At 37.9% G+C, this 49,776-nt stretch carries 43 protein-coding genes (1 of these 43 cut by a window edge); 26 read left to right on the forward strand and 17 right to left on the reverse strand.

Annotation, left to right across the window (positions count from 1 at the left end; genetic code table 11):
* A protein-coding gene (locus HHL23_RS07990; RefSeq protein WP_169234279.1) for a TrmH family RNA methyltransferase crosses the window boundary here: on the forward strand, positions 1-701 show its 3' portion. Its footprint begins 37 nt before the window's first position; the window shows 701 of its 738 coding nt (coding positions 38-738); its start codon lies off the left edge, out of view; it ends in the stop codon at positions 699-701.
* 140 nt (positions 702-841) lie between these two features.
* Here HHL23_RS07990 and HHL23_RS07995 read toward each other — a convergent pair whose 3' ends face one another.
* The 5 genes from HHL23_RS07995 to porQ all read right to left on the reverse strand — a co-directional run bounded on the left by HHL23_RS07995 (position 842) and on the right by porQ (position 3,928).
* Positions 842-1,339: a phosphoribosyl-ATP pyrophosphatase gene (locus tag HHL23_RS07995; RefSeq protein WP_169234280.1), complete on the reverse strand. Its 498-nt coding sequence runs from the start codon at positions 1,337-1,339 to the stop codon at positions 842-844.
* A 3-nt stretch (positions 1,340-1,342) separates the two neighbouring features.
* On the reverse strand, positions 1,343-1,651 hold the full coding sequence (locus HHL23_RS08000; protein ID WP_169234281.1) for a phage holin family protein: 309 nt from the start codon (positions 1,649-1,651) through the stop codon (positions 1,343-1,345).
* Between the two features lie 79 nt (positions 1,652-1,730).
* Positions 1,731-2,081: a YtxH domain-containing protein gene (locus tag HHL23_RS08005; protein ID WP_169234282.1), complete on the reverse strand. Its 351-nt coding sequence runs from the start codon at positions 2,079-2,081 to the stop codon at positions 1,731-1,733.
* Between the two features lie 96 nt (positions 2,082-2,177).
* Entirely contained in the window at positions 2,178-2,852 is a 675-nt protein-coding gene (cmk, locus tag HHL23_RS08010; protein ID WP_169234283.1) for a (d)CMP kinase, read from the reverse strand.
* A gap of 83 nt (positions 2,853-2,935) precedes the next feature.
* The gene (gene porQ / locus HHL23_RS08015; RefSeq protein ID WP_169234284.1) at positions 2,936-3,928 is read right to left on the reverse strand and encodes a type IX secretion system protein PorQ; all 993 of its coding nucleotides are present in this window, start codon (positions 3,926-3,928) and stop codon (positions 2,936-2,938) included.
* Between the two features lie 166 nt (positions 3,929-4,094).
* Between porQ and pyrH the strand changes: the two genes are divergently transcribed.
* The gene (gene pyrH, locus HHL23_RS08020; RefSeq protein ID WP_169234285.1) at positions 4,095-4,802 is read left to right on the forward strand and encodes a UMP kinase; all 708 of its coding nucleotides are present in this window, start codon (positions 4,095-4,097) and stop codon (positions 4,800-4,802) included.
* Positions 4,803-4,941: 139 nt separating this feature from the next.
* Complete coding sequence (gene frr, locus HHL23_RS08025) at positions 4,942-5,496, forward strand: ribosome recycling factor (protein WP_169234286.1); 555 nt, start codon at positions 4,942-4,944, stop codon at positions 5,494-5,496.
* 54 nt (positions 5,497-5,550) lie between these two features.
* Here frr and HHL23_RS08030 read toward each other — a convergent pair whose 3' ends face one another.
* The gene (locus tag HHL23_RS08030) at positions 5,551-6,450 is read right to left on the reverse strand and encodes a PhzF family isomerase (protein WP_169234287.1); all 900 of its coding nucleotides are present in this window, start codon (positions 6,448-6,450) and stop codon (positions 5,551-5,553) included.
* Between the two features lie 264 nt (positions 6,451-6,714).
* On the opposite strand from HHL23_RS08030, the gene tnpA (HHL23_RS08035) reads away from it, so the two are divergent.
* Positions 6,715-7,149: an IS200/IS605 family transposase gene (gene tnpA, locus HHL23_RS08035; protein ID WP_169233276.1), complete on the forward strand. Its 435-nt coding sequence runs from the start codon at positions 6,715-6,717 to the stop codon at positions 7,147-7,149.
* A gap of 109 nt (positions 7,150-7,258) precedes the next feature.
* Here tnpA (HHL23_RS08035) and HHL23_RS08040 read toward each other — a convergent pair whose 3' ends face one another.
* The 6 genes from HHL23_RS08040 to HHL23_RS08065 form a co-directional block, all read right to left on the reverse strand.
* Complete coding sequence (locus tag HHL23_RS08040) at positions 7,259-7,999, reverse strand: protein phosphatase 2C domain-containing protein (RefSeq protein ID WP_169234288.1); 741 nt, start codon at positions 7,997-7,999, stop codon at positions 7,259-7,261.
* A gap of 66 nt (positions 8,000-8,065) precedes the next feature.
* Entirely contained in the window at positions 8,066-8,377 is a 312-nt protein-coding gene (locus HHL23_RS08045) for a hypothetical protein (RefSeq protein ID WP_169234289.1), read from the reverse strand.
* Between the two features lie 8 nt (positions 8,378-8,385).
* On the reverse strand, positions 8,386-9,012 hold the full coding sequence (locus HHL23_RS08050; protein ID WP_169234290.1) for an FEKKY domain-containing protein: 627 nt from the start codon (positions 9,010-9,012) through the stop codon (positions 8,386-8,388).
* Positions 9,013-9,134: 122 nt separating this feature from the next.
* On the reverse strand, positions 9,135-9,611 hold the full coding sequence (locus HHL23_RS08055) for a hypothetical protein (RefSeq protein ID WP_169234291.1): 477 nt from the start codon (positions 9,609-9,611) through the stop codon (positions 9,135-9,137).
* A 126-nt stretch (positions 9,612-9,737) separates the two neighbouring features.
* Positions 9,738-10,136 carry an immunity 22 family protein gene (locus HHL23_RS08060; RefSeq protein WP_169234292.1) on the reverse strand — a complete coding sequence of 133 codons (399 nt, stop codon included), beginning with the start codon at positions 10,134-10,136 and terminating at the stop codon, positions 9,738-9,740.
* A 27-nt stretch (positions 10,137-10,163) separates the two neighbouring features.
* Positions 10,164-10,718 carry a YdeI/OmpD-associated family protein gene (locus tag HHL23_RS08065; RefSeq protein WP_169234293.1) on the reverse strand — a complete coding sequence of 185 codons (555 nt, stop codon included), beginning with the start codon at positions 10,716-10,718 and terminating at the stop codon, positions 10,164-10,166.
* Positions 10,719-10,862: 144 nt separating this feature from the next.
* Between HHL23_RS08065 and HHL23_RS08070 the strand changes: the two genes are divergently transcribed.
* The gene (locus HHL23_RS08070; RefSeq protein ID WP_169234294.1) at positions 10,863-11,510 is read left to right on the forward strand and encodes an MgtC/SapB family protein; all 648 of its coding nucleotides are present in this window, start codon (positions 10,863-10,865) and stop codon (positions 11,508-11,510) included.
* A gap of 30 nt (positions 11,511-11,540) precedes the next feature.
* On the opposite strand, the gene HHL23_RS08075 is transcribed toward HHL23_RS08070, so the two are convergent.
* The gene (locus HHL23_RS08075) at positions 11,541-12,029 is read right to left on the reverse strand and encodes a copper resistance protein NlpE (protein WP_228464672.1); all 489 of its coding nucleotides are present in this window, start codon (positions 12,027-12,029) and stop codon (positions 11,541-11,543) included.
* A 379-nt stretch (positions 12,030-12,408) separates the two neighbouring features.
* On the opposite strand from HHL23_RS08075, the gene HHL23_RS08080 reads away from it, so the two are divergent.
* The 3 genes from HHL23_RS08080 (at position 12,409) to HHL23_RS08090 (ending at position 16,696) form a co-directional block, all read left to right on the forward strand.
* The gene (locus HHL23_RS08080; protein ID WP_169234295.1) at positions 12,409-14,547 is read left to right on the forward strand and encodes a S46 family peptidase; all 2,139 of its coding nucleotides are present in this window, start codon (positions 12,409-12,411) and stop codon (positions 14,545-14,547) included.
* Positions 14,548-14,618: 71 nt separating this feature from the next.
* Complete coding sequence (locus HHL23_RS08085) at positions 14,619-15,617, forward strand: polysaccharide deacetylase family protein (protein WP_169234296.1); 999 nt, start codon at positions 14,619-14,621, stop codon at positions 15,615-15,617.
* Positions 15,614-16,696, forward strand: a complete 1,083-nt coding sequence (locus HHL23_RS08090; RefSeq protein ID WP_169234297.1) for a GNAT family N-acetyltransferase — start codon at positions 15,614-15,616, stop codon at positions 16,694-16,696. Before HHL23_RS08085 ends, HHL23_RS08090 begins: the two co-directional genes overlap by 4 nt.
* Before the next feature lie 249 nt (positions 16,697-16,945).
* Here the strand turns inward: HHL23_RS08090 and HHL23_RS08095 are convergent, their stop codons facing one another.
* Complete coding sequence (locus HHL23_RS08095) at positions 16,946-19,810, reverse strand: M16 family metallopeptidase (RefSeq protein ID WP_169234298.1); 2,865 nt, start codon at positions 19,808-19,810, stop codon at positions 16,946-16,948.
* A 212-nt stretch (positions 19,811-20,022) separates the two neighbouring features.
* On the opposite strand from HHL23_RS08095, the gene HHL23_RS08100 reads away from it, so the two are divergent.
* From HHL23_RS08100 to HHL23_RS08160, 12 genes are all read left to right on the forward strand, one after another.
* Positions 20,023-21,348, forward strand: coding sequence for a sigma-54-dependent transcriptional regulator (locus HHL23_RS08100; RefSeq protein ID WP_169234299.1), 1,326 nt, complete (start codon positions 20,023-20,025; stop codon positions 21,346-21,348).
* Between the two features lie 731 nt (positions 21,349-22,079).
* Entirely contained in the window at positions 22,080-23,774 is a 1,695-nt protein-coding gene (gene kdpA, locus HHL23_RS08110) for a potassium-transporting ATPase subunit KdpA (protein ID WP_169234300.1), read from the forward strand.
* Between the two features lie 323 nt (positions 23,775-24,097).
* Positions 24,098-26,137: a potassium-transporting ATPase subunit KdpB gene (gene kdpB, locus HHL23_RS08115; protein ID WP_169234301.1), complete on the forward strand. Its 2,040-nt coding sequence runs from the start codon at positions 24,098-24,100 to the stop codon at positions 26,135-26,137.
* 10 nt (positions 26,138-26,147) lie between these two features.
* Positions 26,148-26,705, forward strand: a complete 558-nt coding sequence (gene kdpC, locus HHL23_RS08120; protein WP_169234302.1) for a K(+)-transporting ATPase subunit C — start codon at positions 26,148-26,150, stop codon at positions 26,703-26,705.
* Between the two features lie 13 nt (positions 26,706-26,718).
* Positions 26,719-27,807 (forward strand): porin, encoded by a 1,089-nt coding sequence (locus HHL23_RS08125; RefSeq protein ID WP_185194864.1) that lies wholly within the window; start codon positions 26,719-26,721, stop codon positions 27,805-27,807.
* A 449-nt stretch (positions 27,808-28,256) separates the two neighbouring features.
* The gene (locus HHL23_RS08130) at positions 28,257-29,366 is read left to right on the forward strand and encodes a sensor protein KdpD (RefSeq protein WP_169234303.1); all 1,110 of its coding nucleotides are present in this window, start codon (positions 28,257-28,259) and stop codon (positions 29,364-29,366) included.
* Positions 29,367-29,371: 5 nt separating this feature from the next.
* Positions 29,372-31,087 (forward strand): ATP-binding protein, encoded by a 1,716-nt coding sequence (locus tag HHL23_RS08135; RefSeq protein WP_169234304.1) that lies wholly within the window; start codon positions 29,372-29,374, stop codon positions 31,085-31,087.
* A gap of 71 nt (positions 31,088-31,158) precedes the next feature.
* Positions 31,159-31,671 carry a hypothetical protein gene (locus HHL23_RS08140; protein WP_169234305.1) on the forward strand — a complete coding sequence of 171 codons (513 nt, stop codon included), beginning with the start codon at positions 31,159-31,161 and terminating at the stop codon, positions 31,669-31,671.
* A gap of 22 nt (positions 31,672-31,693) precedes the next feature.
* On the forward strand, positions 31,694-32,338 hold the full coding sequence (locus HHL23_RS08145; protein ID WP_169234306.1) for a leucine-rich repeat domain-containing protein: 645 nt from the start codon (positions 31,694-31,696) through the stop codon (positions 32,336-32,338).
* Positions 32,339-32,416: 78 nt separating this feature from the next.
* Positions 32,417-32,635 (forward strand): hypothetical protein, encoded by a 219-nt coding sequence (locus tag HHL23_RS08150; RefSeq protein ID WP_169234307.1) that lies wholly within the window; start codon positions 32,417-32,419, stop codon positions 32,633-32,635.
* Positions 32,636-32,734: 99 nt separating this feature from the next.
* Positions 32,735-33,820: a hypothetical protein gene (locus HHL23_RS08155; RefSeq protein WP_169234308.1), complete on the forward strand. Its 1,086-nt coding sequence runs from the start codon at positions 32,735-32,737 to the stop codon at positions 33,818-33,820.
* Positions 33,821-33,859: 39 nt separating this feature from the next.
* Positions 33,860-34,321, forward strand: a complete 462-nt coding sequence (locus HHL23_RS08160) for a hypothetical protein (RefSeq protein WP_169234309.1) — start codon at positions 33,860-33,862, stop codon at positions 34,319-34,321.
* A gap of 110 nt (positions 34,322-34,431) precedes the next feature.
* Here HHL23_RS08160 and ligA read toward each other — a convergent pair whose 3' ends face one another.
* Entirely contained in the window at positions 34,432-36,438 is a 2,007-nt protein-coding gene (gene ligA, locus HHL23_RS08165; protein WP_169234310.1) for an NAD-dependent DNA ligase LigA, read from the reverse strand.
* A 238-nt stretch (positions 36,439-36,676) separates the two neighbouring features.
* Here ligA and HHL23_RS08170 point away from each other — a divergent pair, with 238 nt between their 5' ends.
* The 4 genes from HHL23_RS08170 to HHL23_RS08185 all read left to right on the forward strand — a co-directional run bounded on the left by HHL23_RS08170 (position 36,677) and on the right by HHL23_RS08185 (position 45,349).
* Entirely contained in the window at positions 36,677-39,775 is a 3,099-nt protein-coding gene (locus HHL23_RS08170) for a TonB-dependent receptor (protein WP_169234311.1), read from the forward strand.
* 62 nt (positions 39,776-39,837) lie between these two features.
* Positions 39,838-40,584 (forward strand): glycerophosphodiester phosphodiesterase family protein, encoded by a 747-nt coding sequence (locus HHL23_RS08175; protein ID WP_169234312.1) that lies wholly within the window; start codon positions 39,838-39,840, stop codon positions 40,582-40,584.
* A 344-nt stretch (positions 40,585-40,928) separates the two neighbouring features.
* A complete protein-coding gene (locus HHL23_RS08180; RefSeq protein WP_169234313.1) occupies positions 40,929-43,889 on the forward strand; it encodes a SusC/RagA family TonB-linked outer membrane protein in 2,961 nt (986 codons plus the stop codon).
* 11 nt (positions 43,890-43,900) lie between these two features.
* Positions 43,901-45,349, forward strand: coding sequence for a SusD/RagB family nutrient-binding outer membrane lipoprotein (locus tag HHL23_RS08185; RefSeq protein WP_169234314.1), 1,449 nt, complete (start codon positions 43,901-43,903; stop codon positions 45,347-45,349).
* A gap of 106 nt (positions 45,350-45,455) precedes the next feature.
* Here HHL23_RS08185 and tnpA (HHL23_RS08190) read toward each other — a convergent pair whose 3' ends face one another.
* Complete coding sequence (gene tnpA / locus HHL23_RS08190; protein WP_169233276.1) at positions 45,456-45,890, reverse strand: IS200/IS605 family transposase; 435 nt, start codon at positions 45,888-45,890, stop codon at positions 45,456-45,458.
* A gap of 104 nt (positions 45,891-45,994) precedes the next feature.
* Here tnpA (HHL23_RS08190) and HHL23_RS08195 point away from each other — a divergent pair, with 104 nt between their 5' ends.
* Positions 45,995-47,584, forward strand: coding sequence for a calcineurin-like phosphoesterase C-terminal domain-containing protein (locus HHL23_RS08195; protein WP_169234315.1), 1,590 nt, complete (start codon positions 45,995-45,997; stop codon positions 47,582-47,584).
* A 224-nt stretch (positions 47,585-47,808) separates the two neighbouring features.
* Here HHL23_RS08195 and HHL23_RS08200 read toward each other — a convergent pair whose 3' ends face one another.
* The gene (locus HHL23_RS08200; protein WP_169234316.1) at positions 47,809-48,567 is read right to left on the reverse strand and encodes an IS5 family transposase; all 759 of its coding nucleotides are present in this window, start codon (positions 48,565-48,567) and stop codon (positions 47,809-47,811) included.
* Positions 48,568-48,846: 279 nt separating this feature from the next.
* Here HHL23_RS08200 and HHL23_RS08205 point away from each other — a divergent pair, with 279 nt between their 5' ends.
* Positions 48,847-49,560, forward strand: a complete 714-nt coding sequence (locus HHL23_RS08205) for a 3-ketoacyl-ACP reductase (protein ID WP_169234317.1) — start codon at positions 48,847-48,849, stop codon at positions 49,558-49,560.
* Positions 49,561-49,776: the final 216 nt, after the last annotated feature.

Here is a 49,776-nt window from a genome sequence, read left to right on the forward strand (position 1 = left end):
TAGATAAAAAGAAGTTCAGACAAAAATACAATTTGTTTTTGGTTGAAGGTAATAAAATCATTAATGAACTTCCTGAATCTAATTTTAAAGTTAAAGAAATATTTTCTACCGATCCGCAAAAACTGGACCGGAAAGATATTCCCGTTATCCAGATCACTGAAAACGAGCTGAAAAAAATCAGCTTCCTTAAAACGCCTAAAGATTCCGTAGCCGTGTGTTATCTGCCGGAAGAAGAAAAGAAGGAGGATCAGAATGTTCAGTTAGTTTTGGATGGAATCCAGGATCCGGGGAATTTGGGAACCATGATCCGTTTGGCAGATTGGTTCGGAATAGAGCAGATTATCTGCAGCGAGGATACGGTTGATTTTTACAATCCAAAAGTGATCCAGGCTACTATGGGCTCTTTTACCAGAGTTAATATAGTATATACAGATCTTGTTGAATATCTTTCGAAAACGGAGAATATGAATATAGGAACGGATATGGAAGGAGAAAATATTTATACTTTTGAAAGACCTGAAAAAATAAACCTGATCCTTGGTAATGAAGGAAACGGGATGCGACCGGAAACGGAGAAACTTCTGCAGAAATGCATCACCATTCCAAGGTTTGGAAAATCCCAGTCTACAGAAAGCTTGAATGTTTCTATGGCTGCGGGAATTATTTTGGGACAATTGTTTTCGGAGTCTAAATTTCAATAGAAATTAGAGGTTAGAAGCTAGATATTAGAGGTTAAAAATAAAATATTCTCATTGTTGAACTTTAGATTATTCTAAAAAACCAATAATGGTATTTGGACTTTTATCAACTCATTTCTAATATCTAGCTTCTAATTTCTATATTATATTAACTGTTCTAAACTGGAAACGCTTTTATTTTTCTGATACACCTCTAATTTCTTTCTGACATATTTCAATGCAATAGGAGCGAGGTAGATCATCGCAGCACCCAGAAGTTTTTTCTTCCAGTTCGGGCTTTTCATGTTCTTTTTGGCGTAATTGCCCACTACTGCAGTGATGCCTAATTTGATCAGGCTATCCGTGACATTACCACCCAATGCGGTGCTTGCAATACCTACAGCAGTTTCTTTATTGATGAACATATCCTTTACTTCGGAGGTCAGGTGTCTGGCAATAACATCTTTACGAAGAACTACTTTTTCATCGCCGTCTTCATCTACTTTTTCCTGCAGATACTGGTCTGTAAGGCCATTGGTGAATGCACTCAAACTCTCTTTTGTATTTTTAAAGGTAAGTAGGTTTTCAAGGTCATTAACCTCAGCCTGGAGCAGCTTTTTCTTTCTTCTCAGTTCTTCAATGCTTTCGTATTTTCTGCTCATAGCTTAATGATTTAAAAATTTAATAACCTGATCTGCGACCATATTAACAAGCTTATTTTTAAAAGCAATAATAAACGCCATTACTATAACATAAAATCCAGCGACAATCAAGAATCCGTAAGACGTATTATCAAGTGCCTTACCGATAAGAAATGCCATTCCAAAATTAAAAAGGATAATAAAAAAAGTAAAAGCAACTAGCAGCACTACAAAGTAGGTAATGAGCCCTGCAGAAAGAGAGGATTTTTCGGTAGCTTCAATTTTCAGAAGATCTATTCTCTTTGATGCATATTCTTTAATAGTCTCTATCATTGTTTTTTTTTAAAGTTACAAAAAAAGGAACTTTCGTGCCAAAAGTTCCTTCCCATAATTTACTCAAAAAATAAACTATTTATTTTTTAAGATCATTCAGTTCCGCTTCTACATCCTTTACTACGTCTGCAGTTTTGGAAACAATCTGATCTTTGTACTTGTCATATCCATCTTTGACCGTGTGGGCTACACTACTTGCTGTTTCTTTGAAAGTAGAAGAGATGTTACCATACTGATCTTTTACTTTTTCAGAAACTTCACCGTACTTGTTTTTAGCCTGATCTTTTAGGTCTTCTGCTTTATCTTTGATTTTTTTTCTGGTTTCTTTACCTTCTTCTGGTGCATAAAGCATTCCTAAGATTACACCCGCTGCAGCACCTGCAAGAAGTCCTGCTAATATACCTGCTGTATTTTTTCCGTTTTTAGACATTTTAAGCTTTTTTAATAGTTAATAAATATTAGTTTTTTACTGCCATGAAATGTACAATTTGTATACCAAAGGAGGGCTTGTGCCTATTAAAAATTGTTAAATCTTTTTGATGTGAGATAAAATCAGATCTATCGTTTCCTCTTTTGTAAGCTCTGTATTGTCAATAACAATAGCATCTTCAGCCTGCTTTAAAGGGGCGATTTCCCTTTCACTGTCGATCTTATCACGATCTATAAGGTTTTGCTTTACCTGATCTCTGTCTGCCTGAATTCCTAAGCTTGCCAGTTCAAAATATCTTCTGTTGGTTCTTTCGTCTATACTGGCAGTAAGAAAAAATTTATAGTCCGCATTTGGCAGAACTACTGTCCCTATGTCACGTCCGTCCATAATAATGCCACCTTTTTCTGCCAGCGAACGTTGTGAATGAAGCAGGAAATCGCGCACTTCTTTCTGTTTGGCAACAACACTTACATTGTCTGAAACTTCATGGGTACGAATTTGTTTGGAAATATCAATATGATTGAGATAAAGAACCAGCTCGCCGTCATTATTTCTGAATTCAAGTTCTATCTGGTCTAATGAAGAAAACAGTTCCTGAAGATTGATGGAGCCATTCTCATCCATAGAGTTCTGTAAGGCAAACCATGTAACTCCCCTGTAAAGCGCACCGGTATCCAGATGTATAAGACCCAGTTTATCGGCAATGACTTTAGAAATTGAACTTTTTCCGGTAGACGAGTACCCATCGATAGCTATTACAGGTTTTTTCATACCGCAAATTTCAAGAATTTTTTTAAAAAATCAAGACAACGCAGAAAAAAATATTTATTATTCTAAAGATTTTTTATTGAAAGCTATTCTCCTGCGTGACTGCTAAGGTCCATAGAGATGCCTATCTGGTTCACATTGGAAGAGTTATGGTAGCGAACATGAGCGTAGTCTATTCGGAATCTTCTCAGCTTAATTCCAAATCCACCTGAAAGTCCTGAGAAGTTTCTCTGATCTGCTACGGCAAGTTCATTTCCTCTTTTTGCATTATAACCTAGTCTGATATTAAATGCTTTTTCCGGAAAAAGTTCTGCTCCGATAGAAAAGTGATCTGCCACTTTTCTTCCGAAACCGACTTCCTGTCCGTTTACATTAAATTCCGAAGAAATATCAAACTGCTGAAGATCGTGGGCGGTAATGGTAACAGCCAAAGGAATGGCTTTAAGGATTCTTGTATATCCCATATCTACCCTGAACGGAAGATTTTCTCTTGTTCCGTTAAAAGATTTCAGTTGAAAACCGAAATTTCTCATAACAAGGGAAAGGACTTCTTTATTCTTTTTATTATGGTAGGTAACTCCTGCTGTCCCTGAAACTGCAGAAGAAGTATAGTTGTCGATTTTGGAAGTGATGAAATTGATGCCTCCACCAATGGTCCAGTCTTCTTCGAACTGATAGGCATAACCAGCGCCAATGGCCACGTCTGAAGCTTTGAATTCTCCATTTTCGTAACCGCTTTCATCGGTTCTGGGAATACTTCCGTAAGTCATGTATCTGGCATTGATGGTAGCCATATGCCCGTTATCGAAATCTCTGGCATAGGAGACTGTACCGTATTTAGAGTCAGCAAGGTAAGCTGCGGCGTTCACTGAAAGCTGTTTGTCTGAATCTTTATTTAATAGAGCCGGGTTTGCAATAGCAAAGGAAACATCATGGTCTCTGATAGAAATTGCATCACCACCCAGGGCAGCCTGTCGGGCAGATACAGGGATGTTTAAGAAAGGATAAACATTTGTTCCTGTTTGTGCATAAGAAACAATTCCTGACAGAAATAATGAAAAAATGACAATTTTCTTCAATTCAATTTATAATTAATGCAAAAATAATCCTTTTTCGTACTTATCAAAATATTTCTGACATTATTTCTACGTAAATATTTTTCTTTTTTCAATATTTTTAATGATTATATTTGCAAAATCAAATTTCGGAGAAAATTACTCCGGTAAAGTTTATTAAAAATTAAAGATGAAATATAAAAGAATCCTTCTAAAACTGAGTGGCGAGGCCTTAATGGGGAACAGACAATATGGTATAGACAATGAAAGACTGCAGGAATACGCTGCTGAAATCAAAACCGTAGTAGACAAAGGCTGCGAAGTTGCGATCGTCATTGGAGGAGGAAATATTTTCCGTGGAGTAGCAGGAGCTGCAAAAGGAATGGACAGAGTGCAGGGTGATTATATGGGAATGCTGGCAACAGTAATCAACGGAATGGCGCTTCAGGGAGCTCTTGAAGATGCAGGAATCAAAACAAGACTTCAGTCTGCCATCGAAATGGATAAAGTAGCTGAGCCTTTCATCAAAAGAAAAGCAGTAAGACACCTTGAGAAAGGGAGAGTAGTGATCTTTGGTGCCGGAACAGGAAATCCTTATTTTACAACGGATACAGCTGCAACATTAAGAGCTATCGAAATCGGGGCTGATGTGATCTTAAAAGGGACAAGAGTAGACGGGATTTATGACATGGATCCTGAAAAGAACGCAGATGCTGTAAAATATAACTCCTTGTCATTCGACGAAGTATATGCTAAAAACCTTAAAGTAATGGATATGACTGCCTTCACTTTAAGCCACGAAAATAAATTGCCGATTATTGTATTCGATATGAATAAAGACGGGAATTTAGAGAAGATTGTTGATGGTGAAAATGTAGGAACTTTAGTTGATTTATAGGTAGCCAGGTGGCAGATAGTAGGTTGCAGGTAATTTGAAGATTTAGAAATTACGGATTGCTTATTATTCATTACTGATCATTTATATTTATCAATCATCATTTATAAAAATGTGTAATTTATCAAATTTTAACTATATAATGGAAGAATTAGATCTTATATTAGAATCTGTAAAGCACGACATGGATGGGGCTGTAAAGCACCTGGATCATGCATTTCAAAGAATTAGAGCAGGACGTGCTTCTACGTCTATGGTTCAGGATGTCATGGTAGAATATTACGGAGCTCCGACTCCTATTAACCAGGTTGCTAACGTTTCTGTGCCTGATGCGATGACGATCTCTATCCAGCCTTGGGACAGAACGGCTATCGGTGCTATTGAAAAAGCGATTATCAATTCAAATTTAGGTTTTGCACCTTCTAATAACGGGGAAAATATTATCCTTAACGTTCCGCCTTTAACAGAAGAAAGAAGAAGGGAACTGGCAAAACAGGCTAAAGTAGAAGCAGAAAATACAAAAATAACGGTAAGAAATGCAAGACAGGATGGTTTGAAAGAACTTAAAAAACTGGAAGGTGTTTCTGAAGATATTCTAAAAGGTGTTGAAGACGAAATCCAGGGTTTTACTGACAAGTATGTGAAGCTTTGCGATGAGCATCTTAAGACCAAGGAAGCTGAAATTATGAAAGTATAATTTTCAAGCTTACAAATATATAAAGCACCTTTTTACAGGTGCTTTTGTTTTATGTTACAACAGGGTGGTTTTGAAAATAGCAACGGCATTTCCTTTGATTTTTACCAGTTCCGGCTTTCCATTGTTTACCGTTACTTTTACATTCACCATTCCCAGGCGATTAATCTGCTCACCTTGTCTGCCATTAAACTCGAAATAATCTTTCTGATAGTTTACCAGTTGATTCTGTACCAGATATCCTCCTAACGGGCCATTTGCATTTCCGGTTACGGGATCTTCTGTAATTCCTATGGCGGGGGCAAACATTCTTCCGTAGGTCAGGATATCCTCATGATCGGAATCAAATGTAAATACAAAATAGCCATTACATCCTATTTCCTTACTTAATGCAGTCAGAGCGGTCATATCAGGCTGAAGCCTGTTCAGCTTTTCTCTGCTTTTTATGCCAACCATCACTTTAGAGTGTCCGGTAGAATCGATCTGTATGGGACAGTTTTCTTCAAGGTCAGAAGAATCCAGGTGTAGTGCGGAAAGCAGTTTTTGAGTGGTTTTATCATCGAATTCCGGACTTAATGTAAAAGATCCCTGTGTCATGGTGATTTGATAATCATCATCTGTTTTTTCGACTTCAACAGGAAGGATTCCAATTTTAGTACGAATCCGCAAAGTACAGGAGCTAAGATTATCCTCCAGTGCTTTGGCATAAAGTGCTGCAATCGTAGCATGTCCACATGACGGAACTTCTATAGATGGAGTGAAATACCGGATCATATAATCACTTTCGTCGTCTGCAGGCGAAAAAATAAAAGCTGTTTCTGAGTTATTAAGCTCCTTTGCTATTGCCTGCATATTTTCATCACTCAGTCCATCTGCATTAAGGACAACACCAGCTGGGTTTCCTTTAAACTTTTCCGTAGTAAAAGAGTCTATCTGATAAATTAGGGTGTTCTTCATATCTAAGAGTACTATTGAACTGTAAATATACTGAGTGTTTTTATTGAATAAGTTGTCAATTGATAATTATATTTTAAAAAAAAGTTTTTGACATCCGGATTCCTGGCAATGGACATGATGAAGAAATTCCGAAAGACTTGCAGGTAAAAAAAAAGACTTTCAATAGAAAGTCTCTCGATATATTTTTATTGGTCTCAGAAATAGTTAAAACTATGCACTTTAGTGCATTTTACTTTCAGTTTCTAAAAATGTTATCTTTGTTTTGTGGATTATCAACGTAGCAATGGTCATAGTGTAAGTAGGTTAACAGCACATATTGTATGGGTTACTAAATATCGTTTTCCAGTATTGGAGGGTGATATTAAATTACGCTGTCGTAGTATTTTGCTTCAAATTTGCCAGGCAGAAGATATTAGAATTTTGAAAGGAGTTGTCTCTAAAGATCATGTTCATATGCATATAGAATATCGCCCTAATCAAGATATAAGTAGTCTTGTTAAACTATTCAAAGGTCGAAGCTCTAGGAAACTTCAAATTGAATTTCCTGAATTGAAACAACGTTATTGGGGACGTCATTTTTGGGCAATAGGATTTGGTTGTTGGAGCACTGGCAATATTACGGATGAAATGCTTAACGAGTATTTGGAACATCATCGAAACCCAACTGATCAAGACCAAAGTAATTTTATCATTGAGTAGTAATACTCGAATCGTGGACTTTAAGTCCACAAACCAAACCTATGGACTTTAAGTCCATAGTGGTTTAGTTTGTGTGTTTTGTAAATCTATTTTTTGTCAAGGGATGTGGTTAATGTTCCCGTATAATTCTGATCATAGCAAGGTCATCCGTTGGTTTTAATCCATAATGATGTTCCAGTTTTTTGAGTTTTCTGTTGAGCATTTCTTCGGTGTCATGATAAGATTGATCGGTCATCAGATATTCAACAATATTTATTTGTTCCTCGTTATCCGTTTTTTTGATTTTGGTAAAGGTCAGAATACCGTCTGTCGCAATAGAAATGTCACTCAGATGGTCAAAAAATATTTTTTGATGTTGATGAGCATACCATTCTTCAAAATCTTCATGAAGATGATATGCTAAGTAATCTGGCTTATTATCTCTGTCAAATTCCGTTATTTTGCCATTAATACTGATCACTCCGTCTCCGATTGATAAAACAACACCCTTATTTTCCTTGCTGTTATAGAGAAGAATGACGAGCGTGGACAACAGTTCTTTTTCATCCAACATGAGGCGGTTTTTAACAAAGACCAACTCTTTGAATAGATTCCGTACAATTTCTTTTAATTCTTCATCCAGGCTTTTTGTACCGCTGTTTTCGTAAAGATCTTTATAGCCTTTTTCGATTGCCGTTTTTCGCAGAAGCTTTCCAATAAGGGTTGATGCAAAGTGGCTGTCCATTGCTGTTGAGCAGCCGTCCATTATGGCACATATCAATTGATCGGAACCAATTTTCTTTATTAACAAATCGTCTTCACAGTGATGGGTATGATAATCTCCCATCTGAAGGGCAGAGTAAATATTCATTGACTGTAAAAATACTTTTAATTTTGGAAGTTGAAAATGGTTAATGAATTTGAAATGAATATTTCATCAGCTGATCAATTCTCCGTTTACGAGCTTTATTGTTTTCCCGGGTTGTTCAAATTTCCATCCCAGATCAATAGCTTCCATTATTTTGGATTTGATGAGTTTTGGAGTAATAGTCATCGACTCCCGACCGTAGTCAATGGATCTGCAGAAACCTGTATATATGAGCAGAAGTTGCCCTTCACTTCCATGCTGTACAGGAATTCCATAGTCTTCATTATGCTTTTCGTTATGGGAAACAATCTTTCTTATTTTCCAGTAAAAAACCTGATCATCGATGACAATTTTCCGCAGTCCTTTTTTTGCTAAAGCCATACTATCTCTTATTTTTTAGATATTTTCTTCAGATCATGAATTGCTTTTTCCATTCTTCCCTCCCAACCTTTTCCATTCCTTTTGTCAAGATACGGATGGGTCAATTCACTATATTTTTCCTGAGCTTTTTGATCAATTCGATCAATGCTACATCCTGTGTTTTTATAAACAATACCATATCTTTTACAGATACTGTCTACCTTTTTATTTGTTTTTTCATCATGAACAGAAAGAGACAAGCCACCTGCATATCTAATCACAATCTGACCTTTTCTAATATCTTTTTCAGCTTCCTTGGTATAAGAATCCTCTTGATTTCTGAGCTCTGTTTTGTTCTTTATAAATCCATCGGCAGCTATGTAAACAAAAAATGCCAGAGCCAGAGCATTTAGAAGCAGAAACACACTTAAAAATTTACTTTTAAAGTTTAATTTTTTAAAATCCAAACTACTCACCAGATAAGAAGCCAATGCAGTCACAGCAAAAATGGCTGGCAGGTACTGGAGCTGACACTCTTTAATCATGTACCACAAATCAAACTGCATAGGATAATTCATAAAATAATAGCTTGCAATATACATGGCAGTCACCAGCAATAGGACAGTTAAATTGATGATAATAAGTTTTTTGTACATATCAGAGAACTTTACTCATTTAAAAATAAGGTTTTCTACCGATACTAACAGATAAACGGTTTTATAATTTCAATACTTTGAGCTAAAAAAACAAAAGAAAGAGGATAAGAAATAGTAAAATTCTATTCATGATTTACTTTCCTATAGATAACCTCCTGATCTTTTAATCCATAGGTAGCACAATCTTCTGAAGTAAGATCTATAAGATCAAAAAACAGGTGAAAACTGTAGGTGTGTTCATTGGTTAGCTTAGTATACTGGATGGTTTCTTTGACAGGGATGGTATAGGTGAAAGCCTGCCCGGGTTTCAGTTTTACTGTACTTTTGATACAGTCCTTGAAACAATCTACGTCAGCAGTATAGTTGATTTTGTTTCCAGCGTTGGGACTATTTTCTGTAATTTTTATAAGTTGCATTCTGTAGGCTGAGAAATCTTTGTTGATCTTGACTTTCTTGTTACCTGTATTGGTGACGGAAAGCTTTACAATTCCCTTCTCCTGTAAGCTGGAGGTATTAGGCTCAAGTCGTAATGTGCATTCATCCTGAGCGAATAAACATGAAGTGTAGAATACCAGTGCAATAAATAGAACCTGTTTCATCAATAAATTATTAATCCTAAGATACTTAAAAAAATAAATAGTTGAAGTACTTAAAAACAGAAAAAGGACCACGAAAACCCTCAGCAGATTTTCGTAGTCCTTTATTGAAGCATTTTTCATTGAAGACTAGATGTTATATGCAATCTCACCGATGTAGTATAAAGCATACTCTTCCTCATTCACAGAAACAGGATTGGGGATGGCATGTTTATTGGCAAAAATAATAGCATTTACCGGAGTTTCCAGGCCAAGTTCGTTGATCTTTTGTTCAACAATGGGAAGCCATTGATCGGCATAAGAATAATCTGTAAACTTTTCATAAATACCTAAACTTTCATCTTCAAAACCATACTCCAAAAAATCATAGTCAAACCATTGTATTTTCTGCGATTTAGCAAATTTTGAGACGTAAAGGTCTTCATTTTCTTCTTCTGTATAATAACTTTCATCTTCTTCAGCAAAATCATTAAAGTCATCTTCATTTTTAAAATATCCCAACCAAAAGTGTGAAATCTCTTTCTCCATAAATTATTTTTTAAGTATACCGTATGTTTATTGTAATCTTCTCGAATGTTCGCTTTCATTAATGACCTTTTCCAGTCTTGAAAGCCTTGTTTTTTCCTGTTTGGCACTCATCAGCCAATGAATAATGGTCTTTTTATAAGACGGCGCCTGCTTTTCAAAAAATTCCCAGGCATTATGATGGGTTTTAAACTCTTTTTCATACGCAGAATCAAGAATAAGCTCTTTTTCATGCGAATAAATTCCTGTTTTTTCTTCTTTTCTTGCTTCAAATGCTTTCTGTCCTTCAGGAGTCATAAGTCCTGCTTTTGTCAGCTCTTCAACTTTTTTAATATTGATAATGCTCCAGTTGCTGTTCGGTTTTCTTGGAGTAAACCGGTTATAATAACTTTCTGCATCTATGGATCTTCTGACCCCATCTATCCATCCGAAACATAAAGCCTGATCTACAGACTCAGACCAGTTCATAGAAGCTTTTCCAGTGCCTTTTTTATAAAAACCTACCAGAACTTCCTTTTCTTTCATATGATGCTCTCCCAGCCATTTTCTGAAATCTTCGGGGGTTGCAAAAAATATAGGAGTCATGGGGAATGTTTTTATGGGTATTAAAATGTAATATTACAAAACTTTTCTTTTAAATGAGAATTTGAACAGGATAAAGTCAGGACCTCAAAAAATAGGGAGATCAACTTTTTTATCGTAATTTTATTCAGGTAAAATTGGTATACAATGGAATTTCTTCAGGATCATTATACAGTCCAAAACGAACTGTTGCTGATATTGATCTCCGTTCTTTTAGGACTGTTGATTGGTGCAGAACGAGAATACCGGAATAAATCTGCGGGTCTTCGGACCTTTATTCTGGTGTGTTTCGGATCTTGCCTGTTCACCATCCTTTCCATTAAAATAGGCGTACAAAATCCCGACCGTCTTGCGGCCAATATCATTACCGGGATAGGTTTTCTGGGAGCAGGTGTAATTTTTAAAGGGGACAATAAAATCGATGGAATCACAACGGCAACGACCATTTGGGCCACTGCTTCAATAGGAATGGCTGTAGGTTCAGGATATGTCTATCTTTCTCTTCTGGGAACAGTGCTGGTCATTTTGATCCTTAGTGCGCTGATTTATCTGCAGAATTTTATAGACAGCAGCCATAAAATCAGGGAATATAGAATAACGGTCATAGGGTCAGAAGATATTAAACACTGCGAACAGATATTTGAAGAGCATCATCTGAAATATTTTATGCTGAAAATGCAGTATACACAAGGGAATCTTTCCATAACCTGGAGACTTACGGGGAAGCATACAAAACACGATGAGGTGGTAAGAAGTCTCATCAATGACCCCAAAATTACAGCCTATCAGTTTTAGAATAAAGCAAAAAAATAAAGGCCTGAGCCTTTATTTTTTCTTGAAAACATACAAATCCTTGTTGGGTCCAGTAATTTCCTGGCCATCCATATCAAGTTGTATAAGAATGTTTTCGCCCACTTTATATTTGTAACTGGCAGTTTTTCCTTTCAGTGTAATTGAGCTTCCCGAAGCGTCCCATTCAAAAGTTCCTTTATCCTGATTTTTTGAATTTCTGTCAATATACTCTTCCGTAATGCTGAAGGTTTTGTCATTATTTAAAGTAAGAGAAGTCTTAATTCCCGGGCAGTCTGCACATGGAACCACAGCTTCATAAGTGCCTGGCCAATCCAGTGCATTTTCTGAAGTATCACCTGCAGCCGTAGGAGTGGCTTTTGTAATGCTGTCTGATGGTGTGGTTGCTACAGCGGCAGAATCTGTGGTGGCGTCAGTCGTTTCAGTTGTTTTTTCTTTTGGATTACAAGATGCTAAAAAGACAGCTGATGCAATTCCGAGAATGAACATTTTGTTATTCATCATAATGAAATAATTTAGATATATTAATACTTAAGTGCTGTATTTGAAACAAAAACTGAGCCAGTGAAGGGGTTTCGGGATATGGAATACGAGTTTTGAGTTTAAAGATGCGAGATCGTAGAGTTTGAGAGTACTAGGGTTTTAGAGTGAATGAATTCGGTGTTAATTATTGACGTTTTCTATTCTAAATAGTTGGAGAATTATTGAATCAATAACTTAAAGTCTCAAATCTCATATCTGAAATCTCATGTCTAATATCTGGCATCTAAAAATCTTGGCTCTTGTTTCTTGAATCTGAAATCTTGAATTTCAGCCCCATATTTCACTGTCCACGTAAGGCATATGTATAATATTCTTTGTAAATTGGGGCAAAATTTTGATTATGACAAAAAAGATACTTTTATCCGTATTTATTTTGCCGGCTGCTATGGCGTTCGCACAACAATATGGAGGAATGTGGATTCCGACAGAGTTGAATGAGAAGGAAATGAAGGATTTGGGAATGAAGATCTCTGCCAAAGACATTTTCAATACTCAGAAGCCGAGCATAAAGGATGCTGTTGTACAGTTTAACGGTGGATGTACTGCCGAGATCATCTCGCCTAAAGGCTTGCTACTGACCAACCACCACTGTGGATACGGGCAGATTCAGGCACATTCTACGGTTCAGAATGATCTTCTTTCCAATGGATTCTGGGCTAAGAATCCAGACGGTGAACTTCCGAATCCGGGGGTAAAAGTAGATTTCATTGTAGACATCAAAGAAGTAACGGATCATATTTTAGAAGGAACAGACAACCTGGTTGAGCCTGAACTGACTAAAAAGATCAGTAAAAATATCGAGGTTTATAAAAACTCTCAGAAAATAGAATCTTACCAGTCGATCATTGTAAAATCAATGTATTATGGTAACAAATTTTACGCGTTTACTACCGAAACCTACAAGGATATCCGTTTGGTTGGGGCACCGCCTCAAAGCATAGGGAAATTCGGTAGCGATACAGATAACTGGGTTTGGCCAAGACATACCGGAGATTTCTCTATGTTCAGAATTTATGCGGGTAAAGACAACAAGCCTGCGGAATATTCAAAAGACAATATCCCTTACGTTCCAAAACATTACCTGCCGGTTTCTATTAAAGATAAAGCTGAAAACGATTTCACATTCGTATTCGGATTCCCGGGGAAAACTACGGAATATCTTCCTGCAGTAGCGGTAGAGAAAATCATGACAGATATTGATCCTGCAAGAATTGCTGTACGTGATGTAGCTCTTAAAACATTGGACGAGAAAATGCGTGTAGACAGTGAAACACGTATCAAATATGCCTCAAAATATGCTTCAGTAGCTAATTACTGGAAAAAATGGATCGGTGAAGTAGAAGGGTTAAAAAAATCCAATGCAGTTGAGAAAAAAGTAATGTATGAAGGTTCTCTTGTCGCTAAAAACCCTGAGATCAAAACGACTTTGGACCAGCTGAATAAACTGTACAATGATCAGGCTCCATACGCACTAAACAATGCCTACTATACAGAGGTTGTAAGAAATGCAGAAACCCTGAAACTGGCTGGCGATTACTACGATTATATAGCTTCTGTGGAATCCGGGAAAATGGAAGAAAAAGAGCTTACCAAATTAAAATCAAAAGTAACCTCATTCTACAAAGACTACAGTGCTGAGCTTGATGCTAAAGTAACAGCCAAATTACTGGCCTTATACGCTAATAAAACGGCACCACAATTCTTACCTGCAGGATTCAATAAGTATAAAGACGAAAATCAGAATATCCCGATGATCGAGGAGATGTCTAAAAATTCAATCGTCACAGGAAGAGCACAGGTAAACGGAGCTGCTCTTACAGGAGATATCGAAAAAGCATTTTCTAACCAGGACAAGCTGATCAAGACTTTGAAAAAAGATCCTATTTATCAGCTGTATGCTTCAATGAAGGAAACCTATATGAAAACGACAGACCCTCAATTTACTTCTCTTCAGGGGAAAATTGATGACCTTCAGAAGAAATTTATGGCGCAGCAAATGGCAACGGATAAAGACAGGAAATTCTTCCCCGATGCAAACTCTACGCTTCGCGTTACTTACGGAAAAGTAAAGGGTTCTACACCTAGAGACGCTGTTTCTTACGGTTATCAAACGCATCTTGCGGGAGTGATGGAAAAATATGTTCCCGGAGATTATGAATTTGATGTTCCTAAAAAACTGATCGATCTTTACAACAAAAAAGATTACGGAAATTACAAAGACAAAACGGGAGATGTTCCGGTAGGATTTACAGCTACCAATCACACCACAGGAGGGAACTCAGGGAGCCCGGCTCTTGACGCCAACGGAAACCTTGTAGGCCTGAACTTCGACAGACAGTGGGAAGGAACAATGAGTGATATCAATTACGACCCGCGTTTCAGCCGAAACATTATGGTAGATACCAAATACATACTCTTCATTATCGAAAAATTTGCCGATTCAAAATGGCTTATCGACGAAATGAAGGTGGTGAAATAATACATAAAAGTAATATCTTTAAGAATCTATTTGAATACCATTTAAATAGATTCTTTTTTTATTTAACAGAGATGAAAGATAAGATCATCAGTTTACTGGCTGCTTTCGAAACGGAAAATCTGGGGAAGTCTTTCCCGATGGATTACTGTCTGCCTGTTTATCATTGTGTTTCTGATGAAAATTTACCACACATCAGACACATCATTCAATATAAGAATACAAAGCAGTTTGAAGCAGATCTCGATTGCCTTTCAAAACATTTCCAGTGGGTCAGCTGGTCAGAGTTCAAAGACTTTATCAGTGGCAATTTTAAGCCTAAAAAAAAGATGGCTCTGCTGACTTTTGATGACGGTTTCAGAGAGTTTTACGATACCGTAATTCCTATTCTGGAACGGAAAGGAATCTATGCCTGCAATTTTATAAATCCGGCTTTTATTGATAATCAGGAACTGATGTTCAGATGTAAGACCAGTTTAATCATCGACGAAGTAGAAAGAGGACAAAAGATAGATCCAGAAATTTTCAGTGTGCTTTCACTGGAGAATCCAACAAGAGAGCAGCTTAAACAGCAGATATTAAAGATTAATTATCATAAAAGAGACCTGCTGGATAAGCTCACCGAAAAATTTGAAATTGACTGTAAAGCCTACTTAAAAAAACATAGTCCTTATCTGACAACTGATCAATTAAAAATACTGACTCAGAAAGGATACGGCATTTCTTCTCACAGCTGGGATCATCCCAAATACAACGAATTATCCTTGCAGGAACAGATGGAAAGTACTGAACTTACCTTTAGTTATTTAAAAGAAAATAATTTGATGTACGACAGTTTTGCGTTTCCGTTCACAGACTTTGGCGTGAAGAAAGATTTTTTTGATGAGCTGTTTAAAAATCAGGAGATATTCTGCTGTTTTGGAAGTGCAGGAGTAAAATCTGACAGTATAGAACGGCTTTTCCACAGAATTCCAATGGAAATGGGCGAAAGCGGAGAAAAAACTTTAAAAAAAGAAACTGCCTATTTCAGACTGAAAAAGATCATAAACAAAAATAAAATAGTGAGAAGATGATGGAGTTGAAGACCTTGAATAAAAAAGAACTTGACGATTTTGTTTCATCAGGAGATTTCAGCAATTTTGACTTTCTTCCCATTTCAGAACACCGGGCAAAATCCCATATCAGAAACCTAAAAGCTCTGGATAATCAGACCCTTTTAGTTCTGGCATTTTATGACGGAAAGTTAGCCGGATATGTAGGATGTTTTCCCGATAATTATCTGATAGACGGGAAAATATTCCACTATGCGTGGTTGAGTACGCTGTATGTGAGTGAAGAATTCCGTGGAAAAAGAATTGCAAAAACATTGTTGAACAAAATGTTTGAAGAATATGACGGCAATATCATCGCAACCGAATTCACCAAAGAAGCAGAAACCCTGTACAATATGCTGGGCGTTTTTCAATATGCTTTTCCAAAATCAGGAAAAAGATATTATTTCCGTTCAGATGCAGCTCATATTATTCCTGCGAAAAAACCCGGACTGAAGCCTGCAAAACCTCTTTTTCAATTGACAGATGCCGCGGCCAATTCTTTAATTGCTGTGAAAAATTCATCCATAAAAAAGCCTGGTTTCAGATTCGAAATCCTTGATCATATCGATACCGAAAGTTCAGAATGGATGTCAAAATTCCGGAGCAGACGAAATGCCGATGAGATCAATGTGTTTATAAAAAATCCCTGGGTTATCCAAAGTAAAAAGAAAGAAGAAAAATATCTTTTTTCAAGTTATGCTGAGGTTTTCAAGTATGTTTGGGTTAAGTTATATGATGCCCATAATGCATTGACAGCCTGTTCACTGCTCCAGCTCAGGGACGGGAACCTTAAGATCCCTTATCTGTTTTCAGAAGTTCCTGGTTTAAACCATTTCATTGATTTTCTAAGCTATTTTATCGTCAAAAATAAAGTGAAAACCCTAACGAGTTATCAGCAAGAACTCAATAAAAAATTGGAAGAATCTAAAACTTTCCCTAAGATCTACAACCGTGATTTTGAAAGAAGATACCTCTTCCACAAACAGCTTATCGAACATCTTCCGAAAGGCTTTGATCCGGAATATCAGGATGGAGATGGTGACTGTATGATGACGTAGAGTTGCGGGTTTAATGTTTCAGGATGCAAGACCGTAAAGTTTGAGAGTACTAGGGTTTTAGAGTGAATGAGCTCAGCATTAATTATGGACGTTTTCTACTCCAAATAGTTTGGGAATCATTGAATCAATGCCCTAAAAGTCTCAAATCTCATGTCTGAAATCTGATGTCTAATATCTGGAATCTAAAATCTGATGTCTTCAATGAATTCAAAAAAACCGCCCCATATGACTGAGGCGGTTTGAATCTTTTTAATGTCCGAAAATATCTTTCAGGCTTAATTCTTTGAATTGGCCCATCTCGTTGACGGCCTCCATATCTAGGTTTTCTTTCTTGCCGATAATAGCGGTGTTAAAATGTAACGGCTTGATCTCTGTCTGATAGAATTTCTTCACATCTTCAAATGTTAGATTTTCGATCTGTCCGTAGATGTCTTTTCTGAAATCATGGTAGATGTTCAGTTTTTTCAATCGTAATGTATTGAAAAATATATTGTTTCGGGTAATTCTGGTGGAAGCAATCTGTTTCAATGCTGCATTTCTGGCATTTTCAAACTGGATTGGAACTTCAGGAAGTTCGTCCATCAGCTCGCTCATCGTGCTTACCGCAGTCCGAAGCTTATCTGGCTGGGTTCCAATGTATGTTGTGATATAATCCGGATGTCCCAGTTCAGAATTGGCGGCATAAGAAACGTAAGCTGAATAGGCTAAGCTTTTGCTTTCACGGATCTCCTGAAAAACAATAGAAGAAAGTCCTCTTCCGAAATATTCATTAAACACATTGATCTTTCCGAAATTTGAAGTGTTTACCTCATGTCCTCTTCCTATTTTGCTCATTTCCATCTGTACCATATCGTAATCTGTGAAATAGACATTTCCGTTGGTTTCAGGTTCGGGATATTGCTTTGGTTCAGGAATCTGGAAACTTGCATCTTCTACATATTTTCCAATATACTGTTTGAAGTTTTCAAGATTTTTCCCATAGAAAAATACCTGATATGGATATTTGAAAAGCTTTTTCATTCGGTCTGTGAAAACTTCTGCATGGCTGCTTTCAAGTTCCTCTTGTGAAATAATATCTGTATAACGTGAGAAGCTGCCCAGTTTTGTGTAATTGGTCAGGGCAGTCATGATCCGGTTTTTATCTTTTTTTGAAGCCTGACGGTTTTCCAAAACGGTTTCTATAAACTGTTTGTAGATTTCCTGATCCGGTTTTACTTCATACATCCAGTGTTGAAGAAGGGCAATCCCTTTTTCGATATTTTCTTCCAGCCCGCTCAGTGAGATCAGAAGCTGATCATTGGTGGTTTTAAAATCATTGCTGACCCCAATCTTAAAGAACTCCTGTTTTAAATCCTCAGGCGAAAGATCTTCAGTTCCAAGATACTGAAGGAGCTGCGTGGAAATTCCAAGATCCCTGTCATGATCACCTCCAAAAGGAAAAATAAAGTGAACCTGTGCAATATCATTGTATTTATTATGAACGAAGCTCAGCTTTTTATCCTTGATGGTATCCGTAAGGATTTCCTTTTCATAATCAATGAATTCTGGCTGTATGTCTTCCGTTTTTTCTGCAATTTCCTTTAAAAAGGCAGACTGTGCTTCACGGTTGATCTTAATCGGAGTAATTCCTGGATTTTCAACTCTTACCAATTGGTCATTAACGCCCTTCTCCTTATAGACTTCAACATAATTATTCTTAAAGAATGTATTAGCAAAATCTATAACCTCTTCTTTGGTGAAGCTTTCATACTCATCCATTTCATTTAGTTCTTGCTCCCAGGATCTTCCTTTGATGTACGTATCATACAGATTCGTAGCCAGTCCATCTGCTGTTTCAAGGCCCTTCAAACGCTGCAGTTTAAAATCATTGATGATTGCAGGAAGAATCCAGTCTGGAAAGTCTCCCTTTTTGATCAGCTCTATCTGTTCCAGAACCATTTCTTTCGCTTCGTCCATCGTCTGTGTTTCTTTTGGAACAGCTACAATAGAAAAATATCCGTACTGCTTTAAGCCTACAGAAAAAGCCTGTGCCCAAAGCATCCTTTGGGTCTGATTGATATTAAGGTCAAGCAATCCCGCTTCCCCTCTGTTGCTGAGAATATTAGCCGTAATGTCTGCTAACATCGCTTCTCTGGTTCCATAGCTGTCTGTTCTCCATGCCAGCTGAACTCTTGGCGTCGTTGGACTTTTTACGGTTCTTTTTATAATTTCCGTTAATGGCTGTTCAATGACAGGCGTCTTTTTCGGAAGTTCCCGGTAAGGAATCGTTCCAAAATATTGATTAACAAGCTGAATCGTTTCCTCGAAATCCAGATCACCCACCAAAACCATCGCATAATTATTTGGAACGTAATATTCATCAAAATACTTATGAATAGCTTTCATGGAAGGGTTTTTCAGATGTTCCGGCTTTCCGATAGTCGTTTGCTGACCATTCGGGTGCATAGGAAACAGAGCATCCATCAATTCATAATTAACCAGTCTTGAATCATTATCCTGAGCTCTGTTAAATTCCTCGTATACCGATTCCAGCTCCGTATGGAAAAGTCTCAGCACAACCTCTGAAAATCTTTCCTTTTCTATTTTAAGCCATTTTTCAAGCTCATTGTTCGGAACATTATTTTTATAAACCGTCTCATCAAACCAGGTATGGGCATTTGTTCCGCTGGCGCCCAGTGAAGAAATTACTTTGTCATATTCATTGGCGATGGCATACTGGCTTGCCTCCTGGGATACTTCATCTATTTTTTTATAGATCTCCTTCTTCTTTTCAGGATCCTGTTCCGCTTTGTGATCTTCATACAATGCTGAAATCTGGTCAAGCAGTTCCTTTTCCTTTTCCCAGTTCTGCGTTCCGATCTTCGAAGTTCCTTTAAACATCATGTGTTCAAGATAATGTGCCAAACCCGTATTGTCAGAAGGATCATTATTGCTCCCCGTTCTCACAGGAATATACGTCTGTATCCTGGGTGCATCAAAATTTTGGGCAAGAAAAACCTTTAAGCCATTCTTCAGCGTATAAATTCTTACCTTATTTTCATCATGGGTTACTGTAGTATATTCGTAGTTGTTTTTATCTGTATGAACCGTTTCTCTGTATCTCTTGTCAATCATAAGCTAACTCATTTCATTCTTTTAGATCCGAATGAACTACAAATGTAAGCAATCAAAGAAAGTTTCGGTGTGTTTTTGTTACTATTACATCTATAGTTTCGATTTGTAAAGATGAAAAAGCTAAGAGGGGAAATACTAATTTTACTCCAACTACTAGTCATTTGCTCAAAAAATTCAATAAGTTTGCATCAGGTTTTCCAAAAACAACCACTATGTCCGGAAACATTCTGATCATCGATGATGAGATCAAGCTCCTTAAACTACTGGGGATGATCCTTTCCCAAGAAAATTTTAATGTCAAAGAAGCTTCTACAGCACGTTCTGCGATGATCATGCTCGAGCAGCATGAATTTGATGTCGTTTTATGTGATGTCCGGCTTCCCGATGCTTTTGGGGTAGAACTCGTACGCTCCATCAAAACCAAATATCCACATCTCGAAATTATTCTGATGACTGCTTTCGGGAATATTACCGATGCTGTCCAGGCCATGAAAAACGGGGCATATGATTATCTGGTGAAAGGAGACGACAATGAGAAAATCATTCCGTTGGTGTATAAGGCATTAGAAAAAGTAAAGGATAATCGTTCTAAAATTGTTCAAAAAATAACCATATCAAAAGGATTCGGACAGATCATCGGAACTTCTCCTTTGATTCTTCAGTCTAAAAAGCTTGCTGAAAAAGTAGCTTTAACGGATGCTGCCGTTCTTCTGACCGGAGAAACAGGAACCGGAAAAGAAGTTTTCGCCAATGCCATCCACGAAGGAAGCGATAGAAAGAAAAATAATTTTGTAGCCATCAACTGTTCTGCGTTCAGTAAAGAAATACTGGAAAGTGAACTTTTCGGACATAAACAAGGCGCTTTTACGGGTGCTGTAAAGGATAAAAAAGGGCTGATCGAAGAAGCCAATGGCGGAACATTATTTCTGGATGAAATAGGAGAGATGCCTATTGAGCTGCAGGCCAAACTGCTTCGTGTCCTAGAAACCGGAGAGTTTATCAAAATGGGTGAAACGAAAGTTTCAAGATCAGATTTCAGACTGATTGCTGCGACCAACAGAGATCTGGAGCATGAAATAAAACAAGGTCAATTCCGGGAGGATCTCTATTTCCGACTGAATGTATTCGAAATTCATCTTCCGCCATTACGTGAAAGAAAAGAAGATTTGAAAATGCTGGCCAAAAATTTCATCGATATTTTCTCCCGAAAACTTCATCTTTCAAACCTTGAGGTCAATCCGGATTATTTTAAAACACTGGAAAAAAACGACTGGAAAGGAAATATCCGCGAGCTTAGAAATGCGGTGGAAAGAAGTCTTATTTTAATGGAAGACAATATTCTTGATGCTGAAAGTCTGCCGCATTATTCAGATAAAATTGTTCCTGAAAGTGACTCATTAAGCATGAGATCCCTGGAAAAAATACATATCCAAAAAGTCCTGCAATACACCAAAGGCAATAAAGCCGAAGCAGCCAGACTACTGGAAATCGGCATTGCAACGCTGTACCGCAAGCTGGAGGAGTATGGATGGAGGTAAATGGATTGCGGAGCTTGAGAGTTTGAGGGTTTTAGAGTTTCGGAATGCAAAATACGGGATTCAGGTGTTTGGACGTGCACGTCTCAAAATAAACTTTAGCCTTGACCTCAGGCTAAAATCTCACGTCTGAAATCTGATGTCTCATACCTGGCATCTGAAATCTTGTTTCTTGAATTTATCCTTCATCTGCAAAACAAAATTCACCATTACCATTTTCCAATTCTCGCCTTAATCTAACAGTCTCATGTCTCGTATCTGAAATCTAACATCAATCTCTAGCTTCTAACTTCTACTCCCTATCATTTCAATAAACGAGCCTATCAAAATGATAGGCTTTTGTGTTTTGGTACGATTGAGTTATTTTACATAAGTATCTGTTATTTAATTGTTTGATTGTTTAGTTTTCAGAGTGGACCTCTTTTTGGCCTATAGGACGTGAATAAAATATTTTAAAAATGACAATTTCAAGAAAAACGTTCAAAAAACGTGAGCATGCAGGCTTCAGTCTGCTGATGGTATCGTACGTACTTATGACTCTATTAACTTTAATAATAACGATATGATGCTGATAAGTTTGATCCTGCTTTTTGCAGTGATATTCTGGCTTCTTTATAAATCCGTTGAATTTTTTGATAAAATATAAAAATATGTGGAGTTTATTTTTCCTTTCAATTCTGGCCTTCGTTTACATCTGCTACGTTTTGCTGAAACCTGAAAAATTTTAACCGGTCATGAATACAGAAATTTTAGGCGTTATTGCCATGTTTGTCATTACATTAGTTATTGGAATATTTCTGGGGAAATACATTGCTAATGTGTACGGGTACAAAAAGACCTTTTTAGATCCTGTTTTTGAACCTGTTGAAAAATTAATTTATAAAATATCGGGGATCAATCCAAACCGTCAGATGACCTGGAAACAGAATATGTATGCCATGCTGACGATCAACCTGGTTTGGTTCGTGATCGGATTCCTGATTCTGATGACTCAGTCCTGGCTTCCCTTAAATCCTGACGGAAACCCGAATATGTCACCTGATCTCGCCTTTAATACGGCTATTTCCTTCCTGGTGAACTGTAACCTTCAGCACTATTCAGGAGAAACGGGAGTGAGCTATTTAAGCCAGCTTTATCTGATGTTCCTGCAGTTTGTGACCGCAGCTACCGGAATGGCAGCAATGGCCGTCCTTTTCAAAGCTTTTAAAGAGAAAACAACGACAGAATTAGGGAATTTCTATGATTTCTTTACTAAATCTGTGATCAGAATACTCGTTCCAATCAGTATCCTTGTTGCCCTGATTCTTTCTGCCAACGGAAGTCCGATGACTTTCGAAGGAAAAGATCATATCACAACGCTGGAAGGACAGAAAATTGATGTTTCAAGAGGTCCTGTAGCCGCTTTTGTGGCGATCAAGCATTTGGGAACCAATGGGGGAGGTTTCTTCGGAGCCAACTCAGCACATCCGCTTGAGAACCCGAACTATGTGACGAATATGACCGAAATGGTTACTCAGATGATCATTCCGTTTGCATTGGTTTTTGCATTAGGATTTTATCTGAAAAAGAGAAAACTGTCATGGGTGATCTTTACCGTAATGACGGTTGGTTTCTTGGCACTTGCCGTTCCGAACGTTGTGAATGAAACAAACGGAAACCCTCTCATCACGCAGATGGGCGCTGACAGTAACCTTGGTGCAATGGAAGGCAAAGAAATCCGTTTCGGAAGTGCATCTTCAGGATATTGGAGTATTGCAACGACGGTGATCTCAACAGGGTCCGTGAATTCGATGCATGACAGTACCATGCCGCTTTCAGGAATGAACGAGCTGCTGGCCATGATGATCAACTGCTTCTACGGAGGCTGCGGTGTCGGAATTCTCAATTATTTCATCTTTATCATTCTCGCTGTATTCATCAGTGGTCTGATGGTGGGAAGGACACCGGAATTCATGGGTAAGAAAATTGAAGCTAAAGAAATGAAGATCGCAATGATCGTTGCTCTTTTCCATCCCTTTCTGATACTTGTGGGAACAGCGTTAACTGCCTATCTGCCGGAATTTGGTGCCAAAACATTGAATAATCCAGGTTTCCACGGGTTCAGTGAAATGTTGTACGAGTTTACTTCTTCTTCTGCGAATAACGGTTCCGGCTTTGAAGGTCTTGGCGACAATACTCCTTGGTGGAATATCTCAACAGGAATTGTATTGCTGTTATCCAGATTTATTCCGATCATAGGACCGATAGCGATTGCAGGATTATTGGCACAGAAAAAATTCATCCCGGAAAGTTCAGGAACTCTAAAAACAGATACGGCTACTTTCGGCTTTATGACGCTGGCGGTGATCCTGCTTATTGCGGCGCTGTCTTTCTTCCCTGCATTAACATTAGGACCTATCGCAGAACAGATCCAGTATTTCTCTAAATAAAAGAAAATTAATTTTTTAAACCATTAAGAAGATAAAAGAGGTTAAGAATACTAAGCTGTACGGACAATATGCAGCAATCTTAAAAATATTCTTTTGAATATAATCTTAATTCTTCTTCACCCCTAAATAGCTCTTAATGGTTTAAGTATCAATAATTAAAATTACAATCAATAGTCAACCATTAGGAGGATTGAAATATCAGGAAATCAGTCTATAACTCATCGAAACATTCACCTGAATATATTATCCATTTTCATTCCTTATTATTTTAGTCTTTCTTAATGGTTACCATTGATTTATAATGATATAACTCTTTCAAAAAAATGAAAAATCAATCACAGACATTGTTTCAAAAAGATTTGGTGAACGAAGCGATCAAACAGTCCTTCGTTAAACTGAATCCGAAAATCATGTTTAAAAATCCCGTGATGTTCCTGGTGGAAGTCGGAACAGTGGTGATGTTTATTGTAAGTCTTTTCAGTCTTACAGGGGACAAATCACAGGGGAGCTTTGCTTATAACTTTACCGTATTCATTATTTTATTTTTCACGGTTCTTTTTGCCAACTTTGCTGAGGCTATTGCTGAAGCAAGAGGAAAGGCACAAGCGGATACGCTTAGAAAAACGCGTGAAGAAACTCCGGCCAAAGTCGTGGTAGACAACAAACCAGGATTTCAGGTAGAAACTGTTCTCAGGATGTCTGCCGAAATGAAACTGGGCGATATTTTCCTTTGTGAAACCGGAGATCAGATCCCGATGGACGGGGAGATCATAGAAGGGCTTGCTACCATTGATGAATCGGCAATCACCGGAGAAAGTGCGCCCGTGATCCGTGAATCCGGAGGTGATAAAAGCTCCGTAACAGGTGGAACAAAAGTGCTTTCTGATAGAATAAAAGTGAAAGTAACGACTAAACCGGGAGAATCTTTCTTAGATAAAATGATTGCCCTTGTAGAAGGAGCTTCAAGACAGAAAACACCTAATGAAATCGCATTAACTATACTTTTAGCAGGATTTACCCTGACCTTTATTATCGTCACACTCACTTTAAAACCTTTTGCAGACTACGCGCAGACTCCCATTACCATTGCGGCATTTATATCACTTTTCGTTTGTTTGATTCCCACAACCATTGGAGGTCTGCTTTCTGCAATCGGGATCGCCGGAATGGACAGAGCATTGAGAGCGAATGTAATCACCAAAAGTGGTAAAGCAGTAGAAACTGCCGGAGACATCGATGTATTACTGCTTGATAAAACAGGAACCATTACCATCGGAAACCGTAAAGCAACAGAATTTCACCCTGCTGACGGAATCAGATTACCGGATTTCATTAAAGCTTCTGCATTAAGTTCAGTAGCAGATGAAACGCCGGAAGGAAAATCCATCATAGAACTAAGCCAGCTGAAAGCAGAAGATCTTCTTGTTCCCAACCCGGTCTATATTGATTTCTCAGCAGAAACGAGAACCTCAGGAATCGATTTTGAAGACACAAGGATCAGAAAAGGAGCTTATGACACGATAAAAAAACTGACAGAAAAAGCCGGGAACATCTTTCCGAAAGAAACCCAGGATGCCGTTACCAAAATTTCTGAAAACGGGGGAACCCCTCTTGTTGTCAGCGTTAATGAAAAAGTCTGGGGCGTCATCGAACTTCAGGACATCATTAAAACAGGAATTCAGGAACGCTTCCAGAGACTGAGAAAAATGGGGGTAAAAACGGTGATGGTAACCGGAGATAATCCTCTGACTGCAAAATTCATCGCTGAAAAAGCAGGCGTAGATGATTTCATTGCGGAAGCCAAGCCCGAAGACAAAATGAACTACATCAAAAAAGAACAGCAAGAAGGAAAGCTGGTCGCCATGATGGGAGACGGAACCAATGATGCTCCGGCACTGGCTCAGGCCGATGTGGGGGTAGCAATGAACAGTGGAACACAGGCCGCAAAAGAAGCCGGTAACATGGTAGACCTTGACAATGACCCTACAAAACTGATCGAGATCGTAGAAATTGGAAAACAGCTGCTGATGACCCGTGGAACATTGACGACTTTCAGTATTGCGAATGACGTTGCTAAATATTTTGCCATTATTCCGGCACTGTTCATTACCTTTATTCCATCACTGCAGAAGTTAAACATCATGAATCTTCACAGCCCGGAAACAGCGATTTTATCAGCCGTTATTTTCAATGCCGTGATCATTCCTTTCCTTATTCCACTCGCATTAAAAGGAGTTGCCTACAAACCGATCGGTGCCAGTGCATTATTGAGAAGAAACCTTTTTATTTATGGTTTGGGTGGTGTTATCGTTCCTTTCATCGGCATTAAGATCATTGATTTAGTGGTTAGTTTATTCTATTAAAATTTAAAAAATGAAAAATCATATTGTTACAGCATTCAGACTCACTTTTGTAATGCTGGCTATCGTAGGAATTTATCTGCTTATCGTGTACGGAGGCTCAAAAGTTTTGCCTACAAAAGGAAATGCGGAGATCATTACCCGGAACGGGCAGAAGTTTTATGCGAATATCGGGCAGGAATTTAAATCTGAAAAATACTTTCACGGGCGTCCATCATCTGTTAATTATAATGCAGCAGGAAGCGGTGGAAGCAATAAAGGCCCAAGTAACGAAGAATACCTGGAAACCGTCCAAAAAAGAATAGACACTTTAAAAATGGAACATCCGGGAATGGAGAATACAAAAGTTCCTGTAGAGCTGGTTACAGCTAGTGGAAGCGGTCTCGATCCCGATATTTCTGAAGAAGGCGCTTTGTATCAGGTAAAGAAAATTGCTGAAGTACGAAATCTTTCTGAGGAAAAAGTAAGAGATTTAGTGAAAAATCAAACAGAGAAACCGTTTTTAGGGCTTTTAGGTCCATCAAAAGTAAATGTGCTGAAGCTTAATCTCGCTTTAGATCAATTAAAATAATGTAGCTATTATCGTGAAAAAATATATCATTACCAGTGCAGTATTATTCGGGATCTTTTTCCCGAAAGCACAGTCATCAGATTCATTAAAAACAGAAAATAAAGTAACATTTTCTGCTTATGCAGAACTTTTCTACACTTATGATCTTAATGAACCTGCCAATCATTTCCGTCAGAATTTTTTATATTCTTACAACAGACATAATGAGCTCAATCTGAATTTAGGATTGATAAAAGCGAATTATCAGAGTGAGAACCTTCGTGCTAATGTGGCTTTAATGGCCGGAACGTATGCACAGGATAATATGGCTGCAGAACAGGACGCATTACGTTATGTTAATGAAGCAAATATTGGGATTAAGATTTCAAAGAACAAAAACTTGTGGATCGATGCCGGAATTATGCCTTCCCACATCGGTTGGGAAAGTGCTATAGGAAAGGACAATGTCAACCTGACTAGAAGTTTTGCCGCTGAAAATTCTCCTTATTTTGAAACCGGAGCGAAGGTTTCTTATACATCAGATAGCGGAAAATGGTTTGTAAGCGGACTAGTGTTGAATGGTTGGCAGCGGATCGCAAAGCCGGAAGGAAACCAGACCATTTCTTTTGGGCATCAGGTAACCTACAAACCAACAGAAAAGATTACGCTTAACAGCAGCTCTTTCATCGGAAACGACAAATCAAAGGATGAAAAAAGGATGCGTTATTTCCATGATCTTTATGGAAGTTTTCAGCTGACAGATCAATTTTCTGCGTTGCTGGGGTTTGATATCGGTGCAGAACAGAAAACCAAAGGAAGCAGCAGCTACAATATCTGGTACACTCCCAATGTATTGATGAAATACCAGCTTGACAGTAAATGGGCTCTGGCAGGAAGATTTGAGTATTACAATGATAAAAACGGCGTGATCATCAGTACCAAAACGCCCAATGGTTTCCAAACCTTCGGATATTCCCTGAATGTAGATTATGCAATTCTGAAAAATGTGGTTTTCCGTACTGAAGCAAGGGGCTTCACATCCAAAGATGCCATTTTTGTAAAGAATGATGAGATGAAACAAGGGAATTTCTTTATTACAACAAGTTTGGCTGCATGGTTTTAGAAAGTGAAAAGTGAATAATGAAGAGTGAAAAATAATTAACCACAAAAGGCACAAAAGATTTTGACACTTAAGTTATTTAAAGTTTAAATACTTTGTCAATATTAAGATCACATAAGTTTAAAAAAAATCAAAGATTTTTATTCCATCGAATGATTAAAGATCTGTGTAATCTGCGGGAGATAAAAAAATATGTATCAAAAGAGTAACAAAGCCTTATAATATGTATGTTTTTATAAAACCAAAAGTTATAACAAAGACAACTACTAAACCAAACCGACGATAATTCCCCGATGGAGGGGTGGCTAAGATTCAAAGAATTTTGAAAGGGTGGTTCAAGGTAGTTCAAGAAAAAATACCCAAATAATCGTAACTTACTTATACATTCTAAAGTGTTGGAAAATAAACCTTTTGTGCCTTTTGTATTAAAAAAAATAAAGCAAAAAAAATCAATGTCATCAGCAAAACATTTTTTAGAATTGATCCAGAAATCCCGGAAAGGAAAATTCAAGATCTATATCGGGATGAGCGCAGGCGTGGGAAAAACTTTCCGCATGCTTCAGGAGGCACAATCTCTTCTGCGTAACGGCATTGACGTAAAGATCGGGTATATAGAAACCCACGACCGGGAAGAAACGGTAGCTCTTACAGATGGAATTCCGGAAATTTCAAGAAGATCAGTTTTCTACAAAGGTAAAAGTCTGGAAGAAATGGATCTTCAGGCCATTATCAATGAACATCCGGAGGTCGTTCTCGTGGATGAATTGGCTCATACGAATGTAGAAGGCTCAAAAAATAAAAAAAGATGGCAGGATGTGCTGGAAATCCTTGATAACGGGATCAATGTCATCAGTGCCATGAATATCCAGCATATCGAAAGCCTGAATGAAGAAGTAAAAAATATCACAGGAATAGAAGTGGCTGAACGTGTTCCTGATAAGATTTTAAGTCTTGCCGATGAGGTGGTCAATATAGACCTTACCGCCGATGAACTGCTGACCCGTCTGAAAGAAGGAAAAATTTATAAAAAAGAAAAGATTCAGACGGCGCTTACCAATTTCTTTCAAAGCGGACATATTTTGCAACTTCGGGAACTTGCTTTAAAAGAAGTCGCTGCACACGTAGAAAGAAAGGTCGAAACAGAGATTAAAACAGAGAATTTTAAACCCATAAAATTTCTGGCCTGCATCAGCAGCAATGAGAAGATCGCTAAAAATATCATCCGGAAAACAGCCCGACTGGCGAGTTACTACAACAGTCAGTGGACGGTCCTGTACGTTCAGAAGCCGTCAGAAAATCCTGAAAAAATTGCCCTCGACAAACAGCGGTATTTGATTAATAATTTTAATTTAGCACAGGAATTGGGAGCAAAAGTGGTTCGTATAAAAGAAAGCAGTGTCCACAAAGGAATTCTGGAGTATGTGATTGCTCATAATATCACAACGGTCTGCATCGGAAAGCCTCACGCAGAGCTCTGGCAGCGTCTTTCTGGCTATAGCTGGATTTACACGTTGATGAACAGGCTGAATGAAAAGCAGATAGATATTATTATTTTATCTTAGAAGTAATGAAACTTAAAACAAAACTCACTTTAGGCGTAGGTCTTTTATTCTTACTGATCGTTCTCATGTCAGTGATCGGATCCGTCTATATCAATAAACTGAAATCCGATACTGAGAAAATCCTTACGGCCAATTACAACAGTCTGGAGTTTTCCAAAAATATGCTTCTTGCTCTGGATAAAATAAGCACAGACAGCGCTATTGCAGTGAATGATTTTCAGAAAAATAATAAACTGCAGGAGAAAAACCTTACAGAATTTGGGGAAAAGGAGGCTACCCAAAGCCTGAACCTTCATTTCAACAGCTATCTTAAACAGTCTTCCCCGGAAAAAGAGAAGCTTATCCGTGAAGACCTTGCCAAAATCATGTCCCTGAATATGAAGGGGATTGAAAGAAAAAGTGATATTGCTATCATTACCGCTGAAAATGCTACTTTCTGGATTGTAAGTTTGGGAACAGTCTGTTTCCTGATCGCTTTTATTCTGCTTTTTAACTTACCCCAGACCATTGCGGAACCTATCAATCAGCTGACGTTCAGTATCAAGCAAATTGCTGCTAAAAATTATAATGAAAGGGTGCATTTCAAAGGCAGTGAAGAATTCAAAAGTCTCGCAGATTCATTTAATACGATGGCGGAAAAACTTCAGGAATACGAAAGCAGCAGCCTTTCTAAGCAATTGATGGAGAAAAAAAGGATCGAAACATTGGTGAATAATATGCATGATGCAGTGATTGGGCTGGATGAAAATCATTTTATTTACATGATCAACGATGAAGCGCTGAAGATCACGAATCTCCGTAAAGAAGAAATCATCGGTAAAACAGCGCATGAAGTGGCCATTAATAATGATCTGATGCGTGAACTGCTTAAAAATATTGATCAGCCGGTAAAAGAACCGATCAAGATTGTTCGTGATCATAAAGAGAACTATTTTGAACAGGATATAATTCCCATCAATATTGTGAAGACCGGTGAGAAGGAAACCAAATATATTGGAAAAGTGATCCTTCTTCGGAATATCACTCCCTTCAAAGAACTGGATTTTGCTAAAACCAATTTTATAGCCACTATTTCACATGAGCTCAAAACACCTATATCCGCTATAAAAATGGGTGTGCAGCTTCTCGGAAATCAAAAATTCGGAGCATTGAATGACCAGCAGAAAGAACTGTTGAAAAGCATTAATGATGACGGACAAAGGCTTCTGAATATAACAGGTGAACTATTGAATCTTTCGCAGGTAGAAACCGGAAATATCAGCTTGACTGTTGAGAAATGTTCACCGAAAGAAGTGGTACAGACCGCTGTGAAAAATGTTGAAAAGCTGGCAGAACAGAAGAATATTCTGATCAATACCGCATATCTGGTAGGTGATACCGATTTCATCGCTGCAGATTTTGATAAAACAGTGTGGGTCATGAATAATTTCCTTACCAATGCGGTCAAACACTCTTTCCAGGACGAAAATATCCAGATTTTGGTGGAAAAACTGGACTCTATGATCCAGTTCAGTATTACCGATACCGGAAGTGGAATTGATGAAAAATACCACCGCCAGATCTTCGACCGTTATTTTCAGGTTCCGGGAGACCATCAGAACGGGACCGGACTGGGACTGGCTATCTCCAAAAACTTTATTGAAAAACAGAACGGCGAAATAGGAGTGAAAAGCTCACCCAATCAGGGTAGTACTTTTTATTTCAGGTTGCCAATTTCGTAGTGTTTAAAGCTGAATATTTTATATATTTGGACTCCAAATGTCCGGGAAGATAATATCTGGCTTATACAAATGTGAAAGAAGTACATTTTTATTCAAGTAAAATTACAAGCCTTCTTATGTTTGGAGGTTCTGCCATTTTTGTGTACATATTTTTTTCTTTAGATAAAGATCGATATTCTATGTTTGTCGTAATAATGCATAATTTAGGTTTTATTCTATTTCTTTCCAGTCTTATTTTTTCAATTGTTTTATTGCTTCGGAGAAAACCACTGCTTACCGTCACAGATCAGCAGATTATTATTTATCATATGCTGGGAAAAAGTTCTTCAATAGGTTTTGAAGATATTGATTCATTTTATGTATCAGATACTAGAAATCGTGGAATTAAAATAGCAGAACATATTTTGATCGTTTTAAAATCTCCTGAAAAAAACAAGAAGAATGGTAAATTTCCAGCCTATTCTTCTCATATGATACAGGCAGATATCTTAAATGTCAAAGCAAAATTTTTACTGGAACTTTTGAATACAAGACTTGAAACTTTTAACGATCTGAAGAGAGTTGGTTCTGGTAAAGTTGTTTAAATTTGAATTAAAATCACACAAGATGAACAGAGTTCCAAAGGTTAAAAAAGTTACGCAGGATCAAAATTCTGAAGCCTGGAAAAAACTATGCCTTTATATTGATCAAGTAGCAGAGGAAGAGCATGAGGAATTTGAACCCAGAAAAGGAATTGGTTCAGAATTGTTTGAATTAATCGAAACACTTCCAAAGTCTATTTCCAAGCTCAAAAAAGTAAAAAAAATGATGCTTTATGGAAGTCATTTAAAGAAGATACCACCAGAAATAGGAGAAATGGAATCACTGGAAGAGTTTATTCCTTATACTTCCTATAATCTTAAGTGGTTTCCTTATGAAATAACACAATGCAGGAACCTCAAAAGGAGTACCGTGAGTACGAGAGCCCTCTATGGAAATTACAAATTCCGACTCCATTTTCCCAATCTATATCAGCGCCCTTTAAGATATTATGATTCTGAAATCACAAAATGCAGTATTTGTAAAAATGAAATACCGGACAATGAAGTGGATCAGTTTTGGGTTTCTTTACCAATAGGAACTGATGTTCTTCCTCTGCTGGTGAATATATGCTCAGAAAGCTGTAAAGCAAAAATTCCACAACCTTCGGAATTATATGTTCAGTTTCCACATAAAGGAGGAGAATTCGTAAAGCAACCAAAAAAATATTAATTTAATGGCTACCAATGGATGCCTTCTGTTCTGTATTCGCAAAATTCTTTTAAATTTACAAAACAGCAAAACTATTCCATGAAAAGAACCATCAGCCTTTTATTATTCCTGTTTTTTTTCTGTGCCTTCTCTCAGGTTTCAGATAGATCAGCTGCTATTATTAAACCTCTTGAAAAAACAAGATTATTCTATTCAGATGACGAGGAAATAAAAAAGGCAGAAGAATTACTTTTTAAAGAAACAAGTACAGAAGAACTTGTATACTTAGCAGATAAGGGCAAAAATGCTTATATATAAGTTGTAGCCATCGACGTTCTGGCCAATAAAAAAGAAGGTGAAAAAATACTGGACGTTTTTAAAAAAAATATTCATTCAAAGGAAAAATTCACTTATGGAGTGGGTTGTATTATAAGTGAATATCTTTTATCGGCCTATATTTTTGAAGCAATTTACAGAGGTGATCATTTTTCAGAAAAGGAAATAGAGAATATTCATGGCGAGATGGTATCTGTCGCGTTGAATGGCAACCCTATTAACATAGAGCTTCTGGAAGCTCTGACCTATGACTTACCGCTAGATAATGATAGCTACACTAAAATCAGAAAGTTGGTGATAGATACAAAATCACCGATACTGCTTGTGAATCTTGCAAAATATAAAAATCCTAATGATATAGAACTGATTAAAAGCTTTGGAAAACAAGCTTATCCGGCCATTAAAGAGTTTCCAGATCCAAAATTTTTACCATTTATAAAAAAAAATATCTCGGATGTTTCTGATTATCATGTGATGTTTGCGCTCTCCAAATTTTGCAGTGAGGAAGCTAAGGAAATTGTGATCAAAGCTATTGAGATTGAAAAGAAACAAAACAAAGACAAAGATTGTGGAAATGGATGTCTTTCCACGATCTATCAGCATACTTATATGGAAAAATGTACGCTGTATTATCCTTTGCTCGCAGATCTTTGGCTAACGGATAAGATCATCTCTTTTGATATTCTGGATCATTATGAAAAAACGCATACTCAAAAAGAAACAGCAAAATTTTTGTTGGATGGATTTCTGAAACCGGGAAAAGCTGAAGTTATTCCTTTCAATACATTCGAGATGGATCATACAAGAGACGACATATCTGGTGATCTGACTTACGATGGTAATCTGAGACTCGTTAAACTTTTGGAAAGAACCCAAAAGATTTCTGGTGAAGTGTATCAGAAAGCTTTAAGAAGTTCTCTTCAGTATCTCGGTGATCTTAATTTTGAACGTTTCATATCAAAGCTGGGAGATAATAAGTCAATACTTCAAAATAAGGATGTTCTTCTGGAAAGGGTTAGAAATAATGAAAATGCTTATGGTGCCCTCACGATCATGGAGGGTCTGAAAATGCTCAAAGATGAAACGCTTTTCAGTGAAGGAGCCGCTATTATTGTCAGCAGAAAAGCAGAATTTAAAAAATTTCCGGTATGGAAAAAAACTATATAAGTTTTATCAAAGAAAATAACATTAAAGAATAAGTAAACGATGAATATTTTAAAAATCTTTTTAATCGGTTTGTTTCTTACCCTTCTGCATGCACAGATGTCTGGGCAGGTATTTAAATTGGAAGAGCTGGCCGCATTCAACAGGCTTGATATGGCCACTTTCAAAACAGAAATTAAAAAGCAGAAGTACACGTTCTACGACAAAACAGAAAGTCCTGCATTTATTTTGTATGAATACGACAGCCCGGGTTATACCTACAAGATCGGAAAATTTGAATACACCGAGGATAAATCTCAGGACCATATAGAGTTTCAGTTCAAAGATAAAAAAGAACATGATGTCTATATAAAAACAATTCTCGCAGCAGGTTACAAACAGACCGAAAAGGGGAAGATTCTTACAGGTGAAAATTATATTGACTACTCTAAAGACAAAGCGCAGATCAGGATGGTTTATCCCAAAACGGTAAAGGATAACTACACCATTCTGGTTTTTAAATAAACAACTGTTTTTTACAGCCTGGATTTACTTATTTCCAAATCATAGGAACAAATTATAATTAAACCATTGAAATCTAATCTCAATGGTTTAATTATAATTTGTTAAAGATCTTACTGTTTCTCTATTAAATCTAAAAACTGCTGTTCGTCAAGAATCTCAATGGTACCGATGTCCTGAGCTTTTTTCAGCTTGCTTCCGGCCTTTTCTCCCACCACAAGGAAGTTGAGGTTTTTAGACACTGCAGAAATATTTTTTCCGCCATGTTTTTCCACCATTTCTTCCGCAGATTCTCTTGTAAATAACGATAATTTTCCTGTAAAAAGGAATGTTTTTCCTTCCAGAACATTAGACAGAACTTCATTTGTACTTTCTCCTTTTTCAAGCTGTACTCCGTAAGATTTCAGACGTTCGATCATCAGGATGTTTTCAGGATTTTTGAAAAACTCCACAATGCTTACAGCAATCTTGGCTCCGATATCTTCCACCTGGCAAAGCTCTTCTACACTAGCTTCTTTTAGTTCATCGATGGTAGCAAAGTTTTTTACCAGTTTTTTGGCAACTGTTTCACCCACATGTTTGATCCCGATCCCGTAAAGAACCTTTTCGAAAGGGATTTCTTTGGATTTCTCAATTCCCGAAATAATATTCTGTGCAGATTTTTCCGCCATCCTTTCCAGGGGAAGAATCTGTTCCTTTGTTAAAGCATAGAAATCGGCCGGATTTTCAATTAATTTCTCTCTGTAAAGCTGTTCTATTGTTTCACTTCCCAGATTATCAATATTCAAAGCCTTTCTGGAAACATAATGAATCATTCTTCCCACAACCTGAGGCGGGCAGTGAAGTTCATTCGGACAGAAATGAATCGCCTGATCCACAATTTTCACCAGTTCAGTGCCACATTCAGGACAGTTTGTAATATATTCAATTTCTTTGCTTTCGGAAGTTCTTTTCTCTGTGTGTACACCTACAATTTTAGGAATGATCTCACCGCCTTTTTCCACATACACAAAATCATGCTCGTGAAGATCTAGTTTTTTGATGATATCTTCATTGTGAAGAGAGGCTCTTTTAACGATCGTTCCTGCCAGTAAAACAGGCTTTAGATTCGCCACCGGTGTAATCGCTCCTGTTCTTCCCACCTGATAGGATACACTCTGAAGTTCAGTTTCAACTTTTTCAGCTTTAAACTTATACGCCATTGCCCATCGTGGTGATTTGGCTGTGTAGCCCAGCTGTCTCTGCTGCTGTAAAGAATTCACTTTTAAAACAATTCCATCAATTTCAAAAGGAAGATTGTGACGTTCAGTATCCCAGAAACTGATAAATTCCTTTACTTCATCCATCGTTTTGCAGAGTTTCGCCTGCTGCGAGGTTTTAAAGCCCCAGCCCTGTGCTTTCTGAAGCAGTTCCCAATGCGTTTCTGCAGGAACATCTTCAGAAATAAACTGGTAAAGTACGGAAGACAGGCTACGTTTTCTTACTTCCGCACTGTCCTGCATTTTTAAACTTCCGCTGGCGGTATTCCTTGGATTCATAAAAGGATCCAAACCTTCCTCTTCACGAAGTTTATTAAGCTTATCAAAGTTTTTTCTGGTAAGATAAATTTCACCTCTCATAAAAAAAGAGGCGGGGAAATCACCTTTCAGAGTCAGCGGAATATCGGAAATCGTACGAACGTTCGGAGTGATTTCATCACCCTGAAAACCGTCACCACGCGTTACGGCCTGAGCCAGCTTTCCATTTTCATAAAGAATAGAAATAGAAGCTCCGTCATATTTCAGCTCTGCTACAAATTCTACCGGATCATTGATGGTTTTGATAATTCTTTTCTCCCAGTCTTCAAGATCATCAAAATCATAGGAATTATCAAGAGAATACATCCTGAACTTATGCTGAATAGTAGGAAACACTTTGGTAATTCCTCCGCCTACACGTACCGTAGGTGAATTTTCGTCGTAGAATTCAGGGTGTTTTGCTTCCAGATCCTGAAGCTGCTCCAGAAGCATATCAAACTCATAATCAGAGATTGTAGCAGCATCCAAATGATAATAATTTTCATTATGCTGATGGAGCTCTTTTCTTAGTTGTTCTATTTTTTGCTGTATATTTTCGGACATTCCTTTCTATCTTTTGAGCAAAAATAGCTAAACTAATTTCATTAAAAAATACCATAATTAAATATTATAGAAAGATTAAAAACGCGTAATGTGATATAAGTTATTGATTGTGTTGGATTTAAAACGCTTGTTTAAATTAATTTAACATATTGTTATGATTTAATTGAGAATTTGTTAAAACTCCCTTAAACAGCAGGTCCGGAAAGTCAAAATACCTTTGCACATCTAATTTGTTAAGATGAGAAAAGTAAAGATTGTACTAGGATTATTGTTTTTGGGATTTGGAACACTGGCTTATGCGCAGACTACGCAGGCATCTATTGTGGGAAAAGTAACAGGACTGGGCAGTACGGCTCAGGAAAAAGTGAAAGTAACGATCGTGAACGAGTCTACAGGGTTCAGGACGGAGACAGAGACCAATTCGAAAGGAGAATATATTTTTAAAGAAATTCCCCTTGGCGGACCTTATACAGTGATCGTGAATGATGACAAAAAAGAAGGATACAACGTCAACTTCGGAGATCAGGTGACAGTAAACGTGAGCTTAGGCGGAGACGAAAAGCAGATAGAAGAAGTCGTAGTTACCGGAAACCTTAAAAACAAGATCGGAAACCTGGGAGCTGCTACTGCAATCTCTGCTAAAAATATCAGCATGCTTCCGGTCAACGGAAGAAACTTTACCAACCTTACTGAATTATCTCCCTTAAGCGGAAAAGGAGGAAACCTTTCCGGACAGTTGGGATCTTCAACCAACTTTACGATTGATGGTATGACAGCCAAAAATCCAACGTCTGCAGGATCTACAACCAGCCGAAGTGGTGCACCATTTTCGATATCGATTGAAGCAGTTCGTGAATTTAAAATCACAACCAATCAGTACGATGTAACCTTGGGTAGAAGCGGAGGTGGAACAGTAAGTGCGGTTACCAAATCCGGTACGAATAAATTTTCAGGAAGTGCCTGGGAATATCTAAGAACAAACTGGCTTTCCAGCCCGTATGACATCAGAGGAAACAAAAGGGAGAACGATTTCTCTACTTCTCAATTCGGGTTTTCACTGGGTGGGCCGATCATTAAAAATAAATTACATTTCTTCGTTGCGTGGGATCACCAGCTGGACTCAAGACCGTTGCAGATTGCAGATATCAAGTCGACGGATGATGAGAAAAGATTTAATACGACCACGCAGACGTTGAATCAGTTTCTTGATATTGCAAGATCAAAATACGGAGTCGGAAATTCACCCCAGTTCGGTTCGTTTGATAAAGTAAGAAATTCTGATGCGGGATTTTTACGTTTGGATTGGCAGATTAACGAAAAAAACTTATTGACCTTAAGAAACAATTTCACTTACGATCTGAATAAAAACGGATTGGTAGATAATACCGCAATCAATTTCTTTGAATCTTACGGGAATGATAAAAACCTTGATAATAGCTTACTCTTAACCTTAAGATCAAATTTAAAGCCTAATCTGACAAATGAGCTGAAGGCGCAATATCTTTATACTTTCCAGAACAGTTATCAGAATAATGAATTAGGAAAACCTGTTCCAAGAGCTATCGTAGAAAATATTGTTTCTCCGGGGGTTGGGGCTACCAATATTCAGATCGGGGGACATCGTTTTGCTCAGGAAAGTTTTAGAAATAATGTGATTCAGGTTGTTGATAACTTGTACTACAATACGGATAAAGTAAAATATACCTTCGGTGCTGATCTGACGTATACCACTTCGAAATCCGTGTATGGAAGCGAAGTGAACGGAAGATTCCATTTCAGGGAAGATCCTACCTTGAACCCGGGGAATCTTTATAATTTTAATAACCTTACAGCGTACAGATTTTACAGAGAGGTTCCTTTGATGGAAGATCCGTCCGTAAGATCCAGTATCTGGAATATAGGCCTTTACGGGCAGCTTCAGACGAAAATTGGTGAAGGTTTGGATTTAATGGCAGGTTTAAGATTAGACTACGGAGGTTATCCAAAGGCTGAATTTAACCAAAAGCTTTATGATGAAATGGGGATCAGAACGGACAATAAAATTAAATCATTTGTGATCCAGCCAAGATTCCAGTTTGAATGGAACTTCAATGAGCAGAACAAAGACTTCCTGAAATTTGGTGCGGGAATCTTCTCTTCCGATATCAACAATTATATGGTGATCAATAACCTTGTGTTTGACGGGAAACATCTGGCAACGGTAGATGTAGATCCTTCTGCGATCGGTCTTACACCTGATTTCTACAGCTACAGAAACGATTACAATACGGTTCCTTCGCTTTCAAAGTATCAGATCCCTACAATCAACTATACCGGAGAAGATGCAAAAATTCCAATTGTATATAAAGCGAATGTTTCCTACACGCACTTCTTTAACGAAAGATTCAGAGCGGGAATCGCAGGTTATATGGCTCTAGGAAGAAACAACTACTTCTATTATGACCGAAATATGGTGTCCAATCCATACTTTACGTTGGCGAATGAAGGAGGAAGAGGAGTGTATGTACCAGCTTCTTCAATTCAGGGCGCAAAAGTAGACTGGAAGGCCGGAAGGATTAATCCTAATTTCGGAAGAGTGCTGGAGCTTGTAAGCGATGGAAAAGTAAATCAGTTCTCATTTGTAGTGGATACCAGCTACCGTTACTGGAAGGATGGGGAGATCACAGCAAGTTACACGTGGTCTGATATCAAAGACAATACCTCGTACAACGGAAACGTAGCGAATTCAGCCACACTGTCAACGATGGTTCAGGGAGATCCGAGAGACTTAAAAATGACCTATTCTGATAATCAGTTCAGAAACAAAATCGTTCTTTATGGAAATTCACCTACCATTGCAGGATTTACACTGGGTGTAAGATATTCTGGAATCGGTGGAACACGTTTCTCGGTAACTGCAGGTGGAAATATCAACGGAGATTTCGTAGATTCCAATGATTTGGCTTACATCTTCCCGGAAATTATTACTCAGCCGCTTCTAAATGATCCGGAAGTAGGACAGGCGCTAAAAGATTATGTGGAAAAATATAATAATGCTATAGCAGAGCGTAATGGCGGTAAAAACGGATTCTTCGGAGTATGGGATGTTCGTGTTGCTAAAAAAATTAAATTTGAAAAGATCGGGGCGTTTGAACTTTCTGTAGATATTTTCAATGTAGCGAATCTGCTTAATAAAGAATGGGGAGTAAATAAGTCGTATGGAAATACAGCTTTGTATAGAGTGACAAAATTCAATCAGGCCACCAAAGAGTTTGAATACATTAAAAACACCAGCGGTTTAGCCCCTCTTTCCGGGAATCCTTACCAGATCCAGATCGGTGCCAAATACAGCTTTTAACATTTAAACACTACCTTTATCAAACGTTTTTAAGATTTTTATTTAATTATCTAAATTGTATTATGAAAAATTTTATCTTAGGGTTAGCAGTTTTAAGTACAGTCCTAATGAAGGCACAAACCCAGATCATCGCACACAGAGGCTATTTCCAGGCAGAGCCGCCTACCACGGAAAATTCTATTAAATCTTTAGAAAATGCCCAGAAATTAAAAATATACGGATCGGAATTCGATGTTAGAATGACTAAAGACGGCATTCTCGTGATCAATCATGACGAGCACCACGGGGAAATGGAGATCTCTGAAACCTCTTTCAAAGAATTGGAAGCTCTGAAATTATCCAATGGCGAAAAATTTCCAACATTAAAAGATTACCTGAAACAAGGGAAAAAAGATTCTTCCTTACAGCTGATCGTGGAAATCAAACCTGCCAAAACTCCGGAAATAGAAAATGAGATCACTCAAAAGACCCTTAAAATGATTAAGGATATGAAACTGGAAGGTCAGAGTGAATATATTTCTTTCAGCTTAAACATCTGTAAAGAGATCAAAAAGCTGGAGCCGAAATTCAAGGTACAATATCTGAACGGTGAGTTGTCTCCTGAGCAGATCAAAAAAGAAGGTCTTGACGGAATGGACTACCATTACAGTGTTTTCCAGAAAAATCCTACATGGATCTCCGAGGCTAAAGCTTTAGGCCTTATCACAAATTCCTGGACGGTGAATAATCCGGCTGTGTACGAACAGTTAAAAAATCAGGGAATAGGCTTCGTTACGACCAATATTCCTAATCAGCTAAAAAATAAATAACAGCTTGATCTCGTAAAAAGTTAAAAAGTCTAATATTAAAATTACAGCCTGTCTCTTTGTAGGGACAGGCTGTTTTGTATATGAACTTAATTTATCAGGTTGTGAGTCAGTATTTTAATTCTTTTTTTATGTTATTTTCTCGGAGCAAGACAATAAAGATACATCAATGAAAGTGGAGTATGGCATTAAAAACTATTAACTATTTAGGTGGCTGATTATCAATGTTGTATTCAATATTGTTAAGGTTGCGTTCATGTTTTGTTTAATATTATTTTAATAAATGTTAAACCTATGTTAAAGTCATAGCCGTAATGTCGTTCTAATTTTGCGCAAACAAAAAGGATATGCGTAAAGAGACACAAAAACTGCTGGTTTTGTCGCTGTTAGGATTAGTCAGCGTCAATCTGGCAGCTCAGCAAAAAGCAAAAAAAGATACTGTTAAAGGCATTGATGAGGTAGTGGTAACTGCTTTGGGGATTAAGAGGCATGATAAAGCTTTAGGCTATGTTGCCGAAAAAGTAGGCTCCGACACCTTTGAGGAAACCCAGAACAACAACTGGGCACAGTCGATGGAAGGAAAAGTAGCGGGCCTAAAAGTGCAAACAGCAGGAGCCGGACCGCTGGGAACTGCCAGAATTACCCTCAGAGGTGAAAAATCGATCATGATGGATCATAACTACGCTCTGATCGTAGTGGATGGTGTTCCCATGGGAAATTCCACCACGGGTAGCGATACGCCGGCTTATGGTGCCGGTTCCGGAGGTGATGTTCCCATTGATATGGGAAATGGTCTGAACAGCATCAACCCTGATGATATAGAATCTGTCACTGTTCTGAAAGGAGCTTCTGCCGCAGCTTTATATGGTTCCCGTGCTGCCAACGGAGCTTTAATGATCACCACAAAATCCGGGAAGACTAAAGACGGTAAGCTGAAGGTAACTTTTAACTCTTACTCAAGTTTTGATACGGTACTGAAATGGCCGGACTGGCAATATGAATACGGTCAGGGAACACTGGCAAAAAATAAAGCAGGCGAGTTTTACTATTCCTACGGCTTGTCCGCAGACGGAGTAAGTACGGGTGGAACGAGCAGTGCATTTGGGCCTAAATTCGCCGGACAATATTATTTTCAGTATGATCCTACCCAACAGGGACAAAGCCGGGAAAGGAAGCTTTGGAGACCTTACGAAGATAATATCAAAGGGTTTTGGAGAACCGGTTCTACCTATTCCAACAGTATTTCCGTGGAAAGTTCCAATGAAAAGACCAGTTTCAGAACGTCTCTTACGTACCTTAACAACGAGTGGATGATGCCTAATACAGGTTTTGACAGATTCAATTTTGCCCTGTCTTTCGCCCATCAGTTAACGAAAAAATTAAAAATCTCTACGAAATTTTCATACAATACAACGACCAGCGATAATCTTCCTGCTACAGGATATAACAACCAGTCGATCTCCTACTTCATGATCTTCCAAAATCCGAACGTAGATCTTGAGTGGTATAAACCTGTCTGGAAATACGGACAGGAGCAGGTAGATCAGATCCACCCGTTCAGTTCCTATATCGATAACCCTTACCTTATCGCTTATGAAATGCTGAATGGCGTTAAGAAAAAGACCATCACCGGAAATATTACAGCAGATTATCAGTTTAATAGTAATTTTAGCTTAATGTTGAGGTCCGGTGTTGAAATTTTAAATGAAAAAAGAACCACAAGAAGACCCTGGAGCTCTGCCAATTATCTGAAAGGCTATTACAGAGAGCAGATGATCAAAAATCATGAATATAACAATGACCTCTTATTCTCTTATAAAATAGACCTGAACAAATTCAGCTTTTCAGCTTCAGCGGGAGGAAGTATGCGTTATAATGAGTACGTTATGAATGATTATCAGGCGATCGGTCTCAAAACAGCCGGAGAATACAGCCTTACCAACGCACTTTCCATTCCTGTTAAATACCCGGTTCCCCGGGATAAGGAGGTGAACAGTGTGTACGGTTTATTTACAGCAGGCTATGACAATAAGGTTTTTGTAGATATAACAGGAAGAAATGACTGGAGCTCTACACTTCCTAAAGCCAACAGGTCTTTCTTCTATCCGTCGGTAAGTACAAGTTTTATTTTGTCTGATATTTTTAACCTGAAAAGCAATCAGCTGAATTTCTGGAAACTGAGAGGTTCGTGGGCAAAGGTAGGTATAGACAGTGATCCTTACTTGCTGCACAACTATTATACCGCAAGCAACATTACAGGAAGTGTTATATCACCAACTACTTTTAACAATCCTACTCTTAAACCTGAAAAAAATACCAATATCGAAGCCGGTATGGATTTCAGTCTCTTCAAAAGCAGGTTAAATTTTAATTTCACTGCCTATCAGAACGTCAGTGAAAATCAGATCATTCCCGTATCGTTACCTTTTGAGAGTGGATTCTCTAAAAGAGTGATCAACGCCGGAAAGATCCGAAACAGAGGTCTTGAACTTTCCATAGATGCCTATCCTGTAAAATCTAAGAATTTCTCATGGAAGATCGGAGGAAACTGGTCGACTAATGAAAACAGGGTCATGAGCGTTCCTGATGGATTTGACGGAATTGTTTCCAATGTCGGAGGCGTCGTTTTCTATAAAATGGAAGTCGGAGGTTCTCTTGGAGACATGTATGGGTACAAACTGTTGCGCTCACCTGATGGAAAAGTCGTTTACAGAGACGGATTAACGGAAATTCCTGCAGGAATAGAGAAAGTTGGAAATGCATTCCCGAAATGGAGAGCAGGTCTTCAGAACGATTTTAAAATTAAAAACTTCACCATCAGCTTTTCATTTGACGGGCAATACGGTGGTATCGCTTATTCCCAATCGCATCACAAAATGTCTGAACAGGGTAAGCTTACATCTACGCTTCCGGGAAGAGAAAATCCAGGCGGAATGATTATTGGAGACGGTGTCACTCAAAACCCTGATGGAAGCTACAGCCCGAATACCAAAGCGGTGACGGTATCATCCTATTACGGGGATTATTATAGAAGAGCCAACGTAGAAACCAACAGCTTCAGCACCAACTTTATTAAACTTAGAGATGCAAGAATATCGTATTCCTTCTCAAAAGAAATTATACAGCCTCTTGGACTTGAGGACCTTACCCTGGCTATTTTTGGGAAGAATCTTTGGATGTGGACCAAGTTTCCCATGTTCGATCCCGAAGTGGCTACTTTAGATAATGCGACCATCACTCCCGGTGTTGAAATGGGACAGCTTCCGACAGCAAGAACAGTTGGTTTTCAGTTAAATCTTAAATTCTAAATCTTAAAAAAATGAAAAAAATAATCATACATCTGGCACTGGCTATTTCTGTTTTTGCTCTTCATTCATGCGACAGAACTTTTGAAGAGATCAATACCGATACGAGCAGGATCAAGGATCCGTCCGTAGGAAGCCTTTTGGCACCGATCCAGTATGAAATGGGAAGTTACGGATACAACAGGGCAGATGATTTTACCTTTGATATCATGCAGGGTGCCCTGGATTTTCCTAATGAAGGCAATACATTCAGCAGATATTACTTTAACGAGAAAAGTGGTGCCGGATACTGGGACAATTCCTACAGATGGCTGAAACAGGTCAACGATCTGAAAAAGTACGCTGCTAAAGAGGAAAACAACAATTATCTGGCTATATCAATGGTTCTGAATGCCTGGATCACCGCCAATCTTACGGATGCTTTCGGAGATATTCCGTTTTCTGAAGCCGGAAGAATTGAAGAAGGAATTTTAAAACCTAAGTATGATAAACAGAAAGATATCTACGTACAGCTTTTAAATGATCTGAAGACGGCCAATTCTTTATTTGACACCACAAAAGCACTGTCAGAAACAGATCTGTTTTATAATGCTAATGCCAACAGCCAAACGGGAATCTTAGGATGGAAAAAGTTCTGTAATTCACTTTCATTAAGACTTCTGACGAGAATTCTAAGCAGAAACGGAGAAGTAAATGTGTATGAAAGAATCCAGGAGATCGTTAACAATCCAATCCAATATCCAGTTTTCCAAAATAACAATGACAGCGCTGTTCTGTCCCTTTCCGGAATCTCGCCCTATTTGCCACCAATTGCCCGTCCACAGGATTTTACAACATCTAGGGCAGCAGGTGAATTTTTCGTTGAAGCATTGAAAAATAATAATGACCCAAGGTTAAGCCTGTTTTTTACCAAAGCGAAAAATACAGCAGGGGTTGATTTAGGATATAAAGGAGCACCTTCCGGCTATGCTTTAGGAACCGTATTCGATTATCAGCCTTCTAATTTGAATCAGAACCTGGCAAAAGCACCGTTGAAAGTTTTGATAATGACCTATTCCGAGGTACAGTTTATTCTGGCGGAGCTTGTCAACAGAGGAATTATTGCCGGAAACCAGCAGACTTTTTATGAAACCGGGGTTAAATCCATCATAGAACAGTGGGGTGCTGTAGTGCCTGCCAATTATTTCAACAATGCTCAATTGACCTATGACGGTTCATTGCAGAAGATCATGCTTCAGAAATATATTTCCCTGTTTTTTGTAGACCATCAGCAGTGGTACGAATTCAGAAGGACTAAACTTCCGGTGCTTCCTAACAACGGAGGATTGCAGAACGGAGGGGTAATGCCGGTAAGATTCATGTATCCAACCACGACAAAGGTGATGAATGCTGAAAATTACAATGCCGCAGTACAGGCGATGGGCGGAGACCACATCAATGTGAAAATGTGGTGGAATAAGTAAATAAGATTTAATAAAGAATAAAGAATAAAGAATAAAGACTAAACCACTATGGACTTAAAGTCCATAGGTTTGGTTTGTGGACTTAAAGTCCACGATTCGAGTATTACTACTCAATGATAAAATTACTTTGGTCTTGATCAGTTGGGTTTCGATGATGTTCCAAATACTCGTTAAGCATTTCATCCGTAATATTGCCAGTGCTCCAACAACCAAATCCTATTGCCCAAAAATGACGTCCCCAATAACGTTGTTTCAATTCAGGAAATTCAATTTGAAGTTTCCTAGAGCTTCGACCTTTGAATAGTTTAACAAGACTACTTATATCTTGATTAGGGCGATATTCTATATGCATATGAACATGATCTTTAGAGACAACTCCTTTCAAAATTCTAATATCTTCTGCCTGGCAAATTTGAAGCAAAATACTACGACAGCGTAATTTAATATCACCCTCCAATACTGGAAAACGATATTTAGTAACCCATACAATATGTGCTGTTAACCTACTTACACTATGACCATTGCTACGTTGATAATCCACAAAACAAAGATAACATTTTTAGAAACTGAAAGTAAAATGCACTAAAGTGCATAGTTTTAACTATTTCTGAGACCAATAAAGAATAAAGAATAAAGAATAAAGATATGAGTATCAGTATAAAACTTTTAGTGCCGTGTGTGCTGGTTTCAGCGATGGCATTCTCTCAGGATTCTGTGTCAGGGTATGTATTTGAGGATATGAGCAGGAATCAGAAGAAAGAAAACCGTGAAAAAGGAATTGAAGGGGTAGCGGTTTCAAACGGAGTTCAGGTGGTTCTTACCGATAAAAATGGAAGATACAGCCTGCCGGTTCAGGAAGACCAGACCCTCTTTGTGATCAAACCTTCAGGATACCAAACTGCTTTAAACGGTAATAACCTGCCACAGTTCTATCATCATCACAAACCAAAAGGTTCGCCGGCAGATTTTAAATATAAAGGAACAGCGCCAACCGGAGAACTTCCCAAGGAGCTGAATTTCCCCCTTTATAAAAAAGAAGAAAGCAAAAATTTTGACATTCTTGTTTTCGGAGATCCCCAGCCCTATACAGAAAAAGAGCTTGATTATTTCAAAAGAGGCATCGTTAATGAAGTGAAAAATACCAAGAAAAATGCTGTATTGGGCATCAGTCTGGGAGATTTGGTAGGTGATAACCTGAGCCTTCAGAAACCTTATGCAGATGTGATGAAAGAGATCGGATTGCCATGGTATAATGTGATGGGAAACCACGATATGAATTATGATGCAAAAGAAGATCATTTTTCAGATGAAACCTTCGAGTCAAATTTCGGTCCTGCCAACTATTCTTTCAATTATGGAAACGTACATTTTATTATTTTAGATGATATTCTGTATCCTGATCCGAGAGACGGCAAAGGATATTGGGGTGGATTCCGTGAAGACCAATTGAAATTTATTGAGAATGATCTGAAACTGGTTGATAAAAATAAATTGATCGTGATCTCTTTCCATATTCCATTAGAACATAACAACGAGGATAATTTCAGGAATGCAGACCGTCAGAAATTATTTGACTTCCTGAATCCTTTTGACAATGTTCTGCTTTTATCGGCACATACCCATATTCAGCAACAAATCTTTTACACTAAAAAGGCTGGCTGGAATGGCTCAAAAGACCTTCATGAGTATAATGTAGGGACAACCTGCGGAGACTGGTATTCCGGAACTCCTGATGATGCAGGTCTTCCTACTTCCACCATGAGAGATGGAACGTCAAAAGGATATTCATTCATCAGCTTTAATGATAACCAGTATAAAGTTAAATACAAAACAGCCGGAAAACCGGATGACTACCAGATCAAGCTGTACATTCCGAAAGTGATTCCTTATCCTTCAAAAACCTCTGCGAAAATCCTGGCCAACTTCTTTATGGGAAGTAAAAAAGACAAAGTAGAATACAGGATAGACAACGGAAACTGGGAAGAAATGGACTATGATGAAGCAGTAGATCCGAACTTTGCGCTTTCCGTGTTCAAATGGGACTCAACGCAGAATCTTTTTCCTGGCAGAAGACCTTCCAATCCTGAAATGTCAAAACACATCTGGACCGCAGGTTTCCCGAAGAAACTGGCTTTAGGAAAGCATAAACTTGAAGTAAAAGCTTCAGATATGTATGGAAATCAGTTTACAGCTTCAGAAGAATTTGAGGTACAGAATCCGGTTCTTATTCCATAGCTTTTCATTTTTTTACTATACTTTTAATTTAGAAACCGGCTTCAGAAAGCCGGTTTTGTTTTGAACTTATTTTAAAACAGCGTGAACTTTTTTGGACTTATAAACCACCCCGTCAAGAATTCTTTGAATTTCGCCACGCCTCCATAGAAAGGAAATTTTTGTCGGTTTAATAATTGTTATTCATCAATATAAAAATCTTTTTTTTTTTAAAACTTAGAGCCTGTTTAAATTTTATTCAGTAATAATTTTATAGCAGATAATTTGACCATGTTTTCAGAGGATTCCATTAGGAGTTCATAATTTCTGCATAATCTTCTATCATTATCAAACCATGAAAAAGTGCGCTCTATAATCCATCGTTTATGAATTGGCTCAAACCTTTTTTCTTTTTTATCATTCCGCATAACGATTTGAATGATATAATTAAACTTAATTCTTATTTCCTCAATAATCTCTCCTCTATAGCCTCCATCCGCCAGGATTACCTGAAGCGGGATCAGTAAATATCGCAGCGTTTTCATCAGTAATAATGCCGCTTTACTATCATGAACATTGGCTACACTTACCATTACGGCTAATAAAAAGCCGTTTTTGTCTACCACAACGTGTCTTTTGATTCCTTTTATTTTTTTACCTCCGTCAAAGCCATTGAGTGAACTGTTATTTCCCCAACGAACGCTTTGACTGTCCATAATTCCTAAACTTGCCTGTGATTTCTGACCTCTGTTTCGTCGTACTTTCTCTCTTAGTTTTGATAATAATAAATCGAAAATCTCCAGATTTGCCCATTTTGAATAATAGTAATAAACCAATTGCCATTTTGGAAAATCACGAGGTAAAAGTCTCCATTGGCAGCCTATTTTCACCAAATAGCTGATAGCATTCCAAATGACAATCAAATCATATTTTCGTTTTCTATCATCAACATCTAATGCTTTTTTTATAAATTGCCACTGAGTTTGGGTTAAGTCGTTTGTATACATTGATATTTTTTGTTTTGCAACTCTAAAATGACAATTTTTATGCAACTTCTAACCCTTACTCTTTTTTATTCTTACTTTTGTAAACAGGCTCTTATGTGATTTTCTTATTTGCAAAGCAATTACATTTCAAATAGCTTAAGAGTAAAAAAACTTTTGTCTCTTTTGTGGTTAAAAAATCCTTCAGAACTTAATTTAAGTATTAAAATTCTATTAAATGTCCATTCTCCCGGCCTTGTCAAAATGTTCTTTCGTAAATTTGTTCCACGAAACAATAGTATTATGAATATAAACGGAAAAAATGCCATCGTAACAGGTGGCGGAAGAGGACTTGGAAAGGCGGTTGCACTAGCTTTAGCCAATGAAGGAGTACATGTTGCCGTTACCGGTAGAAACGAAGAAAATCTTAAAAATACAGTCGAAGAGATCAAAGCTCTTGGGGTAAACTCGGCGTATGCTGTTTTCAGTATCGATAATGAATCTGAAGTGAAGGCAGGTATTGAGTCTCTTGCACAGCAATTGGGAGGTGTTGATATTTTGGTTAATAATGCAGGGATCGGAGATTTTGGAAGTATTGAAGACATGTCTTCTGATACCTGGGAGCAGGTAATCAAAACGAATTTATTTGGCGTTTACTATGCTGCTAAAGCAGTTCATCCATTTATGAAAGCCAATGGCGAGGGTGATATCGTCAACGTAGCTTCTACAGCTGGTTTGAAAGGGGCCCCAAATATGTCTGCATATGCGGCTTCAAAAGCGGCGGTAGTCTCTTTATCCCAGTCGATGATGGCAGAATGGAGAAAACAGAACATCCGTGTCATTACATTGACGCCAAGTACGATTGCTTCCGATATGAGTGTTCAGGGAGGGCTTACAGACGGAAACCCTGATAAAGTTCTGCAGCCTGAAGATTTTGCAGAATGGGTAAGAGATATTTTAAAAATGAACAGAAGAGCTCTGATTGCCAATGCTTCTATTTTCTCTACCAATCCATAAGGCTGTTTGATTATTTCGGGATACACATCGAATGAATTCAAACAATACAAAATTCAATAGGAGTGGGCTAAAGCCCAATGTCATTAAGATATGGATTTAATACGTTGATTATCAGTTATTTTAATTGTTTTTTTGGTTTGTTTTTTGTATATTTAACAGTGAATCAAGCAGTTAAATCGAGAAGAAAAAAAGTAAATGATATTCTTACTTCTCTTC

The organism is Chryseobacterium antibioticum, from assembly GCF_012927325.1.
Classification (GTDB): Bacteria; Bacteroidota; Bacteroidia; order Flavobacteriales; family Weeksellaceae; genus Chryseobacterium; species Chryseobacterium antibioticum.

Coding starts and splice junctions, on each gene's coding strand:
- pyrH (WP_169234285.1), top strand. CDS start 4,095: ATGAAATATAAAAGAATCCTTCTAAAACTGAGTGGCGAGGCCTTAATG.
- HHL23_RS08160 (WP_169234309.1), top strand. CDS start 33,860: ATGAATATTTTAAAAATCTTTTTAATCGGTTTGTTTCTTACCCTTCTG.
- kdpC (WP_169234302.1), top strand. CDS start 26,148: ATGAAAAATCATATTGTTACAGCATTCAGACTCACTTTTGTAATGCTG.
- frr (WP_169234286.1), top strand. CDS start 4,942: ATGGAAGAATTAGATCTTATATTAGAATCTGTAAAGCACGACATGGAT.
- HHL23_RS07995 (WP_169234280.1), bottom strand. CDS start 1,339: ATGAGCAGAAAATACGAAAGCATTGAAGAACTGAGAAGAAAGAAAAAG.
- HHL23_RS08150 (WP_169234307.1), top strand. CDS start 32,417: ATGAAAAGAACCATCAGCCTTTTATTATTCCTGTTTTTTTTCTGTGCC.
- HHL23_RS08030 (WP_169234287.1), bottom strand. CDS start 6,450: ATGAAGAACACCCTAATTTATCAGATAGACTCTTTTACTACGGAAAAG.
- HHL23_RS08130 (WP_169234303.1), top strand. CDS start 28,257: ATGTCATCAGCAAAACATTTTTTAGAATTGATCCAGAAATCCCGGAAA.
- HHL23_RS08095 (WP_169234298.1), bottom strand. CDS start 19,810: ATGATTGACAAGAGATACAGAGAAACGGTTCATACAGATAAAAACAAC.
- HHL23_RS08200 (WP_169234316.1), bottom strand. CDS start 48,567: ATGTATACAAACGACTTAACCCAAACTCAGTGGCAATTTATAAAAAAA.
- cmk (WP_169234283.1), bottom strand. CDS start 2,852: ATGAAAAAACCTGTAATAGCTATCGATGGGTACTCGTCTACCGGAAAA.
- HHL23_RS08040 (WP_169234288.1), bottom strand. CDS start 7,999: ATGAATATTTACTCTGCCCTTCAGATGGGAGATTATCATACCCATCAC.
- kdpA (WP_169234300.1), top strand. CDS start 22,080: ATGAATACAGAAATTTTAGGCGTTATTGCCATGTTTGTCATTACATTA.
- HHL23_RS08070 (WP_169234294.1), top strand. CDS start 10,863: ATGGAATTTCTTCAGGATCATTATACAGTCCAAAACGAACTGTTGCTG.
- HHL23_RS08185 (WP_169234314.1), top strand. CDS start 43,901: ATGAAAAAAATAATCATACATCTGGCACTGGCTATTTCTGTTTTTGCT.
- HHL23_RS08055 (WP_169234291.1), bottom strand. CDS start 9,611: ATGAAACAGGTTCTATTTATTGCACTGGTATTCTACACTTCATGTTTA.
- HHL23_RS08000 (WP_169234281.1), bottom strand. CDS start 1,651: ATGATAGAGACTATTAAAGAATATGCATCAAAGAGAATAGATCTTCTG.
- HHL23_RS08195 (WP_169234315.1), top strand. CDS start 45,995: ATGAGTATCAGTATAAAACTTTTAGTGCCGTGTGTGCTGGTTTCAGCG.
- HHL23_RS08180 (WP_169234313.1), top strand. CDS start 40,929: ATGCGTAAAGAGACACAAAAACTGCTGGTTTTGTCGCTGTTAGGATTA.
- HHL23_RS08045 (WP_169234289.1), bottom strand. CDS start 8,377: ATGGCTTTAGCAAAAAAAGGACTGCGGAAAATTGTCATCGATGATCAG.
- HHL23_RS08170 (WP_169234311.1), top strand. CDS start 36,677: ATGAGAAAAGTAAAGATTGTACTAGGATTATTGTTTTTGGGATTTGGA.
- ligA (WP_169234310.1), bottom strand. CDS start 36,438: ATGTCCGAAAATATACAGCAAAAAATAGAACAACTAAGAAAAGAGCTC.
- HHL23_RS08205 (WP_169234317.1), top strand. CDS start 48,847: ATGAATATAAACGGAAAAAATGCCATCGTAACAGGTGGCGGAAGAGGA.
- HHL23_RS08065 (WP_169234293.1), bottom strand. CDS start 10,718: ATGACTCCTATATTTTTTGCAACCCCCGAAGATTTCAGAAAATGGCTG.
- HHL23_RS08135 (WP_169234304.1), top strand. CDS start 29,372: ATGAAACTTAAAACAAAACTCACTTTAGGCGTAGGTCTTTTATTCTTA.
- HHL23_RS08050 (WP_169234290.1), bottom strand. CDS start 9,012: ATGTACAAAAAACTTATTATCATCAATTTAACTGTCCTATTGCTGGTG.
- HHL23_RS08075 (WP_228464672.1), bottom strand. CDS start 12,029: ATGATGAATAACAAAATGTTCATTCTCGGAATTGCATCAGCTGTCTTT.
- HHL23_RS08005 (WP_169234282.1), bottom strand. CDS start 2,081: ATGTCTAAAAACGGAAAAAATACAGCAGGTATATTAGCAGGACTTCTT.
- HHL23_RS08175 (WP_169234312.1), top strand. CDS start 39,838: ATGAAAAATTTTATCTTAGGGTTAGCAGTTTTAAGTACAGTCCTAATG.
- kdpB (WP_169234301.1), top strand. CDS start 24,098: ATGAAAAATCAATCACAGACATTGTTTCAAAAAGATTTGGTGAACGAA.
- HHL23_RS08080 (WP_169234295.1), top strand. CDS start 12,409: ATGACAAAAAAGATACTTTTATCCGTATTTATTTTGCCGGCTGCTATG.
- HHL23_RS08145 (WP_169234306.1), top strand. CDS start 31,694: ATGAACAGAGTTCCAAAGGTTAAAAAAGTTACGCAGGATCAAAATTCT.
- HHL23_RS08090 (WP_169234297.1), top strand. CDS start 15,614: ATGATGGAGTTGAAGACCTTGAATAAAAAAGAACTTGACGATTTTGTT.
- HHL23_RS08100 (WP_169234299.1), top strand. CDS start 20,023: ATGTCCGGAAACATTCTGATCATCGATGATGAGATCAAGCTCCTTAAA.
- HHL23_RS08060 (WP_169234292.1), bottom strand. CDS start 10,136: ATGGAGAAAGAGATTTCACACTTTTGGTTGGGATATTTTAAAAATGAA.
- HHL23_RS08085 (WP_169234296.1), top strand. CDS start 14,619: ATGAAAGATAAGATCATCAGTTTACTGGCTGCTTTCGAAACGGAAAAT.